The following is a 55,898-nucleotide window of genomic DNA, read 5'->3' on the forward strand; positions in this document are numbered from 1 at the left end:
CTGGCTGAGCAGGATCCAGGTGAACCGGCGGCGGTTCTTCACCGCCTCCAGGATCTGCGGCCAGAGCTGCCGCACCTGGCCCGCCCCCTGCTGCGCGGCCGCCGACGGCTGGCCGGCCGCGGGCGGCTGCTGCACCACGGGCGGGGCCGGCGGCTGCACGGGCTGCGGGGCCGCGGGCTGGGCGGCCTGCGGGACGGGCGCGGGCGCGGGGGCCGCCGCACCGCCACCGGCCGGGAAGCTGCGCGGGATCGGCCAGGCGCCGGGCGCGGGCTGAGCCGGCGTCACCCCGCCCTGCGGGGCGGGCTGCTGAGGCGCCGTCGACTGCTCCTGCACGGGGGCGGCCGGCGCCGGCGGCATCTCCACCGGAGCCGCCTGCACCTGCGGCACCTGCTGTGCCTGGGGCACCTGCTGCAGCTGGGGCATCTGCGGCATCGCCTGGGCGGCCTGCACCGGAGCGGCGAAGCCGCCCGCCGTCGCCCGCCGCTCGAGCTTGTCCAGCCGGGCCTGGAGCGACAGCTCGTCCCCGTACGCGCCGGGCAGCATCACCCGGGCGCAGATCAGCTCCAGTTGCAGCCGGGGCGCCGAGTTCCCGCGCATCTCCGTCAGGCCGGTGTTGACGATGTCCGCCGCCCGGCTGAGGTCGGACGGGCCGAAGCGGTCCGCCTGGGCCTGCATGATCGCGATCCGATCGGCCGGCGCGTCGATCAGGCCCTTCTCCCCGGCGTCCGGCACGGTCCCCAGGATGACCAGGTCGCGCAGCCGCTCCAGCAGGTCGGTGACGAAGCGGCGCGGGTCGTTCCCGCCCTCGACCACGCGGTCGATCACCTGGAACACCGTCGCCCCGTCGTGCGCGGCGAAGGCGTCCACCACCTCGTCCAGCAGCGCCGAGTCGGTGTACCCGAGCAGCGCGGTGGCCATCTGGTACGTCACGCCGCCCTCGGCCGCGCCCGCCAGCAGCTGGTCCATCACCGACATCGAGTCACGGACCGAACCCGCGCCCGCCCGCACCACCAGCGGGAACACCGGGTCCTCGACCTGGATGCCCTCCCGGCCGCAGACCTCCGCCAGGTAGTCCCGCAGCGTGCCGGGCGGCACCAGGCGGAACGGGTAGTGGTGCGTCCGGGACCGGATCGTCCCGATCACCTTCTCCGGCTCGGTGGTGGCGAAGATGAACTTGAGGTGCTCCGGCGGCTCCTCCACCACCTTGAGCAGCGCGTTGAACCCGGCCGAGGTCACCATGTGCGCCTCGTCCAGGATGAAGATCTTGTACCGGCTGTGCACCGGCGCGAAGAACGCCCGCTCGCGCAGCTCGCGCGCGTCGTCCACACCACCGTGCGAGGCGGCGTCGATCTCGATCACGTCGATCGAGCCCGGCCCGCCGGTCGCCAGGTCCCGGCAGGACTGGCACTCGCCGCAGGGCGTCGGGGTCGGGCCCTGCTCGCAGTTGAGGCAGCGGGCCAGGATGCGGGCGCTCGTCGTCTTGCCACAGCCGCGCGGCCCGCTGAACAGGTACGCGTGGTTGACCCGGTTGTTGCGCAGGGCCTGCTGGAGCGGAGCGGTCACGTGCTCCTGCCCGATGACCTCGGCGAAAGTCTCGGGGCGGTAGCGGCGGTACAGGGCTAGGGACACACCCCGACGATATCGGGCCAGACGGACAGCCGGGCCGCTCCCGGGAACGCAAGGACCCCTCGTGCACCCGCCAGAGCCCTCCTACCCTTGCTGCCTTCCGGCCCTGGGGGGTTTCAGAGAGATGACGCCACACGAGGGGCTGGTCCCCACAGTAGCGGATCCCGGACCCAAGCCGCACCACCCCACCCGCCCACCCATCCCCAGGCACCCACCCCCGACCACCTGCAGATGGTTGGTCGCGAGCACCCCCGAACATGTACTAAGCTCTCCCACGGAGGATTCGCCTAGAGGCCTAGGGCGCACGCTTGGAAAGCGTGTTGGGATAAAACCCTCACGAGTTCGAATCTCGTATCCTCCGCCTCGCCCGCCAGGGCAAACGAGGGCCCCGACCGCACAGCGGTCGGGGCCCTCGTCGTTGCGATGGTCTCCGTGACCGTGTCCACCGGCGCCCGCTCGGTCTGGTGCGCAGCGATGAAGCAGCCCGACCGGGACCCTCCGCCTGCTGATGATCGAACCAGTCATCGCAACCGTGCCAGATCCAGGACGGACCGAGAGTAGCCTGGGCATTACCGAAGGCACTTCGCATGCCGGCACCGGACACTGGCGTCGTCTCCGGCGAACAGCTATCCCGGACCCGACCTCGAGCCGGGCTCGGAGACAGGTTCTTGATCATGACCGCGATCCTCGATCGTGCGACGACGCCTACCCCCCAACCTGCTCTGCGACTGTCCATGGCGCCTGACGGCGTGCGGGCCGGCCGGCTGGACGGGGCTTGGTGGCCCCAGTCTCGTGACCTTCTTCTCGAACTCCCCGCCTTGGCCGCCGAGCTCGACAAGCGGTGGGGCCGGGTCACCCGGATCACCGTGAACCCCGCCCAGTGGCCGCTCATCCCGCGGCGGATTCCGGTCGCGGGTCACACCGTCCACGCGGGGTGGTTCACCACCGAGCAGGACGAGCACATGATCATGGTCTGCTCGTACGCCCCCCGTCGGCTGAACCTACTGGTCGTCCCGCCGCAGACGGATGCCGCCGACGCCGCCCGGCTCATGGCCGGGGCCGCCGACCCCGCCAACACCAGGACCGCGAGCGAGCTGCTCGGCGCGGAGGCGGGCACCAGTGCAGCCGAGTCGGACGCCCGTTCCGACTTCCTGCCGTCGGCCGTCGCACCCCCCGATGGCCTCGGCGAGGCCAACCGGCGAGCCGATCTCGCCCTGAGCAGGGCCGCCTCTTGGCCGACACCCGCGTAGGCGGCGGACGGCAGCCGCCCGGGCCCGCGGCCGGGCCTGCGTCACTCGCGTGACCACTCGGTCTCGGCCTGGGGCTCGCCGTCGGCACCGGTCCCTTCCCAGAGCCGGACCCTGACCGCCCGGGGGCCCGGCGCAGGTCGGGAGAGAGTTCGGACGAACACGTCCCGCAAGTGGTTGGCCGCCCGCTGGGGCGACCCGTCGTAGTCCAGCGGATTCGGCATCGTCGTGTCGTCCTGCCGGGACCAGTGGCCGTAGTCGTCCTGGGTCTCCAGAATCCACCGGTAGCACCGCATCGTGGCCTCCTGTGACAGCGCTCCTGCCCCGACCACGACCGTACGAGGCGGGCGGGCGGACAGCTACCGGGGAGGTCGGGTGACGGCTCCGGTGCCACGATGGAACCAAGGGCGCAGAGGAGGCTGTCGATGTTCGAGGCAGGTGACATCCGGGAGTGGCGCGGCCACGACGTCGTCGACGTCGACGTCGACGGCCACAAGATCGGCACGTTGGAGTCCGTCTACGTGGACACCGCGACCGATCAGCCGTCCTTCGCCACGGTCACCGTCGGCCTGCCCACCCGCCGCCGCCTGGTGTTCGTCCCTCTGTCCGGCGCGACGGTCGGTCCCGGCTACCTGAAGGTCACCCGTCCCAGGAGCCAGGTGAAACACGCCCCGGCCATCGACACCGACGGAGAACTCCCCGCCGAGGACGAGCAGGCCGTCTTCGCCCACTACGAGCTCGACTACGAGCCGGGCACGGGCGGGGAACGCCGCCTGGCCCGCCGCTAGCAGTCCTCCGGGCCGAGCAAGGAGGCCGACTACGGCACTGGTGCTGTTCCTCGTCATCGCGTGGCGATCGTGCTCGGACTGGTCGGTGCCGTCGCCGAGGGCCTTACGTACCTGCTGTTCATCGGTATCGCCGTACTGATCGTCGCGCTGGCACTCTCCGCGGTCCGGTTCCGGCGCGGGGGCCGATCCGTAAACCGCTGAACCCAGGCGGAGCCCGGGCCGGGCAGTGCGGGACTGGGCTGGGAGTAGCCTGGGTATCACCGAAGGCACTTCGCATGCCGGCACCGGACACTGGCGTCGTCTCCGGCGAACGGCTATCCCGGACCCGGCCTCGAGTCGGGTTCGAAGACAGGTCCTCGATCATGACTGTGACCGATCGCGCGACGACGCCGGCCACCCCACAGTCCCGCGTGCGGCTCTCGCTGACGCCCGACGGCGCGCGGGCCGGCCGACTGGACGGAGCCTGGTGGCCCCGATCGCACGACCTTGCCCTCGAACTCCCGTCCCTGGCCGCCGAACTCGGCGAGCGGTGGGGCCGGGTCACCCGGATCACCGTGAACCCCGCCCAGTGGGTGACCGTCCCCCGACGGATACCGATCACGGGTCACACCGTCCACGCGAGCCACACCGTCCACGGGCGCTGGTTCACCACCATGCCGGACCAGCACACGGTCTCGGTCCGCTCGCACCTTCCCCGTGGGCTGAACCTGCTGGTCGTCCCGCCGCGGACGGAGGCCGTCGAGGCCGCCAGACTGATGGCCGAGGCCGCCGATCCCGCGAACACCAGGTCCGCGAGCGAGCTGCTCGCTGCGGAGCCGAGCATCGGGGTGCCCGACGGGCGAGGGATCGCCTGGCCGGTGCGTGACCCCTCGGTCTCGGCCTGGGACTCCGCCCGCTGGGGCGGTCCGTCGTCCTTGCCCGGGCACGCCGGCACGCACCCGGCCGAGCGGCGATGACGGTCCTCCCGATCGTCCGCCCGGAGCGGACCGCCGTCAGTACTCGGAGCCGCTTCGCAGGTAGGTCCCGGTGACCTGGAGCCACGCCCCGCAGCCGAAGCACGTCTCGATCCGGTGCGGCGTGTCTTCGAAGACCCGCAGGACGCGCAGTGCGCCGCTCGGGTGGAGGTCGTACTCGAAGGTGACGCGGTCGTCCGCACCGTCCTCGTACTGCAGGTCCAACGGCCCCTTCGACGGCTCTGCCGGTGCCCGGGCCTCGGCTGGGAGTTTCACGTAGACGGACATTTCCTCGTCCCGCCCTTCCTCTCTCTGTTCCGCCCGGGAAGCCGCACCGTGTGCCTTCGCCTCACTCCTCGGCCGGTGGCTCGGGGCCGATTCCTGTGGTGAGGAGGATCTGCCGCGCGGTGTCCGTTCCGCCGGCCCTGGCCGCGCGGGCCATCGCCGCCAGGGCCGCCCCCTGGCTCGCCCGCGCGGGGACGACGAGCAGGCTGAAGTGATCGCGGTCGCCTCGGGTGATGATCACGGTGTCGTCGCCGACCGGGTACGTGTCGATGTGCACCGGCCGGCCGTCGATGACCAGCCTGGACGGGATGTCGTCCCAGGCGTCGGCGTCCAGACCGACGCTCGCGACCGGACCGAGGTGTTCGGTCAGGGCCCTGACCAGACCGGGCAGCTCGGCGGCGACGTCCCGGGAACGCGGCCACCAGGCGCCGTCCAGTGCACCCTCGCGCGACTGCGTGGTCTCCAGGCGCAACAGGACCGTCCCCGGCCGCACAGCCTGTTCGAACCGGTCGGGCAGGAGCCCGTGGCGGGAGGCTCTGGTCTCGTCCGACATGGTCCGCCGCCCTTCCGAAGGCGCAGTTCAGGACACCGGAGCGGGGACGGTACTCGCCGCGGCGGCTGGGACCGTCCCGTCGTTCCACGGTACTCCGCGCCGTGTCGGCGGCGTCGGGGCGAGAAGAACGGCGCGCGGGTGCAGACTCTCCCCGGGGGGCCGGTCTTGACCGCGGATCACTGTGAGGACTTCCGGCATGCTCGACGTCCCGGCCTGGTTGTGGGTGGCGTTCGTCGCCACCGTGGTGGTGGCGCTGGCGGTGGACCTGCTGGCCCACCGCAGCGCGCACGTCATCGGCTTCCGGGAAGCCGCCGCGTGGAGCGGCGTGTGGATCGGCCTCGCGCTCGCGTTCGCCGCGGTGGTCTTCCTCGTCCTCGGCGTGACGCCGGGAACGGAGTACGTCACCGCGTGGCTGCTGGAGAAGAGCCTGTCGGTCGACAACCTGTTCGTCTTCGCGCTGATCTTCGGGTACTTCAAGGTGCCCCGCGCGTACCAGCACCGGGTGCTGTTCTTCGGCGTCATGGGCGCCCTGGTGTTCCGCGGGGTCTTCCTGTCCCTCGGGGTGGCTGTGGTCAGCCGCTTCACCGCGGTGCTGTTCGTCTTCGCCGCGGTGCTGTTCTACAGCACCTACAAGATCCTCAAGGAGGAGGACGACAGCTTCGACCCGTCCAGGAGCCTCGCCGTGCGGCTGCTGCGCAAGCTCGTCCCCGTCCAGGACGAGTACGCCGGGATGAAGTTCTTCGTCGAGGAGGGCGGCCGACGCGTCGCCACCCCGCTGCTCGCGGTCGTCGCCGCGATCGAGGCGGCCGACCTGGTCTTCGCCGTCGACAGCGTGCCGGCGGTACTCGCGGTCAGCGATGACGCCTTCATCGTCTACACCAGCAACGCCTTCGCCATCCTCGGGCTGCGTGCGCTGTACTTCCTGCTGGCGGGCCTGCTCGACCGCTTCTACTACCTGAGCAAGGGCCTGGCCGTCATCCTCGCCTTCATCGGCGTGAAGCTCGTCCTCCAGGCCTCCCACAAGACCATCAGCAGCGACATCCCTGAGATCTCGTCACCGGTGAGCCTGGCCGTCATCGTCGTGGTCCTGACGGCTTCGGTCGTGCTGAGCCTTCGGCGCCCCGCGCAGCCCCCTCCGGCCGTCCCTCCCGGAGCGGGCGAGGCCCCGCGCGGTGATCCACCGGAGCCGGGCGCGTGAGCGTTCGTCGACCGGCCCTTGGCGGGATGGAGGAAGCTCAGCGCCACTCGATCAGGAACAGCGTGGCGTCGTCGCTCGTACGCCCGCCCCGCTTCTCCTTCAGGACGTGCGAGAGCGCGCGCACAACGGCCCGCACACCGTCCTGGGAGCGCTCGACGCGGTCGACCCAGTCGATGAGCTGTTCCTCCCCGAACTGCTCCCCGCCGGCCTCGCGTTCCTCGACCAGTCCGTCGGTGAAGCACAGGACCCGGTCCCCGTGCCGCAGCACCCGCTCGCTGATCACCGGCACCTCGCCGCCGAACCCGACCGGCAGGGTGGTGGCGCTCTCCAGTCGCTCGACCACCCTGTGCCCGCGGATCAGCAGCGGCTGCGGATGACCGGCGTTGACCCACTGCAGGAGGCCGCTCACGGTGTCCAGTCGCATCATCTGTGCAGTGACGAAGTGGTCGGGCCCGAACTGCTCGGCGACGGCTCGGTCCATGAAGGCGTAGATCTCCGCCAGTCCGACGTCGGCGCGCCGCGCGTGCCGGTACGCACCTATGGCGACCGTCGCCATGGTGGCGGCGTCCAGCCCGTGGCCCATGGCGTCGATCGTGGTCACGTGCAGGACGTCGTCGTTGAGCGCGTAGTCGAAGCTGTCCCCGGCCACCTGGTACGCGGGTTCGAGAATGCCCGCCACCGCGACCCGGGGAACGGTCATCGACAGCGGTGGCAGCAGCGACCACTGGATCTCCGCCGCCACGCTCATCGGCTCCAGGCGCCTCGCCTGGAAGATCCGGTCGGTGTAGCCGCTCTTGGTGACCAGCAGATCAGCCACCAGGCCGGCGAACCGGCCAAGGAGCCTCCGATCGTCCTCATCGACGGTGTCCAGCGTGAGGGCCAGCACCCCCACCTCGTCGCCGCCGTCCAGCAACGGCAGGTACACCCGCACCCCGTCCACCTGCGGCACCTCGACGGGAACACCGCGCAGAAAGGCCGCGCCCGCCGGGGACCCGTCGATCGGCACCGGCTCCCCGACGGCCAGCCCCCGGCCGGGCAGCGGCGCAAGCACCAACTGACCGTAGTCCTGGAGCAGGAGCTCGGGGTCACGGCCGCCCACCACGGTCACCGCATCGGCGACCAGCGGGGCGAGCAGTGCGGGTGGAAGCTCGTGGGCCTGGTCTAGCAGCAAGCCCAGCAGGTGTTCGCCGAAGCCCTCCGCCCGGGCCGGCCGCCGCCCACCATCCCTGCTCACCACCGCGACCTCCCTGTCCCGTGCGATCGGCACGGACGCGATCCATCCCGACACTCCGGTGGGTCCGCCGGACTGGTCCTTCCATTACGCCCGACGGCGGCGCGATACGCCCCCGGCCACGCGCCGTCCCATCGGTCGCCCCGCCGAGAGGTCGGCCCTGCAGGCCGGGGCTCGGCCGCTGTGCCGAGGAGCACCTCCGGTCCTGGTCTCAGTTCTGGTCTCATTCGCCCCGGTCCAGCCGGGTTCAGCGCCTGCTCAGCGGCTCGCTCCGGCGCAGGTCAGGACGGGTGTGAACGCTGGCGGACGGCGTTCGGGAGAGTTGGAAAGCGTGTTGGGATAAAACCCTCACGAGTTCGAATCTCGTATCCTCCGCCTTCTCGAAGGCCCGGACCGCTCAGCGGCCCGGGCCTTCGTCGTTTCCGGGCCGTCCCCGCACCGACCTCGCCGCGCTCCGCCCCTGCCCGGCCGTCGGCCGGGCAGGGGCGGAGTGGGCCCCAATCAAGGAGACAACCCCTAACCCGCGGCTCCCCAGGTGCCGGTGGACCAGAGCGGCCGGCCGTCCTGGCGGTAGACGACGAAGTTGCCGTCGTCCTGGAGCACGGCGCGGGCCCCCGGATTGCCCCAGGTGCCGGTGGACCAGACCGGGGCGTCGATCTGGTAGCGCATCACCAGGTTGCCGTCGGCCTGCATGTTGAGCACCCAGGGGTACATGTGCCAGGTGCCGCTGGACCAGATCGGAGCGTCGTCCCGCTTGCGGTAGATGACCAGGTTGCCGTCCGGCTGCATGATCAGCCAGACGCTGGCGGACTGGGCCCAGCTACCGGCGTACAGCTCGCCCTGGTGGTCCGGCCGGCTCGCGTCCGCGTCGCAGAAAGAGGCCGCCCGCCGGGTGGTGTGGCTCTCCCACAGGGCCTTCGAGCTGCTGTTGGCGACGAGCACGTACAGGTTGCCGGACTGGTTGAAGTAGGCCTTGGCCCCCGGGGAGTCCCAGGTCCGGGTGGACCACAGCGCGGTGCCGTCCTGGCGGTAGACCACCAGGTTCCCGTCGGCCTGCATCTCCGCGTAGGCGCCGGGGTTGCCCCACGTCCCGCTCGACCACATCGCGTGGTCGGGCCCTCCGGCCGAGTTCACCAGCGACAGCACCAGGTTGCCGTCCGGCTGCATCCGCAGCGCGGTCGAGCCGGTGTGGTCCGCGCGGGTCTGGCCGGCCGTCAGCCGCGCGCCCGAGTCCAGCGCGACCCTGATGTCGTCGGTGTACATCGGGTCCTGACGGCAGATCGGCGTGCTCTCGGCGCTGGCCTGCGGCGCCGGGACGATGCCCGCCAGGGCGGCTGCGGCCAGCAGCGAGACGGCGGATCTGCGGATGTGACGACGCGTCATGCGTGGGTCCCCCTTGTGTGGTGCGGTCGGGGATCTTCCTACACCCCGGGGGCGCGGCGACGACGACCGGGGGTGGGTCGAAGATCGTTCCCGCACGGCCCCCTCGCCCGGGGGCAGTACCGGACCGCCGCGCCCGCCGACGTCCGCGCACCCGGGCGGCGGTCCCGTCCTCACGAAGGCCCCGGACCGCCGGGGAGCAGACGGTCCAGCCACCCCGGCAGCCACCAGTTGGCCCGGCCGAGGAGCGTCATGGTCGCCGGTACCAGCACCATGCGCACGACCGTGGCGTCGATGAGGATCGCGGTGGCCAGGCCGAGTCCGAACATCTTGGTGGAGGGGTCCTCGGCGACGGCGAAGGACACGAAGACCGCCACCATGATGAGGGCCGCCGAGGTGATGATCCGGGCGGTGCCCGAGACGCCCTCCACGATCGCCGTGCCGTTGTCGCCGGTGCGCAGGTACTCCTCCCGCACGCGGGAGAGGAGGAACACCTCGTAGTCCATCGACAGGCCGAACAGGATGGCGAACAGGAACATCGGGATGAACGACACGATCGGGACCGTCGCCTCCAGCCCGATGAGTGCGCCTCCCCAGCCCCACTGGAAGACCGCGACCAGGACGCCGTAGGCCGCGCCGATGCTCAGCAGGTTCAGCAGGACGGCCTTGAGCGGGACCAGGACCGAACGGAAGACCAGCATCAGCAGCAGGAAGGACGTCGCCAGCACGGTGGCGACGAGCAGCGGCAGGCGTTCGCTGGTGCGCCGGCCCACGTCGGAGAGGCTCGCGGCGGCGCCGCCGACGTGGGCCCGGGCCGGGCCGGGGCCGGTCGCCGCGGGCAGCACGTCGGTGCGCAGCCGGGCGATGGTGTCGGCGGTGACCTCGTCCTGGGGGCCGGTGGTCGGGAACACCAGGAGGGTCGCGATGCCTCCGGCCCGGTCGACGTGCGTCGGTGCGACGGACGCGATGCCCCGGTCCGCCGCGACCGCCGCGACGAGCCGGTCCAGCGCTCCCGGGTCGCCGGCGGTGTCCGCGGCGATGACGAGCGGTCCGTTGGTGCCCGGGCCGAACCCCTCGGCGACGAGGTCGTAGGCCCGGCGCTCGGTACGGCCGACCGGCATCGAGCCGTCGTCGGGCAGACCGACGCGCAGGCCGAGCACGGGGAGCGCGGCGGTCAGCAGCAGCCCGGCCGCGCCGACCGCGTACGGCACCGGGTGCCGGTTGACGTGCCCGATCCAGCGGCGCCACCCGGCGGCACGGTCGGCTCCCGCCGCCGGGACCGGCCGCCTCTTCAGGGCCCGGCCGATCCGGCCCGCCCCGGCCAGGCCCGCCCCGGCCAGGCGCGGGCCGGCCGCGCCGAGGAAGGCCGGCAGCAGCGTCACCGACGCGGCCACCATGATCAGGACGACGATCGAGACGGCCAGCCCGCCGACCGTCATGAACGGGACGTCCGCGACCGCCAGGCCGAGGATCGACACGACCACGGTGCCGCCCGCGAAGACCACGGGCCTCCCCGCCGTGGCCACCGCCAGCCCCGCCGCCTCGCGGGGGTCGAGCCCGCCCGCGAGGTGCTCCCGGTGCCTGGCGAGCACGAAGAGCGCGTAGTCGATGCCCACGCCGAGCCCGACCATGCTGCCCAGGACCGGGGCGAAGGTCGGGACGTCCGTCACCCCCGCCAGCACCGTCATCGTGGCGACCCCGACGGTCAGTCCGAAGACCGCCATGCCGATCGGCAGCGCGGCGGCGACGAGCGACCCGAAGGCCAGGAAGAGGATCGCGGCCGCGGCGAGGAGGCCGATCAACTCGCTGGCGCCGCCGTCGGGTTCGGAGAAGGCGTAGAAGAGGCTCCCGCCCATCTCGATGCGCAGCGGCAGTTCGGCGCGCAGCCGGTCGCCGAGGCCGACCAGGGCGTCGAGGTCCTCGGACGACAGCCGGCTCTGGTCGGGGTACTGCACCCGGACGACCGCGATCCGCCCGTCGGCCGAGACGAGGCCGCCGCGCACGGCGGTGTCCCCGCCCGCGTCGAGCGCCCCCACCGGGTCGCCCGTGCAGAGCACGTGCGGCAGGCGCTGCACCTCGGTCCGCAGCCGCGTGAGGGCGGTGCGCGCACCGTCGTGGTCGAAGAAGGTCGCGGTGCCGTCGAGGGGGGTGACGACCACTTGGGCGGTCATCCCCTCCTGGCCGGTGCCGGCCCGCTCGATCAGTTGCGCGGCCCGCTGGGAGTCCAGACCCGGAGCGGTCATCGCGTCCGCGTTCCGCCCGCCGAAGGCGACGGCGGCGAGGACGGCGAGCGTGGCGGCCGCCAGCCAGGCCGCGATCACCCGCCAGGGACGGCGGGCTGCGCCTGCGCCCAGGCGCAGCAGGGCTCTTGAGAGCATCGGGTCCTCCAACCACCGCGTCGGCCGTCCTTGCGCGGCCGCCCGATGCCGAGGTTCGTCGTCACGGGGCGCGGCGGCATCGACCCACGGGCCGCGGATGAGTCGGCCCCGGGGCCGGGTGAGGACCCGTCCTTTCGGCCGATGCGCGGAGCGGCGCGGTCCCCGAGGCTTGGGACCGTGCTGCGAGACGAGCTGCGAACCCTGTGGACCGAGCCCCGGCCGCCCGACCCGCCCGCCCGGGTGCGGCGGGACTGGGCGCTGCTCGCCGCGGGCCTGGCTGCCGTGGCGCTGGAGGGCGCCCTGCGCGAGGACCTCGTGTGGCGGCCGGTGGCGGTGGTGTCCGCCGCGGGGCTGTGCCTGCTGGCCCTGTGGCGCCGGACCCACCCGCTGGCGACCGTCCTGCTGGCGTTCGGCTCGGTGATCGTGCTCCAGCTGGTCTCGCTGATCGCCGCACCGCGCGAGCCGGTCGGCCTGGACAGCAGCGTGGTCGTGCTGGTGCTGGTGTACGCGCTGCTCCGGTGGGGGTCGGGACGGGAGATCGTGCTGGGCGGCACGGTGATCCTCACGGCCTTCGCGCTGGCGGCCTCCGTGGACGGGACCCCGGCCGCCGAGCAGGTCGGGGGCTTCGTCTTCCTGTGGCTGCCCGGTCTGCTCGGGGCTGCGGTGCGCTTCCAAGTGACCGCTCGTGCGCGGCAGTTGGAGCAGCTGCGGTCCCGCGAGCGCGAGCAGCTCGCCCGGGAACTGCACGACACGGTGGCCCACCACGTCTCGGCCATGGTGATCCTCGCCCAGGCGGGCCGGGTGCTCGCCGGCACCGACCCGTCCGCCGCCGTCCAGGCGCTGGAGGGGGTCGAGGAGGAAGGGGCGCGCACGCTGGAGGAGATGCGGGCCATGGTCGCCGCGCTGCGCGACCGCGGGGCCGGAGCCGAACTCACGCCGCCCGCCGGGGTCGCGGACCTGGAGCGCCTGGTGCGCACCCCGGGCGGCCGCCTCCGGGTCGACCTGGGGCTCGACGGCGAACTGGGCACGCTGCCCCCGGCCGTGGACGCCGCCGTCTACCGGATCGTGCAGGAGTCGGTGACCAACGCGCTGCGCCACGCGGCCGACGCGACCGAGGTGGTCGTCCGGGTCGTCGCGGAACGGCACGCGGTACGGGTGAGCGTGCGCGACGACGGCCGGCGCACCGGCCGGGGCCGCGACGGGTACGGACTCACCGGGCTGCGCGAGCGCGCCGCCCTGCTCGGTGGCACACTACGAGCCGGCCCCGGCGCCGACCGGGGCTGGCAGGTCGAAGCCGAGCTGCCGAGAGGGAGGACCGACGGCGGTGTCCATCCGCGTCCTCGTCGCTGACGACCAGACCATCATCCGCACCGGGCTGTGGATCCTGCTGAACGCCCAGCCCGGCATCGAGGTGGTCGGCGAGGCCGCCGACGGACGGGAGGCGGTCCGCCTGGCCCGCGAACTGCGCCCCGACGTCTGCCTGTTCGACATCCGCATGCCCGTGGTCGACGGGCTGGAGGCGACCCGGCTGGTCGCCGGCCCGGGCGTCGCCGACCCGCTGGCCGTGGTCGTCATCACCACCTTCGACCTCGACGAGTACGTCTACGGCGCGCTGCGGGCCGGCGCCCGCGGGTTCCTCCTCAAGGACACCGGGCCGGACCTGCTGGCCCAGGCCGTACGGTCGGCGTCCGGCGGTGAGGCGCTGATCGCGCCCAGCGTCACCATCCGTCTGCTCCGGGCCTTCGCGGACCTGCCCGCCGGCCGGCCCGCGGCCCAGCCGGTCTCCCCCGTCACCGCCCGCGAGGAACAGGTCCTCCTCGCCGTCGCCCGCGGCCTGACCAACACCGAGATCGCCGATGCCCTGCACATCAGCCTCAGCACGGTGAAGACGCACCTGGCCAGCCTGATGGCCAAGCTCGGCGCCCGCAATCGGGTCGAGATCGCGATGTGGGCCTACGAGACGCGCCGCATCCTCCCGGGCACCTGAGCCGGCTGCCGGACCGTCAGCACGGGCTGCCCCGGTCAGACCGTGGTGGCGGCCGTGCAGCGGGCGCGGACGGTGAACTCCAGGCGGGCGACGGCCGCGCGGGCGGCGGCGACGGCCTCGTCGGGGGTGGGGGCGAGGGCGCGGGCGTAGGCGACGCGGGATTCGGAGTGCTGGAGGCCGCCGACGGTCGCGCCCGGCTTGACCAGCGCGGCGGCCTCGGTCACGCCGGGGAGGGCGCGGGCCTCGTCCAGGCCGGACACGGTCTCCAGGACGCCGGTGGTGTCGAGCGCGCCGAACCAGATGGCCGAGCTGGGCCGCCCGGCGGCGGAGGCGAGGGCGGCGCGGATGGCCGGCAGGACCGGCTCGCCGAGGGTCTGGCGCACGGCGCAGTCGTCGATGTCGACGCCGGTCGCCTCCAGGGTGATCAGCGGGATCTGGTCGCCGCCCATCCGCACGTGGGTCTCGATCAGCCGCGGGCCCTTCGCGGTCAGCACGACCTCGCTGTGGGTGGGGCCGGCGGCGATGCCGAGGGCGTCGAGCACCCGGCCGACGTAGGCGTGGACCTCCTCGGCCTGACCGTCCGTCAGCGGGGCGGGCGAGACGTGCCCGAGCTCGACGAAGCCCACCGGGTCGGAGTACTTGAGGGTGATCCCGACCACCTGGTGCTCGCCGTCCTCGGAGAAGGCCTCGACGCTGTACTGGGTGCCCTCCAGGTACTCCTCGACCAGCACGCCGCTGTGGCCGAGCCCGAGGTAGCTGCCGTCGGCCCGCTCGAAGGCCCCGGCGAGCCCGTCCTCCGTCGTGACCTTGGTGACGCCGGCGCTGCCGGAGCTGGCGACCGGCTTCACCACGCAGGGCAGGCCGTGCTCGCGGACGAAGGCGAGCAGGCCGTCGACGTCGGTGGCCCGGGCGCTGGCGGTGGAGTCGATCCCGGCCGCGCGCAGCCGCTCGCGCATCCGGCCCTTGTCGTGCACCAGCTCGACGGTCTCGGGGGTGTGCGCGGCCAGGCCCAGGGCCTGGCCGATGGCGGCGTAGTGGTCCTGGTCGCGCTCGCCGAAGGTGGCGATCCGGGTGAAGGGGTGCCGCGCGTGGGCGGCGGCGGCCAGGGCCACCCACTCCGCGGGGTCGTCGCCGCGGGCGCCGAGCACCCGGGCGTTGGCGCCGGGCTCGCGGACCTTGGCGAGGTACTCGACCTGGCAGATGACGGTGGTCTCGGTGCCGGGCCCGGCCGCGCGCAGGCGGGCCGGGAAGTCACGGCCGGGGCCGACGATCAGGACGTGCTCGGACATCAGGTGCTCCTCAGCAGCTGGAAGGGAAGGGCAGGAGGGAGGTCAGTGCCAGGCGGCGTGCTCGTGCCACCACTCGATGGCCGCGGCGAGCCGCTCGCGGACCAGGTCGGCGGTCCCGGCACGGACGAAGAGCTGGGCGGCGGCGTCGGAGACGTGCTCCACGCCGCGCCGTTCGGCGCCGGGTTCGATCAGCAGGGTCAGCTCGGCACCGGGCACCGGGCACGGCCCGGCGGGCGGCACGAAGCTGCCGTGCCCCGGCGGGAGCAGGACCCAGCCGACGGCGACCGCCGGCCGCGCGGGCTGCTCGTCCAGCACGAGTGCGGCGCCGCACTGGGCCCGTAGTCCCTCCCGGGCCAACTGCACGCCGAAGGCCGTCTCGTACGCCTCGGCGATCAGTGCGCCGCCCGCCCGGCTGGCGATCTCGCACAGCACGGGGGTGCCGCTCGCGTCGATCCAGAGCTCCAGGTGGAAGGCGAGCGGCAGCGGTGCGGCGGGCAGGGCCGAGACCACCGCGTCGGCCGCCGCGAGCAGCACCGCCGTGCGCTCGTCCTCGGGCCCCAACAGCACGCTGCCGACGTGCAGTTGGTCGCGGATGCGCTCGGCCAGGCCGCCGCTGTACTGGCCGGGCCAGGCGTGCACCACGCGGCCGTCCCGCATGATGCCGTCCACGTGGAAGAACTCGCCGGCCACGAAGGACTCCGCCATCCACTGCCCGGGCAGGTACGGCACCTCGGACTCGCGCTCGCGGGCGAGGAAGGCGGTCACGTCCGCCGCCTCGCGCAGGATGGCGACGCCCTCCGCGCCGGCGCCCAGGCGCGGCTTGACCACGGCCGGCAGGCCGTGGTGCTCGACGAAGGCCCAGAGGTCCTGCGGGCTGTCGACGGGGGCGTGGGCGGGAACGGCGATCCCGGCCCCGGCGGCCAGCCGCTTCATCACCAGCTTGTCCCGGTAGGCCGTGGCGGAGGCCACGCCCTGGCCGGGCAGCCCGAGCCGCTCGCGCAGCCGGGCGGCCCGCAGCACGTCGCTCTCGCTGGTGCTGGCGATCAGCTCGGCCCCGAAGGCGCGGGCGGCCTCCTCGGCGTACTGCTCGGTGGACCAGCCGTGGTAGTCGGGCACCAGGCGGTGCAGCGGGAAGTGCTCGGCGAGCCCGGCCTCGGTACCGGCGACCGCCTTGGCGGTGGTGACCAGCACGACGCCTTCGGCGGTGTCGTCCAGCCAGTCCTGGAGCGGGCGGGAGGCGAGCGGCTGGCGGGAGAGGACCAGGGTCCTGGGCATGGGTCAGATCCTCGAAGGGGTGGCGGTCAGGACGGGACGCAGGGCGCCGTGCACGTGCACCAGGCTCTCGCCCGGGAGGCCGTGCTCGACCTGCTCGACGGCGCCCGCGAGCAGGTGGTGGTCGCCCAACTTGACCTGGTGGTACGGGGAGCAGACCAGCCAGGCGAGGCAGTCGTCGAGCAGCGGCACCCCGTGCGGGCCGCGCCGCCAGGCGGTGGGCGCGGCGAACCGGTCGGCCCCGGGGGTGGCGAAGCGCATCGCCAGCTCGGCCTGGTGGGCACCGAGCAGCTGGATGCCGAACCAGTCGCAGTCCTTGATCAGCTGCCAGGTGCCGGAGGTCTCGGCGAGCGAGACGGACACCAGTGCCGGGCTGGCGCTGAGCGAGCTGAACGAGGTCACCGTGACCCCGGCCGGGCGGCCGTCCGGCCCGGCGGCGGTGAGCACCGCGACACCGGCCGCGTGCGAACGCAGCACCGAGCGCAGGGCGGTGGAGTCGACGCCGGTCACGCCGTCACCACCGAGGAGGAGAAGTCGGGCCGGGGCAGGCCGAGGTGGTCGCGCAGGGTGCGGCCCTCGTACTCGCGGCGGACCAGGCCGCGCCGCTGGAGCTCGGGGACGAGCAGGTCGACGATCGCGTCCAGGCCGTCCGGCAGGTAGTCCGGCATGATGTTGAAGCCGTCGGCGGCCTCGTTCAGGAACCACTCCTCCAGCTGGTCGGCGATCACCTCCGGGGTCCCGAGCAGGAAGCGGTGGCCGCGCCCGGCGGCGACGGACAGGTAGAGCTCACGGATCGTCAGGCCCTGTCGGCGGGCCTGCTCGTAGAGCACCGCCTGCTTGCCCGCGCTCCCCTCCACCGCGGGCAGTTCGGGCAGCGGACCGTCCAGCGGGTAGCCGGAGAGGTCGACCATGCCGAGCTGGTACGAGAGCATCCCGAGGCCCACCACCGGGTCGACCAGGGCCTGGAGGGTGGCGTACTTGTCCTCGGCCTCGGCCTGGGTGCGGCCGACCACGATGAAGGCACCGGGCATGATCTTCACGTGCTCGGGGTCGCGGCCGTGCGCGGCGACCTGCGCCTTGAGGCCGCGGTAGTGGGTCTGGGCCTGCTCCAGGGTCTGCTGCACGGTGAAGACCACCTCGGCCCACCGGGCGGCGAAGTCCTGGCCGTCGGCGGAGGATCCGGCCTGGACGATCACCGGGTGGCCCTGCGGCGGCCGGGCCACGTTGAGCGGGCCGCGCACGGAGAAGTGCTCGCCCCGGTGGCCGAGGATGTGCAGCTTCTCCGGGTCGAAGAAGCGGCCGGACTCCTTGTCGTAGAGGAAGGCGTCGTCCTCCCAGCTGTCCCAGAGGCCGGTGACCACCTCCATGAACTCCCGGGCGCGGTGGTAGCGGGCGGCGTGCTCGGGCTGCCGGTCCAGGTTGAAGTTGCGCGCCTCGGCGTCGGTGGCGGAGGTGACGACGTTCCAGCCGGAGCGGCCGGCGCTCAGGTGGTCCAGCGAGGCGAACTGACGGGCCACCGTGAACGGCGCGTTGTACGTGGTGGAGGCGGTGGCGGTGAGTCCGATGTGCTCGGTGTGCACGGCCAGCGCGGAGAGCAGGGTGAGCGGCTCGAAGTGGACCATCCGGCCCTGGCGGCTGAGCTCGTCGGCGTCCTTGTACTTGGTGCGCACGCCCGCGCCGTCGGAGAGGAAGATCATGTCGAACTTGCCGCGCTCGGCCGCCTTGGCCAGCGAGCAGTAGTAGTCGAAGTCCAGGCCGCCGTCCGGCCGGGCGTTCGGGTGGCGCCAGGCGGCGACGTGGTGGCCGGGGGCGGGGAGGAAGGCGCCGAGCTTCATCATGCGGCGGTTCTGGCTCACCGGTGGGTACTCCAATGCGGAAGTCTGGGAGGGTGGCGCCGAGCGGGACGGCGCAGGTGGTTCGGCGGGGGTGGTTCAGCCGAGGAGGCGGACGGGGGCACCGTCCAGCCAGGCCTCGATGTCCGCGACGGCCTCGCCGTAGTAGGTGCGGTAGTTGAGCTCGGAGACGTAGCCGAGGTGCGGGGTGGCCAGCAGGCGCGGCGCGGTGCGCAGCGGGTGGCCGGCCGGCAGCGGCTCGACGTCGTACACGTCCACGCCCGCGCCCGCGATGCCGCCCGCGTGCAGGGCGGCGAGCAGCGCGTCCTGGTCGATCAGACCGGCGCGCGAGGTGTTCACCAGGTACGCGGTCGGCTTGAGCAGGGCCAGCTCGGCGGCGCCGAGCAGGCCGCGGGTGCGCTCGCCGAGCACCAGGTGGAGCGAGACGAAGTCGCTGGTGGCCAGCAGCTCCTCCTTGGAGGAGGCCAGCTGGACGCCGACCTCGGCGGCCCGCTCGGCCGTCAGGTTCTGGCTCCAGGCGACCACCTCCATGCCGAAGGCCAGTGCCACCTGCGCGACCTTGGAGCCGATCTTGCCGAGGCCCAGCAGCCCGAGGCGCTTGCCGTGCAGGTCGGCCCCGACGGTCCGCTGCCAGGGCCCGCCCTCGCGCAGCCCGGTCGCCTCGGTCACGATGCCCCGGGCCAGGCCGAGCAGCAGCGCCCAGGTCAGCTCGACCGGCGGGGTCGAGGAGCTGGCCGTGCCGCAGACCGTGACGCCGTTGCGCTCGGCCGCGGCGTAGTCGATCACCGAGTTGCGCATCCCGGAGGCGATCAGCAGCCGCAGCCGCGGCAGCCGGTCGAGCAGCGGGGCGGGGAACGGAACCCGCTCGCGCAGGGTCACGACGATGTCGAAGTCGGCCAGCGCGTCGGCGAGTTCGTCCTCACTGCCGAAGTGCTCGGTGAAGCTGGTGACCTCCACCCGCCCGGCCAGCGGGCTCCAGTCGGCGACGGTGGTGGCGACCGCCTGGAAGTCGTCCAGTACGGCGCAGCGCAGCGTGGTGTCAGCCATGTCGGTCTTCTCCGTCTTCTCGGTGGAACATCGGGTCGGGGGCGACGCCGAGGCCGGGCGCCCCGGGAATGGTGAGCGTGCCGCGGTCGATGCCGAGGCCGTCGAACGGGTCGGCCGCCAGGCCGACCGGTCCGTCGAGGTCGAGGTGGTCGGCCAGCGGTGCCAGCTGGGCCATCGCGGTGACACCGAGGCTGCTCTCGACCTTGCAGCCGAGCATCACCTGGAGACCGCAGGCCCGGGCCAGGACGATCGCCTCGCGGGCGCGCTCCAGACCGCCGCACTTGACCAGCTTGAGGTTGACCCCGCGCACCCGGCCGCGCAGCGCCGGCACGGACTCGGGCCCGGTGCAGTCCTCGTCGGCGAAGACCGGCACCGGCGAGCGCTCGTGCACCCACCCCAGATCGTCCAACCGGCCGGGTGCGACCGGCTGTTCGAGCAGCTCGACGCCGTGCCGGTGCAGCTCGCGGGCGACCCGCAGGGCCTGGTCGGGCTCCCAGGAGCCGTTGCCGTCCACCCGGATGCGCCCGGCGTAGACCGATCGCAGCAGCCCGGCCCGGCTGCCGTCGTCCTCCGGGGTGAACTTCAGCTTGAGGACCGGCCAGTCGGCCAACTCCCTTCCCTTGGCGATCAGTTCCTCGTCCGGGCAGGCCCCGATGGAGAGCGCGGTGGGCGGCACGGGCAGCCCGTCCAGCCCGAGGATCCGGTGCAGCGGCTGGCCGCAGGCCTTGCCGAGCAGGTCGTGCAGGGCCAGGTCGACGGCGGAGGCCGCCGCCGGGCCGATGCCCGCCGAGGCGAGCCGCCCGAGCAGCTGCCGCAGTCCGTACGGCGAGGCGTCCTCGAGCAGCGGCGCGCAGGCCGCCAGTTCGTCCGGGTCCGCCCCGCGCGCGGTGCCGTACCCGGTCAGCCCCTGCCAGCTCAGCTCGACCACGCTCTGGCGGACCTCGGTGATGACACCGGTGTTGCTGGCGAAGGCCTCCTTGAGCGGGACGACGATCCCGTACTGACGGAACCTCACCCCCACACCTCCTCGAACGCGGCGACGGCGCCGCAGGCCTGGCGGAACGTCAGCTCGTGGAAGCCCTCCGGCTCGACCGGTACGGCCGGCTCGCGGTGCGCGCCGTCGGCCGGCACCCCGCTGCCGCCGCGGAAGCGGCCGCGCAGGTAGTCCGACAGCCGCTCGCCGTGCCCGTCCAGCCAGCCCAGCGTCGTCCCGTACGCGTCGTCCGGTCCGGCCGCCCGCACCCGGTGGAACAGGCCGGCCAGCAGCTCGGCGTCGCCCGGCGAGGTGCTGGGCGGGCAGAGCATGAACGCCTGGGCGGGCAGCAGGACGAAGGCCAGCGGGGAGGCCTGCTCGAAGTGGCGCACCAGCGGGTCGGTGATGGCCCGCAGCGAGCGCACGGTGGAGCGGCGCGAGAAGTAGCCGCCGCGGCGCGGCGGGCAGCCGGCCATCGCCCGGGCCCCCCAGTGCAGGTGGGTGATGAACGGGCGCTCCGGCGCTCCGGCCGGTGCGTCCGGGTGGTGCATGTCCAGCATCCCGAACAGCACGTTGGTCAGTTGGAGCGACATCACCGGGAGGACCGGCGGCAGTTCGCCGATCCGCGCGAAGAACTCCCGCGGCTCGACCAGCGCGCGGACGGTCAGCAGCACCGCCTCGGCCAGCGCACGGGCGGAGGGGAAGCGGTGGCCGTCGAGCAGGTAGCCGGTGCCGTCGGGGACCAGGTCGCAGCGGGCCACCTCGCCGTCCAGCCGGACGGCCTGGCTGATCAGCTCGGCGAAGGCCTGGTTCCGGCCCTGGGCCGCCGCCTGCTCCAGGAGCAGGGTGAGCATGTCGACCACCAGCGGCGCGTTCTCCACCAGGGCGGCGGCCCACTGCTTGAAGCGGTAGCCGGGCAGTTCCAGCATCCGCCGCCAGTGCACCTCGACCAGCGGCACCAGCTCACCGTCCACCTCGGCCTGCACCAGCGGGCAGAACAGCGGGCGGGAGCGGTCGCGCCGGGCGAAGCCGGTGCCGTCCCAGGTGTACAGGGCGAGGGTCTCCCGCTCGCCCCGCTCGATCACCGAGCCGGGCTGGTAGGCCTCGTCGCCGCCCTCGGTCTCGGCCTCGGTGCGGGTGAAGCCGTAGATCAGCGGATAGCCGTAACCGGCGCCGCAGATCGCGGTGTTGAAGTCCATCGGGCCGGAGCGGCCGGCCGCGATGTCGGCCCAGTTGCCCAGGTGGCCGGTGCGCGGAGGCAGCAGGGACGGATCCTCCCGCAGGGCGGCCAGCACGGTGCCGATCGGCACGTCGTGGGTGCCGACGTGCACCGGCTGGAAGGTCTTGGCCCCGGCCGCGAGCGCGTCGGCGGCAGCCGCCGCCCGCAGGCCGAGCCGGTCGAGCACGTGCGCGTTCACCGGGCCTCCTCCGCCCGCAGCCGCTCCAGCAGGTGGGGCAGGGTGCCGCCCGCGAGCAGCACCTCCCACTCCCCGGCCGAACGCACGTCGGCCCGCAGGGTGACGCTCCGTCCGGCGGCGGTCAGCCGCGCCTCGCCGCTCTCCCGCACCCCGTCCAGCTCCAGCTCGTACTCCTCCCGTCCGGTCAGGCCGAGTGCGGCCCAGCCCTCGGGCAGCAGCAGCGGCAGGATGCCCATCGCGCACAGGTTGGCGCGGTGGATCCGCTCGAAGCCCTCGGCCAGCACGGCCCGCACGCCCAGCATCCAGGGGCCCTTGGCCGCCCAGTCGCGGGAGGAGCCCATGCCGTAGTTGCGCCCGGCGAGCACGATCAGCGGGGTGCCCTCGGCCCGGTAGCGCTCGGCCGCCTCGTAGACCGGCAGCCGCTCGCCGCCGGGCAGGTGCAGCGTGGTGCCGCCGCTGTCGCCCTCGCCGACCAGGTGGTTGCGCAGCCTGGGGTTGCCGAACGCGCCCCGGGCCATCACCTCGTGGTTGCCGCGCCGCGCGCCGAAGGAGTTGAACTCCCGCTCGCCCAGGCCGCTCAGGTAGCGGCCGGCCGGGGAGTCGGGCGCGATGGCGCCGACCGGCGAGATGTGGTCGGTCGAGACGTCGTCGCCGAGCGCCAGCAGCGCGCGGGCGCCGCGCAGCGTTCCGAGCGGGGCCGCCGGGTCGACGTAGGCGGGCAGCCGCAGGTAGCCGGAGCGCTCGTCCCAGGCGAAGACCTCGCCCTCCGGGGCGGCGATCGCCTGCCAGGCGGCACCGGCCGGCTCCGGCTCGGTGAACACCTCGACGGTGGCGAACTCCTCCTCCAGGGAACGCAGTTCCTCGTCATCGGGCCAGAGGTCCCGCAGGTGCACCGGGGCGCCCTCGCGGTCGGTGCCCAGCGGCTCGGACTCCAGGTCCACCCGTACGCTCCCGGCCAGGGCCAGCGCGACCACCAGGGCCGGGGAGGCCAGGTAGCCCGCGCGCACCTGCCCGTGCACCCGGCCCTCGAAGTTGCGGTTGCCGCTCAGCACGGCGGCCACGGTCAGGGCCGCCTCGTCGACCGCCGTGCCCACGCCCTCGTTGAGCGGGCCGCTGCCGCCGTTGCAGGTCATGCAGCCGTAGCCGGCGACGTGGAAGCCCAGGCGCTCCAGATCGGCCAGCAGGCCGCTGGCGCGCAGGTAGCGGGTGACGGCCCGGGAGCCGGGCGAGAGGCTGGTCTTGACGTGCCCGGGCACGGTCAGGCCGCGCTCCACGGCGCGGCGGGCCAGCAGCCCGGCGGCCAGCATCGCCCGCGGGTTGGAGGTCGAGGTGCAGGAGGTGATCGCGGCGATCACCACGTCCCCGTCGGTGACCTCGCCCGAGGTCCGGTACGGCCCCTGGTGCAGGGCCGCGAACGAACCGGGCAGACCGCCCAGCGAGATCCGCTGGTCCGGGCGGCTCGGCCCGGCCAGCGCGGGACCGACCTCGCCGAGGTCGAACTCGACCACCCGGCCGAACCGCGGCTCGGCCTCCTCGCGGAACAGCCGCTGTGCGCGGCAGTACCGCTCCACCCGCTCGACGTGCTCCGCGCCGCGGCCGGTGCGCCGCAGGTAGTCCAGCGTCTCCCGGTCGACCGGGAAGTACGCGGTCATCGCGCCGTACTCGGGCGCCATGTTGGCGATGGTGCAGCGGTCGGGGGCGCTCAGCGCGGCCACCGACGGGCCGGTGAACTCCAGCATCAGGCCGGTCACGCCCTCGCGGCGCAGCCGCTCGGTCAGCGCCAGCACCACGTCGGTGGCCGAAGTCCCCGGCCGCACCTGCCCGGTGAGCCGTACGCCGACCACGGCGGGGATCCGGATCGGCTGGGCCAGGCCCAGCATCAGCGCCTCGGCCTCCAGGCCGCCGACGCCCCAGCCGAGCACCCCGAGGCCGTTCACCATGGTGGTGTGGCTGTCGGTGCCGATCACGGTGTCGGGGTACAGCTGCCCGTCCGGGCCCTCGGCGACCACGGTGGCCAGCCGCTCCAGGTTGACCTGGTGCACGATGCCCCGGCCGGGCTCGGTCACCCGGAGCCCGTCGAAGGCCTGCTCGGCCCACTTGAGGAAGGCGAACCGCTCCTGATTGCGGCTCAGTTCCAGCGCCTCGTTGCGGGCCAGCGCGTCCGGGCCGCCCGCCCGGTCGGCCTGCACCGAGTGGTCCACCACCACGTCGACCGGCAGCGCGGGATTGACCCGGCCGGGCCGGTCGACCCGGCTGCGCAGCGCGGCCAGGTCGGTGAGCAGCGGGATGCCGGTGTAGTCCTGCACCAGGATCCGGGCCGGTCGGAAGGGCAGCTCCAGGCCGGGCTCCTCGCCCCGGGCGAGCCGCTCGCCGAGCAGCGCGGCCCGCTCCGACTCCCCTGCCCTGAGCAGCTGTTCGAGCAGCACCCGGCCGGTGTAGGGCACGGCGCCGAGCTCGAACCCGGCACGCCGCGCGAAGTCCGGAAGGTCGACGGTCATCGGGCCGCCCCCGGATACGCCCGGCCCTGCGGGCCGACGTAGTCGAGCAGCGGGCGGATCAGCACGTTGTTGGCCTGCTGCTCCAGCGCCTGGGCCACCCAGCCGGCGGTGCGGCCGACCACGAAGAGCGGCACGGCCAGGTCGTCCGGCAGGCCCATCAGGCGGTAGGCGAGCCCGGCGTACAGGTCGACGTTGGCGGCCACGCCGTGGCGGCCGCGCGGGCCCATCGCGGCGGCCACCGCGTCCAGGATCTCCAGACCCCGGCTGTCGCCGCGCTCCTCGCTCAACTCGACCACGGTGGAGCGCAGATGACGCACCCTCGGGTCCTCGGTGCGGTACACCCGGTGGCCGAAGCCCATCACCGGCTCGCCCCGGTCGTGCAGGTCGGCCACGTACGCCTCGGCGTTCTCCGGGCTGCCGACCCGGTCGATCAGGCCGACCACCCGCTCGGCCGCGCCGCCGTGCACCGAGCCCGCGAAGACCGCGACGGCGGCGGTGAGCGCGGCCGTCATGCCGGAGCGGCTGCCGATCGCGACCCGGGCGGTGAACGCCGAGGCGTTGGAGCTGTGGTCGGCGTGGACGATGAAGCCCTTGTTGACGAAGCGGACGGCGGCCGGGCTCGGCCGCTCGCCGAGCAGCGCGGTCAGGAAGGCCTCCGGGTACGACAACTCCCCGTCCGGCAGCAGGGGTTCGCGGCCCGAGCGGTAGGCGTGGTGGGCCGCGACGATCATCGGGATGCGGGCGATCAGCTCGATCCCGGCCGCGCGGGCCTCCGCCAGGCTCTCGTCCGTGCCGGCCGGCCGCCGCGGGCCGAAGGCGCCGAGCGCCGAGACGCAGGTCCGCAGCGCCTCCATCGGGTGCGCGTGGGCCAGCGTGCGGGCCAGCTCCAGCACCGGCCCGGGCAGCTGCCGGGCGGCCGCCAACTCCTTGGCGAACAGCTCCAGTTCGACGGCCTCGGGCAGCTCGCCGTGCACCAGCAGGTAGGCCACCTCCTCGTACGAGGCGCGCTCGGCCAGGTCGTGGATGCCGTAGCCGCGGTACTCGAGCACCCCGGCCGCGCCGTCGATGCGGGTGACGGCGGTCCGGTCGAAGCTCACGCCCTCCAGGCCGCGGTGCACGGTGTGCCGCTCTTCCGTCGCGGCGTCCTCGGCAGCCGGCTCCGGCTCGCCGCCGGCCACGAAGGCGCGGATCGAGCCGACGCTGCGCAGGGCCAGCGTCCAGTCGTCGTCCACCGTGACGCCGTACTCCTGCTCCAGCGCCACCATCAGCGTGACGTGGCCCAGGGAGTCCCACTCCCGGATCGACTGGTACTCCAGCTCGTCGGTGACGAGCTCCTCGGCGATGCCGAGGGTGCGCGCGACGAAGTGCTCGACGCTGCTCATGAATTCCCCTCCTGGATGTGCTCGTTGTGGCCCGTCGCGGCCGGGGTCAGACCCGGGCCCGGCCGACGGCGTCCTGCCGCTCGTCGAGCCAGTGGCGCAGCGCCGCCCGGTCGACCTTGCCGTTGCCGTTCACCGGCATCTGCTCGATGGCCCGCACCGAGCGCGGCACCATGTACCCGGGCAGCCGGTCCGCGCACTCCGCGGCCAGCGCGTCGGTGTCCCCGGCGCCGGAGACGACGGCGGTGATGGTCTCCTCGTCCGGCCAGAGCAGGGCCACCGCCTCGACGGCGCCCGCCCGGCGCAGCACGGCCTCGATCTCGCCGAGCTCGATCCGGTAGCCGCCGACCTTGACCTGCTGGTCGTTGCGTCCCAGGCAGACGTAGTCCTCGCCCTGGAGCCGGACCAGGTCACCGGTGCGGTAGTAGCGCCGCCCCGCCCGCTCGAACCAGCGCTCGGCGGTCAGGTCCGGAGCCTGCCAGTAGCCCGGCGTGGTCTGCGGGCCCGCCACGCACAGCTCGCCGGCCTCGCCCTCGGGCACCGGGGCCAGCACCTCGTCCACCACCAGCGCGTGCAGGCCGGGGTACGGGCGGCCGATCGGCACGTTCTCGTGCACGCACTCGGCCGGGCTGCGCTCCGGGTCCCAGCGGTAGGCGGTGCAGGCGATGGTGAGCTCGGTCGGGCCGTAGAGGTTCTCCACCACCGAGTGCGGAGCGGCGGCCTGCCAGGCCTCGGCCGTCGCGCGCGGCAGCGCCTCGCCGCAGAACAGGCTCCAGCGCAGCGTCGGCATGGAGCCCGGCCTGAGCGAGCCGCGCTTGCGCAGCATCGCCCCCACCGAGGGCACCGAGAACCAGACCGAGATCTCGTTGCGCTCCAGGTACTTGTACGGGGCCAGCAGCTCGATCGGGTCCATCCCGCAGAGCCGGGCGCCGTGCTCCCAGGCCATGAACAGGTCGAAGACCGAGAGGTCGAAGGTCTGGTCGAAGGTCTGGGTCAGCCGGTCCGCGGGGGTGAGGCGGTAGCGGGCCTGGTTGGCGTCGAGGAAGGCCCGTACGTTCCCGTGGGTGACCGGCACGCCCTTGGGGGTGCCGGTGCTGCCCGAGGTGAAGAGCAGGTAGGCGACGTCCTCCGGGCCGACCTCCGGCAGGTCCTCCAGCGGCGCGGCCGCCGCGAGGTCCGCCGCGTCGAGCACCCGGGCGCCGCCCAGGTCGCCGGCGGCGCCGCGCAGCACGTCGGGCAGCAGCACGACCGGCCGGTACGGCAGGCCGCGCAGCAGCTCGCCGAGCATCGGCAGCGAACCGGCGTCCACGATCAGCGCGTCCACCCGGGCGCGCTCCAGCATGGCGCGGGTGCGCTCCAGCGGGAACCGCCGGTTCAGCGGCACGAAGGCGGCCCCGGCGCACAGGGCGGCGGCCACCCCCAGGTAGGAGGCCTCGCTGCGGTGGGCGAACACCCCGACCCGGCCCGGACGGCCACCGGCCGTCTCGACCAGCAGCGCGGCCCAGCGGCGGGCGGTCTCGGCCGCCTCCCGGTACGTGTGGTCCCGGCGCCCGACGGTCAGGGCGACGTGGTCGGGGCGGATGCGCGCGTGCTCAAGCAGGCCTGCGCCCAGAGGTGCTTTCAGTGCAGTGGTCATCTCGATCCGAACGTCCGAACATCGGCAACTGGACGGGTACGACATTAGTCGCGCCAAAGCCCCCGGGCACGGTTGCGCCCATTTATCCCACAACAATTCACGGCGCCCCGGAAAACACCGGACACCCCGGGGAGAAAATCTCCCCGGGGTGTCCGGAAAAACATCCGTCAGCCCTCGAATCCTGTGTCCTTCAGGGCCTTCTCGATCTTCGCGCGGTGCGCCGCCTCCCAGTCGTCCAGGGTCTCGGCGGCCTCCTTCGCGAGCTTGGCCAGGGCTGCGGCCAGCACCTCCTCACGGCGGGCGGCGGGCACCACGACGACACCCTCCTCGTCGGCCACCACGATGTCCCCGGGGCCGACCAGGACGCCGCCGCAGCGCACCTCGGTGCCGTGCTCGCCCAGTCCCTCCTTGGTCCCGGGGATCGGGATGACGCCCCGGGCGTACACCGGGAAGCCCGCCTCGCGCGCCTCGGCCACGTCGCGGATCAGCCCGTCCAGGACGAAGCCGGCCACGCCCCGGCGCTGCGCGACGGCGCAGACGTTGCCCCCGGCCAGCGCGTAGTCCAGATCGCCGGACTCTGCCACGATCACCGCGCCGGGCTCGGCCCGGTAAATGGCGGCGTGCAGCATCAGGTTGTCGCCGGGCGGGCACTTCACGGTGAATGCCGGACCGGCCGTCCGCTCCATTCCGGACCAGAGCGGGCGGACGCCGATGTCCATGACCTGGGCGCGGCCGAGGACATCGGCCAGCGTGGTCGTCGGAATGTCCTGGAATTCATTGTGCTGAACCATCAGATTGCATCCTTTTCCGGGCTGTAGAGGTGTTGGTCCCAGGTGGTGCCACCGTCGGCGGTCGACAGGACGGTGCCCTCGTCGCCGACGATCCACGACTCCCGCGCGGAGACCACGCGGACGTTCCAGAGCGACACGCCCGAACCGGTGGTGCCGGCCTGCCAGCTGGCGCCGCCGTCGAGCGTGGTCGCGACGGTGTCGCTGCGGCCGACGGCGCGGCCGGTCCTGCCGTCGGGCGAGAAGTGCACGGCGGTGAAGTTCTGCCGGGTGCCCGCGTCCCGGCGCTGCCAGCTGCGGCCGCCGTCCCGGGTGTGCAGCACGGTGCCGCGGTGGCCCACCGCCCAGCAGGTCAGCGGGTCGACGGCGTGCACGTCGATCAGGTCGTCCTCGACGCCACCGGGCTGGAGCTCCCAGCTCGCGCCGCCGTCCCGGGTGCCGAAGACCTTTCCACCGGTGCCCACGGCCCAGCCGGTCCGGTCGTCGGCGAAGTCGACCGCCCACAGGGCGCCGTCGGGCTCGGGGAGGGTCTGGTGGGCCCAGGTGGCACCGCCGTCGGTGGTGGCGAGCACGGTGGGGCCGTCGCCGACCGCCCAGCCGGTGCGGCCGTCCGGGCGCACGTGCACCTCCAGCAGGTCCTTGAGGCTGCCGCTGGGCTGCCGCTGCCAGCTCGCACCGCCGTCCCGGGTGACCAGGACGGTGCCGGCCCGGCCCACCGCCCAGGCGGCGTCCCGGCCGGCGGGCGAGACGGAGTACAGGTTGGCGGGGGTGCCGCTCGGCCGGGGCGCCCACCGGTCGCCGCCGCGCGAGCCGAGCAGGGTGCCGCCGTCCCCGGCCACCCAGCCGCCGGTGCCCCGGCCGCCCTCGGCGAAGACGTGCAGGCCGTAGAGGTTGCGGCCGGTGGAGGCGACGCCGCTGCGCCAACCGGCGCCCAGGTCCTCGCTGGTGAGCACGGACGAGCCGTCACCCACCACGTGGACCCACGAGCCGTCGGGCGCGGCCCGGACGGCCTTGAGGTTGCCGGCCACCCCGCTCTCCTGCCGGGCCCAGGTGGCACCGCCGTCCGCCGTGGCCAGCACGGTGCCGCCGTCGCCGACCGCCCAGCCGTGCTCGCCGGAGGCGGTGAACGAGACGCCCCACAGGGCGAGTCCGGTACCGCTCTCGCGCCGCTCCCAGTGCGCGCCGCCGTCGACGGTGCGCAGCAGGGCCCCGTCGCGGCCGACCGCCCACACCGTGTCGCCGCCCAGGACGTGAAGGTCCGTCAGACTGCCCGTCACCGGGGTGCTCTGGCGCCGCCAGCTGGCGCCGCCGTCCTCGGTGACCAGCACCGTCCCGGCCGCACCGACCACCCAGCCGCGCTTCTCGTCCGCGAAGTCCACCGCGTACAGCGACTCGTCCCCCGGCACCTGCCGGTGCTGCCAGCTCGCGCCGCCGTCCTCGGTGGCCAGCACCGTCCCGGCCGCACCGACGGCCCGGCCCCGCTCCCGGTCGGTGAAGTGCACCGCGTACAGCGTCCGGTCGGTGCCGGAGTCCTGGCGCCGCCAGCTCGCGCCGCCGTCCTCGGTGGCCAGCACCGTCCCGGCCGCACCGACCACCCAGCCGTGCCGCCGGTCCGTCAGGACGTGTGCGCCCCACAGCAGTTCGTCCGTCCCGGTGGCCGGGGCCTGCCAGGTGGCGCCGCCGTCGGCGGTGACGGCGAGCAGACCGTCCTGCCCCACCGCCCAGGCGGAGGTACCGGTGCCGTGCACGCCGACCAGGTCCTTGTGGATGCCGCTCAGCTGCGGGGTCCAACCGGTGCCGGAGTCACGGGTGTTGAGGATCGTGCCGCTGTCGCCGACGGCCCAGCCCCGGTCGCCCTCGGGGGCGAAGGCCAGCGCGACGAGGTCCTTGGCCGTGCCGGTCGGCAGCACCGCCCAGCTCAGCCCGCCGTCCTCGGAGGCCAGCAGGACGCCGTCGTCGCCCGAGGTGTAGACCCGGCGGCCGTCCGGGGCGGCCCACAGGCCGTACAGGTCGAGGTGGGTCCCGGTCTCGGCCGCGGCCCAGCTCGCTCCACCGTCGGTGGAGCGCAGCACGGTGCCGCCCCGCCCCGCCGCCCAGACCGCCCCGCCGGGGACGGCGTGGATGCCGCGCAGGTCGACCGTGGTGGTGCTCGGCCGGGCCTCCCAGGTGGCGCCGCCGTCGGTGGTGGCGCGGATGCTGCCGTGCTTGCCGATCACCCAGGCGGTCCGCTCGTCCAGGGCGAAGCACCGGGTGTAGTGGGTCTCCTCGAAGGACTGCGGACGCCAGGTCCGGCCGCCGTCGACGGAGACCAGGATGACGCCGCTGTCGCCGACGGCCCAGCCGACCCGGCCGGAGGGGGCGAAGGAGACGCCGTAGAGGTTGCGGTCGGTGCCGGTCTCCCGCCGCTCCCAGTGCGCACCGCCGTCGACGGTGTGCAGCAGGGTGCCGTCGCGCCCCGCGATCCACCCGGTCCGGGTGTCCGCGAAGCAGACCGCCCGCAGGTCCTTGTCCGTCTCCCCCTGGGCGTGCCAGCTGCGGCCGCCGTCGGCGGTCGCCAGGATCATGCCGCCGTCCCCGGCGGCCCAGGCGTGTGCGTCGTCCACCCGGCAGACGCCCTGGAGGTTCACGCTCCGCGGAGCGATGTTGCAGATCATCATCTTCACCTTGTCGAACGGGAATCGTGGGGGAGGGCGGTCAGCCGGCGGCAATCGGCTCGGACGCCGGCTCGGCGGCGGGCCGACGCCGGGCCCCGACCGCGACGACCAGCGGCATGGCGGCCCCGAGCACGGCGAACGCGGCGCCCAGCACGAGCCACCCGTCCGCGCCGTGCTCCAGCACCAGCCAGGCGAACACCGCCGGGGCGAAGGTCTTGCCGATGTCGGCGCCCATCTTGTAGGTGCCCTGGTACTGCCCCTGGGCGTGGTCGGGCGCGAGGTCGAAGGCGATGGTCCAACTGCCCGCGGCCTGCCGGATCTCGCCCCAGGCGTGCAGCAGCGCACCGGCCAGCAGCAGCGTCACCGCGAGCGGCCAGCCGCTTCCGCCGCTCAGCGCGAACAGCACACAGGCGGCCGCCACCGAGAGGGCGCCCTGCCGGCTGGCCCGGGCCGCCGAGCGCAGGTCGTCGGTGCCCCGGGCCACCTTGGTCTGGAAGGCCACCACGAAGCAGGTGTTGGTCAGCAGGATCACCGCGCTCATCCAGCCGGGCGCGCCGGTGTGCTTCAACACCCAGAGCGGGAGCACTACTTCGAGCAGCAGGGTGTGCATGGTGAGCAGTCCGTCCAGCACCGTGAAGGCGAGGAACGGGACGTCGCGCAGCACCGCGAAGGCCGAGCCGGCCGAGGCGGGCACCGGCGGCACCGGCGCCTCCCGCAGGGTGAGCAGACCGGTGGCCAGGAAGCAGACCGCGGTGAACAGCACGGCGGCGTGGTAGCCCGTCGGGGAACCCCAGGCGATCACCAGGCCGGAGAGGCAGGCGCCGATCGAGATGCTGACGTTGAGCCCGGCCCGGATGGCGGCCATCACCATGACCCGTTCGCCCTTCGGCACCACCGCCGCGATCATCGCCTTCCGGGCGTTGTTGCCCGAGCGGTAGGCGATCGCCTGCACCACGGAGACCGCCAGGTACGCCCAGAAGCCGTCCACCAGGAGCAGCGCGGCGGTCAGCGGGGCCAGCGCCAGGAAGGACCAGAGCTGCACGGTGCGCGGCCCGATCCGGTCGGCCATCGCACCCAGCGGGATGCTGAGCAGCAGCACGACGGCGGCCGAGGCCCCGACGCTGACGCCGAGCTGAGCGGGCGTCAGGTGCACCTGGGTCACGGCGTAGATGGCACTGATCGCCATCCACAGCCCCTGTCCCAGGCTCATCACCATGGTGACGTAGGCGAGCAGCCGGGCGGGGCCGGCCGGCGGGAGGATTCGGGTCAACACGGGTAGGTCTCCTGTCGGGTCAAGCCGCCCCGCCAGGGCCCGCGCACCTCAGCGGCACGGGGGCGGGGTACTGCGGGGGGTGTCGTCACGTGGGCGGCGGCCCGGGCGTGGGCCGGGGTGTGGGCCGGGGCCGGGGCGTGGGCCGGGGCCGGGGCGTGGGCCGGGGCCGGGGCGTGGGCCGGGGCGGCCGCCGGCGCCGGGGTCCGGTCGGGCAGGTCGTGCCGCCCCGCCAGCCACTCCTGGGCCCGGACCTTGGCGGCCATCGCCGGGGCCCGCAGGGTGCGTTCGCGCCGCTCGGCCCGGATCCGCTTGTCCGGCCGGGCCCGGTAGCACCGGCGGGCCCAGGGCGCGCCCGGCCGGCTCAGCCGGGCCGCCCCGAGGAGCAGCAGCGGCGGGCAGAACACGCCGGCCAGGCCGGTCCAGTACTTGCCCTTGAGCACGGTGACCACGGCGAGCGGCAACCAGCCGAGCAGGTAAGGGAGTTGACCACCCACCAGGCCCGCCCCGAGCAGCGGCCGGGCGGCCAGCGCCAGTGCCACGCAGACCGCGTCCAGCGAGGCCCGCCCGCGCGCGGTCCAGTACACGTCCTCCAGGTGCAGGATGAGCGCGAACTCGTCCAGCACCAGCCCGGTGCCGGCCCCGAACGCCGCCGCGAGGGCCACCCGCCCGGCGCCGTCCGGCACGACCAGGCCAGCGACTCCGGCAGCCGCCATCAGCACCACGCCGAACACCACGTGGTGCACGTGCAGCCCGCCGAGGCGGACGTTGCCCGGCCACCAGCGCACCCCGGCCCGGATCAGCCGGGTACTCACCCGGATCCCGGCGAACCCGACGGACAGCCCCGCCACGAACGCGGCCAGCGCCGCCCGGCCCGCCTCAGACACCGGAGTACAGGTGCTCGGGGCGGCCGCTGCTGCCGTACCGCAGCGTCAGGCTCACCGTGCGGGTGTGCTCCAGGAACTTGAGGTACCGCTGCGCCGTGGACCGGCTGATCCCCGCCCGCTCCGACACCTCCTGGGCGGAGACCGGCCGGTCCGTCTGGGTGACGATCCGTCGGATCAGCTCGACGGTGCGCTCGGTGACGCCCTTGGGCAGCACGGACGGCGCGGACGGCGCGGCCGCCGCCGGAGCACGGAGCGCGCCGAGCGCGCGGTCCAGCCCGGCCTGGTCCAGCAGCGGACCGGCCAGCAGCTGCCGCAGCCGGGCGTACGCCGCCAACTTCTCTGCCAGCTCCGCCAGTTCGAGCGGCTTCAGCAGGTAGTGCAGCACCCCGGCCCGCAGCGCCTCCCGCACCGAGGCCGGCCTCCGGTCCGCCGACAGCACGATCAGGTCCAGGTCCCGCCCCTGCTCCCGCAGCCGCCGGGTCAGCGCGCAGCCGCTCCCGTCGGGCAGGTGCTGGTCCAGCAGGACCAGGTCGATCCCGCCGCGCTCCACCGCGGCCAGCGCCCCCGCCGCGCTGTGCGCGACGGCCGCGACCCGGAATCCCGGCACCTGCGCCACGTGACGGGCGTTGATCCGCGCCGCGCAGGGGTCGTCGTCCACCACGAGTACGTCGATCACGCCGCCCACCCCTCGGACCGGCTGCCGGGCCGGCCTGTCCCCTCCGACAGGCCGGCCCGCGCGTCGCGCCGCCCGTGGTCACGGACGCGCGGCTGAGCGGCGGTCGCGCGGCGACGGGACGAGGGGCGGGGCGAGGTCCGTGGCGAAAGCGGTTGCCGGGTCACGTGCAACAACCTTTCTGAGCGTGCTTCAGGGCCCGGCGGCTCCGGTCGGGAGCACGGCGGCGGGTCCGGTGGTGCGGGAAGGCCTCCGGCGAGGCAGGGCGCGGCGCCTCCGGCGAGGCGAGGCGAGGCACGGCGCGGCGTCACGCGACGCCACGCGGCGTCACGCGGCGCTAGGCGGGCGGCAGGTAGCGGCTGCGGATCAGCGGCGAGGCGCGGTGGCAGCGCTGGAGCAGCCGGCCGACCCGCCCCTCGGGGCTGCCGCCGAACCGGTCGGCCCGCCGCAGGAAGAACAGGATGACCACCCGTTCCAGCAGCACGCGGACGCTCGCGTGCTCGATGCCGTCCTCGGGGAGGGCATGGGCCCAGAGCGCCCCGACGAGCTCCGAGGCCTCACCGACGGAGGTCGGCTCCCCGGACTCCTGGCGCACCAGGCTGGCGTAGACGATGTCCACCCGGGTCCTAGCCCCACTGGGCGTTGTCGAGGGACAGGACGACCGTCTGCGGCGCGGACGCCTCGGCGGCGAGCTGCGCCGACGCGGCCGTCGGCGCGGGGGCGGCCGCTTCGGCACCCACGACGCCGACGGAGAGCGCGAGGGCGGAGGCGGCGACGAGGGCGGCGGCGGCACGGGCGAGGCGGATGCGGTTCATGGGTCGGTGTCTTCCTGGTCCTGTGATCTCGACCGCGTGGTCCTCGACCTCGCGGTCTCCGGTGTCACGGTCCTTCCGGCGGGGCCGCCCGGGCTGTCCCCCGGTCGGCAGGCCCTCAGCTTCACCCGGGGAGCACGGCCACCGGAACCGCTTTCGGCGGCACGAAGCGGCCGCGCAACTTGCTGCCATGTAGTCATGCTCACATCAAACACCTTCGGCCATTCCCCCCCACCCGTACACTCACCCCGGTGGCAATGCACTTCATACGAACCAATTCCGATCCCACCGCCTCCCACCTGCGGCGGAGGCCACACCCGTCAGACCTTGAGGCAGCGCCGAGGAGATGTAACGATGTGGCCGGATCAGGTGCTGCGGGGGGCCGCACCACGTACGGGGGAACCATGCTCGAAGCGCTCGGCCTGACCGCGACCGCGGTCGCCGTCTACCAAGCCATGCTCGACCGGCCGGACCACGGGGTCGAGGAACTGGCCGCCGACTGCTCGCTGAGCCCGGGCCAGGTGCACGACTGCCTGGACGAACTGGCCGGCCTGATGCTGGTCCGGGCCTCCAACGAACGGCCGGGCACCCTCTGCGCGGTCATCCCCGAGATCGGCCTGGCCGACGTGCTCGCCCGCCAGGAGGCCGAGCTGGCGGCCCGTCAGGCCCAGCTCGCCGCCTCCCGGGCCGCCCTCACCCAGATGGTCGCCGAGCGCGCGGGCTCCCGGCCCGCCATGGGCGAGCGGCTCTGGGGCATGGACGCCATCCAGCACCGCATCGAGCTGCTCGCCCGCCGGATGACCTTCGAGTGCCTGGGCGTCCACCCCGGAGCCAGCCACCGCCCCGAGGACCTCGCCGCCGCCCGGGTGGCCGACACCGAGCCGCTGTCCCGCGGCGTCAGCATGCGGACGCTCTACCAGGACACCACCCGGAACGACCCGCACACCACCGCGCACGCGCACTGGCTGCTCAGCCGGGGCAGCGAGGTGAGGACCGCCCCGGTGCTCCCGCACCGTCTGGTGATCTTCGACCGGGCCGCGGCCATCGTCCCGATCGACCCGGCCGACAGCCGGGTCGGCGCCCTGCACGTCACCGAGCCCGGCATCGTCACCGCCCTGGTCGACCTCTTCGAACAGGCCTGGTCCACCGCCGTCCCGCTCGGCGCCACCCTCACCCAGGACCCGGCCACCGGCCTGACCACCATCGAGCGCGAACTGCTCCGCCTGCTCGGCGGCGGCCTGACCGACGAGGCCGCCGGCACCCGCCTCGGCATCTCCGTCCGCACCGTCCGCCGCCACATGGCCTCGATCATGGAGCGCCTCAACGCCAGCAGCCGCTTCGAGGCCGGCATCAAGGCCGGCCAGAAGGGCTGGCTCTGAACCGGCCCGCCAGCGGGGTCCGCACCACCGGGGGACGGGACCTTCACCGAGCCTGACCAGGCATCAGTACGCTTCCGGCAGGCCGTAGTTCATCTGCGGCGTCCGACCGTGCCGAAGGCGCTCCGCGCGCCCACGAACCGCCCGGTGACCGGCCGTCGGCCCACTCGTCGGCCGACGCCGAGGGAGGAGAGGCCCGCACCGCAGCCGCAGCGGCGGTGCGGGCCTCGCGACGGTTCAGAGGTCGAGCGGTGCCAGGCCGGTCCTCCCCTGCTCGCGCAGGGGGCGGACGGCGAGGCGGAGCAGGGGCAGCGGGTTGTCGTCGCCCGCCGTCCGGTTGGCGCTCAACTCGCCGCAGGAGAGGCACTGGTGGATGATCAGCCACTCCCCGTCCGGGCGGACGGAGAGGCCGAGGGGCTCCATCCGGCCCCGGCAGTCCGAGGCGCGGTCGCCGGGGATCCGGCGGTCGACGTGGAGACTGGCGAGGCAGTTGGGGCAGTGGTTGCGGTGGGCGGTGCCGGGGGCGTCCAGGGAGACGTCCAGGCGGCAGGAGACGCACCGGAAGTCGTGCGCCCGGTGCCCGCTGCCGAGGCCGTGCAGGACGTCCTTGTGGCGCTGCGGGCGGTGCTGCTGCCGGCGGTCGGCGTTGCTGCGTCGTGGCATGACCGTCCCCTCCTCAGAGCGCGCCGAACGCTTCGAGCGGGAACGGGGGTTGGGCCAACGGCCGGACCGCCGTCCGCATCAGGATCAGCTGGTTGTCGTCCGGACGGACCGGATTGGACGTCAGCTCGTCGCAGCGCACGCAGCGGTGGACGACCATCCAGTCGCCGGTCCGCAGGACGGCGATGGCGATCGGCGTCATCCGGCCGTGGCACTCGCTCGGGCCGCCCTCGACCTGGTCGAGGACGTGCCGGGACTGCAGGCAGGACGGGCAGTGGTTCCGCCGCGCGCCGTCGGGCGCGAAGGTGGTGACGGTGAGACCGCACCAGGCGCAGTCGAAGGTGGCGGTCTTCATGGTGGTGGAGACGGTGTGGCTGGACACCCGGGGTGCTCCTTGCTGAGAAGGCTTCACTGACAGCAAGAGCAGGCCGAGCGGCCTCGACAGGGGAACCCCGTCCGGCGATCGCCGCCCTTCAGGAGGACGACGGAGAACGGGAGTTACGCGTTACCGCGAGGCGCACTCGGCGCGGTCCGGGTCATACACTTCCCTGCCTTCCGGCCACCGTGGCCACTGGACGTCCCTGACGGAGCGGTCACGCTAACAACCGCCGCCTCCGCGTCGCCACCGATTTACCCCGGACGTGATGTCCGGATCTGACGGGGAATCGTCATTGCCGCCATCGGCGGCCCGCCCCAGGATGGAGGCATGTCCACTCCGCACGCTCCCCGGCCGCCGCACCGCGTCGTCATCGCGGTCTTCCCGGACGTCGACCTGCTCGACGTGACCGGCCCGGCCGAGGTGTTCGCGCTGGCGAACCGGGAGACCGCCGGGCGGGCCGGGTACCGGGTCGAGCTGGCCGGGCCCGAGCCGGGCGAGGTGCGGACCTCCGCGGGGGTGAGGCTGGCCACCGACCTGGCGTTCGCCGAGGTCGGGGGCCGGGTGGACACGCTGCTGGTGCCGGGGGCGGTCGAGATGACCGCCGACGGGCCGGTGGCGCTGAACGATCCCCGGGTGGTGGCCTGGGTGCGGGAGACCGCGCCGCGGGCCGGACGGGTGGCCTCGGTCTGCGTCGGCGCGCACGTGCTGGCCGAGGCCGGGCTGCTGGACGGGCTGACGGCGACCACGCACTGGTCCACCGCCGCCCAGCTGGCCGCCGACCACCCGGAGGTGACGGTCGATCCGGACCCGATCTTCGTCCGGACCGACCGGGGGAGGATCTGGACCGGCGCCGGGATCAGCGCCTGCCTGGACCTCACGCTGGCCCTGGTGGCCGAGGACCAGGGCGAGGAGGTCGCGCTCGCGGTGGCCCGGCAGCTGGTGATGTACCTGAAGCGGCAGGGCGGCCAGAGCCAGTTCTCGGTGCCGCTCTCCCGGCCGGCCTCGGCCCGCCGGGACATCGACGAGCTGCGCCTGTGGATCGCCGACCACCTGGACGGGGACCTGTCCGCCGCCGCGCTGGCGGGACGGATGTGCCTGAGCGAGCGTCACTTCGCCCGGGTCTTCCGGCAGCAGACCGGCACCAGCCCGGCCGACTACGTGCAGGCCGCCCGGGTGGAGGCCGCCCGCCGGCTGCTGGAGGGCACCGACGAACCGCTGGAACGGGTCTCCTCGGCTGCCGGCTTCGGTTCGGCCGAGAGCCTGCACCGGGCGTTCCGCCGCCAGCTGGCCACCACCCCGGCCGCCTACCGCCGCCGCTTCCGCACCGACTAGACCGACTCACCGACCTACCGACGCAGCGGGACAGCTGCGTCCCCGGAATGCCCCTTTTCTCACGGAAAGTCAGGAATCAACCATGACCACCACCGCTTCCGCCACCCTCCGCGACGTCAGCGGCCTGGACAGCACCCCGCCCCGCCTGAGCGAGTCCGTCCTGGTCCTGATCGACTACCAGAACACCTACCGCACCGGCGTGATGGCGCTCGACGGCGCCGAGGAGGCCGTCGCGGCCGGCGCCCGCCTGCTGGCCCGGGCCCGGGAGCTGGGCACGCCCGTGGTCCACGTCGTGAACGACGGCGGCGAGGGCACCCCGTACGACATCCGCGCCGAGATCGGCGCGATCAGCCCGGAGCTCGCCCCGGTGGCGGGCGAGGCGGTGGTGGTCAAGCAGGTGCCGAACGCCTTCCACGGCACCGGGCTGGAGCAGGTGCTGCGCGGGCTCGGGGTCGCCCCGGAGGACGGCAGGGACCTGGTGCTGGCCGGGTTCATGACCCACATGTGCGTCAGCTTCACCGCCCAGGGCGCGTTCAACCTCGGCTACCGCCCCACCGTGGTCGCCGAGGCCAGTGCGACCCGGGCGCTGCCGGGCCCGGACGGCCGGGTGGTCCCGGCCGCCGTGCTGCACACCGCCGCCCTGACGACCGTCACCGACCTGTTCGGCACCGTGGTCCCGACCGTCGACGCGCTCCCCGCCTGAGGCGGCGTGCCGGTCTACCGTGCGGCCGTGGCAGCCGCGCGGTAGACCGGGTCCTCGGCCAGATCGGCCAGCAGGGCGTCCAGCTTGGCCCGGTCCACCGAGGGCATCAGGAAGACGTGCACGTAGTCCCGCCGGGAGGACGGATCGCCGGGGGCGGTGAGCAGGCTCTCGCAGGAGAGCGACCACTTGGCCACCGCCTCCGGCCCGGGCCGGCGGAACCGCACCGTCACCGCGCCGGGCGTGCGGGCCGTCCACAGCTCGGCGCCCAGCTCCCGCTCCAGCTCGCCGAGCCGGCCCTCCAGGTAGCCCGCCAGCTCCTGGGACCGCCGGATCCGGTCCACCTGGTCCTGGTGCGAGTGCCGGGAGAGGTGGTCCCAGAGCACCAGCGGGGAGAAGCCGTTGCGCGAGCCGGCGAAGGTGGAGTCGGGCGCGCCGATGTACTCGGGCCGGGTGGGCGGCTCCAGCTGGTACTTGGTCCGGGTCATGAAGACCCCGCAGGGCCACGGCACCCCGGCCCACTTGTGGCCGCTCATCGCGATCGAGGAGACGAAGTCCAGCTCGCCGTGGCCGGCGGTGGGCAGCCGCAGCCCGAAGTCGAACTCCGGCAGGTCCTGCTCGGGCCGCCAGCCGTACGTCTCCGGGTCGGCCGCCGCCATCCGCAGGAAGGGGGCGTACCCGCCGCCGAGCGCGCCGTCCACGTGGATCCAGAAGCCCCGGCGGACGGAGCCGTCCGGCAGGTGACGCTCCATCAGGCCGTGCCGCTCGAACACCGGCAGCAGGAGCTCACCGGCGGCGCGGACGTCGTCGTGCGCGCCCTTGAAGGTGCTGCCCAGGTTGAAGTTGACGAAGACCGGGTGCCCCTTGGCGGCGAAGAACTCGACCAGCACGGCGAGCGCCCGCGGGTCCATCGCGCCGGGCCCGTCCCAGGAGTGGCCGGAGGGGCCGGCCAGCGAGGGCACCTCGGCGGGCCAGGCGCCGCCGAGCGGGCACTCGTCCGGGTAGAGCTCGGCACCGACGGCGGCGAAGGTGGCGACGCCGAGCACCCGGACGGCCTTGGCGAAGGAGTAGTGGGTGTCCTCGGAGTAGAACGCGACGGGCTGCGGCGTACCGGGGACGGTGAGGTAGTCCCGGGCGTTCCACAGGGCGTACATGTTCCCCTCGGTGGAGCCCATCGAGAGCATGTAGCCCCAGTACGAGTCCGGGTCCTCCCGGTCGTACGGGCGGCCCGCGCGCCAGAGCTTGGCGTAGTAGTCGAGCACCGCGCGCTCGACCACCTTGGTGTTGGGCTTGTAGCCGCCGCTCTGGAACGGGTCGCCGAGGTTGTTGATGTTGCTCAGCATGAACCGGGCCAGGTCGAGCGCGCTGCCCGCCATCGACTGCGTCGCCTGGTAGCCCACCAGGTGCTGCCGCTTGCGGGTCAGGTAGTCGTCCATCGCGTCGAGCGCCCGCAGGCGCTCCGCGTCGGGCAGCCCGGCGGCCGGGATCTCGAAGTCGCGGAGCTCCGGCTCGGGGTCGGGACCGGTCGAGGGGTGCCGGGTGACGGCGGGGCTGCTCATGGAGCCAGGATGAGTTTTCCGATGATCCAACGAAAGCGATCCGAACAATATTCGGAATCCGGCCGTGGGAGCTTGCGGATCGACCGTCCGGGCCGGGAGCCTGGGGGGCGTGCCGAATTATCGTCAGCCCGCCCGGGGCCCCGTGGACGAGCTCGACCAGGCGATCCTGCGGGTCCTGGTGGAGAACGCCCGCACCCCCAACAACGCCCTCGCCGAGGCCGTCGGGATCGCCCCCTCGACCTGCCTGGCCCGGGTCCGCTCGCTCCGCGAGCGCGGCATCATCAAGGGGTTCCGGACCGAGGTCGACCCGGCCGCGATCGGCCTGCCGCTGCAGGCGATGATCTCCGTCCGCCTACGGGCGCACACCCGCGAGCAGAACGAGAGCTTCCGCACCACCGCCCCCGAACTCCCCGGCGTGCTGGCCGTCTTCCACATGGCCGGCTCCGACGACTACCTGCTCCACGTCGGCGTCGCGGGCCCCGAGGGCCTGCGCGACTTCGTGGTCGACCACCTCACCACCCACCCCGCGGTGGCCCAGACCCGCACCAACCTGATCTTCGAACAGATACCGGGCCGCCACTACCTCACCCCGGAGGGCTGACCGCGCCGGAGGACCGACCGACCGTCGGCCCTCCGGCCCGGAGCGGGTCAGGCGACCCAGAACGAGTAGTAGTACGAGTCGAGTTGCAGGCCGTCCGCCAGCACGGGGGTGACGTTCAGCCCCTGCAGGTCGCTGTACTCCGGCGCCCAGTCCAGCCGGGCGGTGCCGTCCGCGGCGGCCGGGACGGTCACCGGCGGGCGGCCGTCGAAGGTGCACAGGTAGCTCGTCACGCCCGGCACCTTCGGGGCGAGGAAGAAGGTGCCGGTCACACCCACGCCACCGCCGAAGTCGTTCTCGGGGTAGACCTGCGAGGTCACCGTGGGGGTGGTGTCCGTGACCGGGCTGGTCCACTGGTTCTGGTTGCTCACCCAGCCGTTGGCGCTGGTGCTGGAGACCGAGAGGCGGGTGATGAGCTGCCCGTTCAGCGGGAGGTGCACGATCGCGTTGCCGGTGGCGGAGGGCTTGACGGTCTGCTTGCGGGTGCCGCGGCCGTCGTAGATCTCCACCGAGTACTCCGTCACCCGCGCCTCCGGCGGCAGGTCGGGGTTGGCCGTGATCTTGAACGGCACCGTCTCGCCCCACTGCGGATCGGCCACCAGCTGCCGGATCTGCGGCGCGGTCGAGTTGACGTAGAAGCTGTACTCGGAGGTGGCGGCCGAACGGGTCCAGGTGCGGTCGAGGCTGGCCACCGTGAGGCGCATCGGCCCCGAGCCGTGCGGCGGGAGCAGCCGCACCGTGGTCGGCCGGCCGGGCCCGGCCGCGCGGACCAGGTAGCTCGTGGAGGTCTCGTAAGAGTCGTTCGGGGTCGGGATCCCGCGCTCGCCGATCCGGAAGCCCCCCACGACGGGCAGCGACCCGACCCAGCTGAACTGGTACCCGGCCACGTCGTCCACCCCGGCGGGGTCGAGCGTGATCTCGACCGGGAGGCCGCCCCGGGACCAGGTGTCCGCCGGGTAGTTCGAGGAGCTGATCACCGGCGGCGCGGCCGGCCGGGTGTTGTCCACCACGAAGTGGCAGGGCGCCGTCCAGGCGGAGGACTCCCCGCCCGCCACCGTGCGCGACCGCCAGGCGTAGGTCTGACCCTCCGTCAGCGCCTCGGGCTGCACCACGACGGAGCCCTCGCGGCCGTTCGGCACCGTACCGCTGACCAGGGTGGTGGTCCGGGCCGGGTCGGCGACCGGCCAGTACTCGAACTCCTCGCCGAGGTACCGCAGCTCGGCCGTGTCGGGATGGCTCGGGATGCCCATCAGGGAGACCCCGCTCCTGGCGTTGAGCCAGGTGGCCGCGGCCGGGTCGGCGGCACAGGCCCGGTTGCCGGAGTACAGGTCGGTGGGCACGGCGGGCGCGCCGGTGGCCGCTCCGGCCGGACCGGCGGTGATCAGCCCGAGGACGAGCGCGCCCAGCGCGGCGAGCGTGGAGCGGACCCGCGGGCCCGGAGTGGATCGCATCTGTTCCCCCATCGTTCGGTGCCGCCCGGCGGTGCACCGGTGTGCCCCCGCATACGAACGGCGAGCGGCAGGCTAGCGGAGATCATCGACGGCGTCGTGCGATTTCGCTCCGTCATATGTCCCGTTATGGTCGGTTTCTGGTGGACCGTGACCGAAAGGGAGAGCAATGGCGCTGCACGAGGTGCGGGAGCACGGGGCGTACGACGGGGCCACGGACGTGTTCGCCTCGGCACTGAGCGAGCACGTGCTGCCCAAGCACCACATGCCCGCCGAGCACTCCCGGCCCGAGGTGGTCTACGCCCTGCTCCACGACGAGCTGCTGCTGGACGGCAACGCCGCGCAGAACCTGGCCACCTTCTGCACCACCTGGACCGACGACGAGGTGCGGCGGCTGATGGCCGAGTGCCTCGACAAGAACATGATCGACAAGGACGAGTACCCGCAGACCGCCGAGATCGAGTCGCGCTGCGTCAACATCCTGGGCGATCTCTGGCACGCCCCGGCCGGCGCCGACGGCACCGCCGTCGGCTGCTCCACCACCGGTTCCAGCGAGGCCGCCATGCTGGGCGGGCTGGCGCTGAAGTGGCGCTGGCGGGAGCGCCGCCGCCGGGAGGGCAAACCCGCCGACCGGCCGAACCTGGTGGCCGGACCGGTGCAGGTCTGCTGGGAGAAGTTCGCCCGGTACTTCGACGTGGAGCTGCGCCAGGTGCCGCTGGAGCCCGGGGCCACCGGTCTGCGGCCGCACCAGCTGCGCGAGTACGTCGACGAGAACACCATCGGCGTGGTGGCGATCATGGGCGTCACGTACACCTGCGACTACGAGCCGGTGGCCGAGATCGCCGCCGAGCTGGACCGGATCCAGGCCGAGACCGGCCTCGACGTGCCGGTCCACGTGGACGCGGCGAGCGGCGGCTTCGTCGCGCCGTTCCTCCACCCGGAGCTGGTCTGGGACTTCCGGCTGCCCCGGGTCGCCTCGATCAACGCCTCGGGGCACAAGTACGGCCTGGCCCCGCTCGGCGTCGGCTGGGCCGTCTGGCGGACCGCCGACCTCCTCCCGGAGGACCTGGTCTTCCGGGTCTCCTACCTGGGCGGCGACATGCCGACCTTCGCGCTCAACTTCTCCCGCCCGGGCGGCGGGGTGGTCGCGCAGTACTACACCTTCCTGCGGCTGGGCCGGGGCGGCTACCGCCGGGTCCAGCGGGCCTGCGCCGAGACCGCCCGCCACCTGGCCGGGGAGATCACCGCCATGGGCCCGTTCACCCTGCTGTACGACGGCACCGGCGCGCTGCCGGCCGTCTCGTACACGCTCACCGACCCCGAGGGCGCCGGCTTCACCCTCTACGACCTCTCCGACCAACTGCGGATGCGCGGCTGGCAGGTGCCCTCCTATCCGCTGCCGGCGGACCGTCAGGAGACGGTGATCCAGCGGGTGCTGGTCCGCCACGGCATCGGACGGGACGAGATCGAACTGCTCGCCCGGGACATCCGTGCCGCCGTGGCCCGGCTCACCAAGGGCGCCCCGGCCGAGACCGACCGCAGCGGCTTCCGCCACTGACACCGCCGCACGGCCGAGCGCGAACGGCCGCCGACGAACGGTCATCGACGAACGGCCGGCGACGCACGGCCACCGGTGAACGCACGCCGACGTACGGTCGCGGTCAGCGCCGCAGCGCCGGCCAGCGGCGCCCGACCGCCTCGGCGAACCGCCGCCGCCTCCCCCAGGGGGCGGTCGGGAGGCCCGCGGCGGTGACCAGGGAGCGCAGGTGGGCCTCCGTCAGGGCCCGGTCGAAGGAGACGTACCCGCCCGGTGCCGGGTCCGGCCGGCAGCTCTCCCGCAGCGCGCGCGGGACCAGCCGCGACCCGGTGACGGCGGCGTGGCCTGCCCGGTAGCGGAGCCGGTCGCCCGCCGCCCCCACCACCGTCAGGTCGCTGCCGACCGGGTCCTGGTACCAGCGGCCGCCGAGCCGGGCGAGGAAGAGCAGCACGTGGTCACCGGGCTCCGGCGCGTGCTGCGCCCAACTGGCCGAACGTCCGACGAACTCGAAGGACTCCCCCGGGCGCAGCCCGAACTCCCGCATGGAGTACGCCTCCTGGACCACCGCCCGGAGCCGCTGCGGCCCCGTCCGCCCGAGCACCCGGACCCGCACCAGGTCGTGCTGCCGCAGCCGCTCCGCCAGGAACGCCGTCTCCGTCATGCCGTCACCGTAGACCCTGGTCCCGGTGCGGACGGAAGACGGTGACCAACACCCGGAGGGCGAGCGCCGAGGCGACCACCAGCAGGCAGTAGCCGAGGAACTGGTGGACGGTGATCCGGCCGTCCAGGGTGGGCCCGCCCTCGACGCCGACCAGCAGGGCGGCCATCACCCCCGAGGTGGCGGCGAGCACGGTGAGCAGGACCTGGTGGAGCAGGTCGGTGACCGTGCGTCGGCCCCACCGACGATCTGAGAGATCATCAGATTTTGCGAGGAGCGTACGACCGGCGGCCGCCGCCGGGCTCAGGCCTCGGCGCCGGCCGCGTCCAGGGCCGCCGTGACCCTGGCCAACTGGGCGTGCAGGGTCGCGAGTTCGGAGACCGGGAGGCCGGTGGCGGCCAGGATCCGGCGCGGCACCCCGGCGGCCTCGGCGCGCAGCTCCGCACCGGCCTCGGTGAGGCTGACGACGACCGAGCGCTCGTCCTCCGGGCTGCGCTCGCGACGGATCAGGCCGGCCGCCTCCAGGCGCTTGAGCAACGGGGAGAGGGTGCCCGAGTCGAGGCGCAGGTGCTCGCCGATCCGCTTGACCGGCAGCGCGCCCTGCTCCCAGAGCACCAGCATCACCAGGTACTGGGGGTAGGTGATCCCGAGGTCCTTGAGGATCACCCGGTAGACGCCGTTGAAGGCGCGCGAGGCGGCGTGCAGCGAGAAGCAGATCTGGCTGTCGAGCCGGAGGAAGTCCTCGTCCGGCAGCTCGGTGGGCGGCGTGGTCATGGGTCCAGGGTAGCGCCACCCCACGCCATTCAGTTGCGCACAATTTAATTGCGTGCTCTACTTGAGCCCGTCAGGAGGACCGCCGGACCCCACCGGCGGCACAGACCGAAGGGAACGTCGACATGAGCGCGCTCTACACCGCCGTGGCCACCGCGAACGGCCGGGAGGGCCGGGCCGTCAGCTCCGACGGTCAGCTGGACCTCGCCCTGGCCATGCCGCCGGCCCTCGGCGGCTCCGGTGAGGGCACCAACCCCGAGCAGCTGTTCGCCGCCGGTTACGCCGCCTGCTTCGCCAGCGCCCTCGGCCTGGTCGGCCGCCAGGCCAAGGTCGACACCGGCGACGTCTCGGTGACCGCCGAGGTCGGCATCGGCAAGGACGACTCCGGCTTCGGCCTCTCCGTCGTCCTGCGCGTCGAGCTGCCCGAGGCCCTCGACAACGAGACCGGCCATCTGCTGGTCAAGCAGGCCCACGAGGTCTGCCCCTACTCCAAGGCCACCCGCGGCAACATCCCGGTCGAGCTCGTCGTCGAGTGACCGACCCGCAGCCGCCGCAGGCCCGGACCGCCCCCGCGGTCCGGGCCTGCGGCGTGCCGCTCACTCCCCCACCCGCAGCTCCTCCACCGCCCGGGAGAGGCTGGCCGCGGCGTGGCCGGCGTCCAGCTGACGGAGGAACAGCTCCTGCAGCGGGGCGAGCAGGCCGGCCGGCACGCCCTGCCGCTCGGTGGCGCGGAGGATGTTGCCGAGGCCGGTGGCGTTGATCGCGATGTTGGAGGTCTCGGTGGTGTAGTCCCGGGAGTCCATCTCGGCCGCGAAGTGCGGCAGGGCCGGCAGCAGCGCCGTCAGCCAGCGCACCAGCTGCGCGGTCACCTCGACCGCCGACAGGCCCGCCGACCAGCCCAGCGCCACCGCCTGGAAGTGCCCGGCGAACATCCCGTACATCCCGCTGAGCAGGGCAACGTCCTGGAGCAGCGCCAGCCCCGGGTCCTCACCCAGGTGCCTCGGCTCGCCGAGCAGCACCAGCAGCTCGTGGTGCTCCCGGTACGCCTCCGGGGAGCCGCTGTAGAACAGGAAGGCCTCGGGGGTGCCGACCGTCTGCGGCACCGCCATCACCGCACCGTCCAGGTAGCGGACCCCGCTCCGCTCGGCCCAGGCCGCGAAGGCACGGGCCTGCTCGGGGGTGCCGCTGGTCAGGTTGGCCACGGTCCGCCCGGCGAGCTCCTCGGCCAGCGGTTCGAGCACGCCGTGCACCGTCGGGTAGTCCAGCAGCGCGACCACCACCAGCTCGGCGGCGGCGACCGCCTCCGCGGCGGACCCGGCCCGGACGGCGCCCTGCTCGACGAGCTTCGCCGCCTTCTCCGGCGAACGGTTCCAGACGGTGACGGAGTGACCCGCCGTCAGCAGGGTGGCGGCCAGGGCCTGGCCGAGGTTGCCGAGGCCGAGCACGGTGACGTTGGTCATGGGAGTTCCTCCGGTACGGGCGAGCGGCCGTTCCGTTCGCTGCCCCCACCGTCGCCGCCCGCACTGCCGGTCCACTGTCGGTCCGAGCGGCAGCGCCGCCGGGGGCGCGAGGAACCGCGCGAGTCCGGAAGGCGGCCCACCGTGAGATCGGGGCAGGCAAGCCAGTTGCACGTCCGGCCGTTCCCCCGCGCGCCGCACGGTTAGGCTGACGATCATGAGATTCGGGGTGCTCGGACCGGTCGCCGCGTGGGCCGACGACGGCGCGCCGGTACGGGTGCCCGAGGCCAAGGTCCGTGCCCTGCTGGCCGTGCTGCTCACCGAGCCCGGCCGCCCGGTGCCGCCGCACCGCCTGGTCGACCACCTCTGGCCCGATCGCCTCCCCGCCCACCCGCTCAACGCCCTCCAGGGCAAGCTCTCCCACCTCCGCCGCGTCCTCGACGCCGCCGAGCCCGGAGCCCGTGCCCTGGTGCACTCCGGCCCCGCCGGCTACCGGATCGACGTCGAGGGCAAGGCCCTCGACGCGGCCCGCTTCACCGCCCTCACCGCCGAGGCCCGGGCCACCGACCGCCCCGCCGAGCGGGCACGACTGCTGACCGAGGCCCTGGAGCTCTGGCGCGGCCCGGCCTTCGCCGACTTCGCCGACCGGCCCTTCGCCCTCGCGGCGGCCGCGGGGCTGGACGAGGCCCGCCTCACCGCCGAGGAGGAGTTGGCCGAGGCGCGGATCGACCTCGGGCAGCACCGCGAACTCCTGCCCTGGCTGGCCGATCTGACCACCCGCCATCCGCTGCGCCAGCGCCTGTGCGCCGCCCGGCTCCGCGCCCTGTACCGCTCCGGCCGCCAGGACGAGGCCCTGGAGGCCTACGCCGAACTGCGCCGCGCCCTCGCCGACCAGCTCGGCCTGGACCCGGAACCGTCCCTGGCCGCGCTCCACCGGCAGATCCTCCGCCGCGACCCCACGCTGCTCCCACCCGCGGACACCGGCAACCTCCCCGTGGCGGTCTCCGAACTCGTGGGCCGGGACGGACCGTTGGCACAGGTACGGGAGCTGCTGGCGGCCGGCCGCCTGGTCACCCTGACCGGCCCCGGCGGCATCGGCAAGACCCGGCTGGCGCTGGCCGCCGCCCGGGAGGCCGCCCGGAGCCACCGGGACGGCGCCCGGCTGGTCGAGCTCGCCGCCCTCGCCCCCGGCAGCGACAGCGCGACGGTCGCCGAGGCCGTCCTCGCCGCCGTCGGGGCCGAGGCCGAACGGACCGACCGCGGCCGCCCCACCCCCTCCCCCACCACCCACCTGCACGACGCCCTGCGCGGACGCGACCTGCTGCTCCTGCTCGACAACTGCGAACACCTGACCCGGGCCGTGGCCGAGCTGCTCGGCCCCCTGCTGGCCGCCACCCCCGGCCTGAGCGCGCTCCTCACCAGTCAGGAGCTCCTCGACCTGGAGGGCGAACTCCCGTACCACGTACCGCCGCTGCCCCTCCCGGTCGATGACGGCCTGGCCCAGGTCGGCGGTGCGGCCGCCGCCCGGCTCTTCCTCCGGCGCTCCGGCGCCGCCCTCGACGAGGAGAACGCCCCGGCCGTCGCCCAGCTCTGCCGCCGCCTGGACGGCAACCCGCTGGCCCTCGAACTGGCCGCCGCCCGGGCCCGCACCCTCGGGGTGCACGGCCTGCTGGCCCGGCTGGACCGCCGTCTCGACCAGCGCCTGGAGCTCCTCACCGGCGGCCACCGCGGCGCTCCGGCCCGGCAGCAGACCCTCCGGGCGGTGATCGACTGGAGCTGGAGCCTGCTCACCCCACCCGAGCAGTCCGTGCTGCGCCGCCTCGCGGTGACCGCCGAGAGCTGCACCCCGCGGACCGCCGCCGCCCTGTGCGCCGGCCCCGACGTACCGGCCGGGGACGTCCCCGGCCTGCTGGCCCGGCTGGTGGACCGTTCGCTGCTCACCCTCGCCGACCGGGCCGACGGCCCCCGGTACGGGTTGCTCGAATCCGTCCGCGCCTACGCCCTGGAACAGCTGACCGAGCACGGCGAGCTCGCCGCCACCCGCGACCGCCACCTCCAGTACTTCACCGAACTCGCCCTGACCACCGGACCGTTGTTGAAGGGCCGCACCCAGGCGCGGGCCCTGGCCTCGCTCGACGCCGAGTCGCCCGAGCTCCGCCGCGCGGTCGAGCACGCCACCACGGGCCGGTCCGCGGCGGCCGCCCACACCCTGGTCGGCGCCCTCGCCTGGTACTGGGTGCTCCGCTGCCGCTACGCCGAGGCCCGCCGGGCCCTCACCGCCGCCCTCGCCCTCGGCGACCACCCGACCACCGCCGTCTGGCTGGCCGGGATCGCCCTGCTGGAGGGCGGCGCCGAGGCGGACGGCCCGCACCTGCGCGAACTGCTCGCCCGCCACCCGGACACGCCCGAACTCCCTTTCCTCACCTGGCTCCTCGGCTGGGCCCAGCTCGGCAGCGGCGACGCCGCCGAGAGCGAGCACCTCGTCGCGGCCGCCCTCGCCTCCACCGGGGCCGACCGCTGGACCACCGCGGCCGCCCTCAGCGTCCGGGCCCGGCACGCCCTCGGCCGCGGCGAGCTGCCGGCGGCCCGCTCCGACGGCGAGCGGAGCTCCCGGATCTTCGGCGAACTCGGCGACGGCTGGGGCGAGTTGCAGAACGTCTTCCCGCTCGCCGCACTGGCCGAGATCGCCGGCGACTACCGCACCGCCACCCACCTGCACCGCACCGGCCTGGCCACCGCCGAACGGCTCGGCCTGCGCACCGAACAGGCCAAGCGGCTCTCCAGCCTCGGCCGGACCGCCCTGCTCGCCGGCGACCTCGACGAGGCCCGTGCGCTGCACGAGCGGGCCCGCCTCCTCGCGGTCGAACAGGGCCACCGCGCCGGCGCGTTGAACGCCGAGCTCGGCCTGGCCCTCGGCGAGCGCCGCGCCGGCGACCCGCAGGCCGCCACCAGCCGCCTGCACCGGCTCCTCGACGCCTACGGCGGCCGGGCCGGCTACGGCCCCGTCACCACCCTGCTGCTCGCCGAACTCGGCTTCGCCGCCGAGCAGTCGGGCGACCAGGCCACCGCCCGGCGCCACCACCTCGACGGCCTCGCGATCGCCCGTGCCCTCGGCGACCCTCGGGCCGTCGCCCTGGCCCTCGAAGGTCTGGCCGGCACCGCCGCGGCCACCGGCGACCACCCCGCCGCCGCCCGCCTGCTCGGCTGCGCCGCCGCCACCCGCGCCGCCGTGGGCGCCCCGCTCCCTTCGGCCGAACGCACCGACGTCGACCGCATCGGCGCCCTGGCCCGGGCCGCCCTCGGCGCGGCGGCATTCACCGCCCACCACACCGAGGGCACCCTCCTCCCCCACTCCACCCTGGTCCCCTGACCCCGGGGCGGTCAGTACCGGGCCGCCTCCCACCGGAGGTCGTCCGTGTCCTCGGTCACCCTGGCCTGGCGGCGGAACTTGGCGGCCAACTCCTCGATCGCGGCGTCCACTTCGGCCTCCTCCATGGCCTGCTTGTCCATGTCGGCCTGGTCCAGCGCGGCCATCCGCTGCCGCTCGTGGTAGCGCAGCTGGGAGAGCCGGATCCTGGCGTCGGACATGCCGAGCTGCTCCTCCAGGTCCTTGCGCGCGTCGTGCAGCACCTCGTCGGCCGCCAACTGCCGCTCCAGCCGCCGGTCGTAGGCGGTGGTGCCGCTCATCAGCTTCACCAGGACCGGCAGGCAGTCGAGCACGATCAGCACCAGCCGGGCCAGCCACTCGGTCATCCGCACCACCCAGTTGCGCTCGCCCAGCCGGTCCAGCGCGGCCACCTCGTCCAGCAGGTCGATCCGGCCCTGGGTGGCCTTCTTCTCCTCGACCGCCTTGGTGATCTCCCGGTTCAGCGCCTCGGTGTACGTCCGGACGGCGGCACCCGTCTCACCGGAGTGGCCCGTCAGCTCCTGCTCCGCCTGGTCGAGCAGCCCCTGCTGCCGGGCGTGCAGCGCGGTGGTCTCCTCCAACTCCTTGCGGTCCTGGAGGCAGTTGAGGCCGATCCCGGCCCGGCCGGTGGTGCCCTGCCGGGAGGTGCCGGTGCACTCGTCGTGGGCCAGGTTCTGCTGGGTCTGCATCAGCTGCTTCAGCCGGTCCACCTCGGTGGCCAGGCGGTTGCGGGCCTCCTGGGCGTCGGCCTGCCGCTGCTTCGCGGCGACCCGGGTGTCCGGCACCGAGACCGGGTTGTCCCGGCAGTCCCCGGAGGTGGAGCGCTCGCGGTCCACCGGGTTGCAGCGGTGGAGCAGCTCCTCGTAGCCGCCGACGGTGGAGATCCGGTACTCCTTCACCTCCTGGTGGATGGCCGGCTCGAAGACCCGCAGGATCAGCGGCTCGGCGATGAAGAGTCCGAGCAGCACCGAGAGCGCCAGCCGGGGCAGCAGCGCCCGCCAGCGGCCGACGCCGGTCTTCCCGTGCGAGCCGGCGATCATCATGCCGTCCAGGCAGACGATCACCCAGGCCCAGAGCAGCGCCGGGGGCAGCAGCACCCACCAGGGGGCTCCGAGGAACCGGTTCATCGCACTCAGCAGCGAAAGCCCGGCGAACAGACCGGTGTTGAGGATGACCAGACCCATCCAGGTGTACTTCCGGCGCTCCTCCGGCACCCAGTCGAGGACGTCCTCGTCCACCCCCGCGACCTTGCGGATCCGGCGGCCGACGGCACCGCTCGGCCCGGCCGGCCGGACCACCAGCACCGGCCCCGCGACGGGCACCGGCTCGAAGGGCTCCGCAGCGGGCACCCCTTCTCCGGGCACCCCCTGCACGGGCGCCCCTTCCGCGGGCACCTCCTCGGACACCTCCCCCGCAGACGTCCCCTCCGCAGGCGTCCCCTCCGCGAGCGGCTCCTCCGGGACGTCCCCCGGCACCTGCTCCGGCCCGTCCCCGGGCACGGTCCGGTCAGTCGTCATCGTCGTCCTCGCCCACCGCGTCGTACTTGGTGCCGCGGCCGCGGCCGCCCGTCTCCAGCTCGGCCGCCTCGGGCCCGTCCAGCGCCGGGGTGCCGGCCCCGAGCTTGGTGAGCATCCGCTCGAAGTCGACGAAGGTCTGGTCGCCGTGGCCCCGCTTGATCAGGTCCCGCACCACCTCCAGCGTGGCGTTGCGCTCCCAGGCCCGGTCGGCCCGCTCGTTGGCCTGCTGCTCGGCCGCCAGGGCGCGCTCCAGCGCCGCCTGCTCCTTCCGGTCGGCCCGGCTGCGGTCCTGCAGCTCCGCCTGGCGCTGCCGCTTCACCTCGATCCGTTCCCGCTGGAGCTCCCAGTGGCGGTCCTGCCGCTGCAACCGGTCCGCGCGCTCGATGGCCCGGCGCTCCCGCTCCGCCTCCTGCCGCCGCTCCTCCCTGGCCAGCAGCTGGTCGCGCACGTCGGTCACCGTGAGCTCGCCGGTGGCCTGGCCCCAGTAGACGGCCGCGTCCGGATCGTCGCCGAAGGTCCGGGCGGCCAGCTCCGCCTCCCGGCGTTCGAACTCCCGCCGCTCCCGGGCGAGCATCTGCTCGTGGTCCTGGTCGACCACCTCGTTGCCGCGCTCGAAGTCGCGGCGGTGGTTCAGCATCAGCTGGTCCTGCTGCTGCCGGGCGAAGTCCAGCCGGTGGTTCTGGGTCAGCTTCTCGCTGGCCAGCACGTTGCTGCGGTCCTGGTCCCGGCGCTGCCGCTGGAAGCCGACCAGCTCGTCCGGGTCCGGCATCTCGATGCTGGCGTAGGCGACGGCCATGCCGGAGATCCGGGGCGGGGAGACCGCGGTGTACGCCATCACCTGGGCGTTGACGTCCCGTCGGAGCCGGGTGATGTCGGCGAGGCGGTGGTCCAGGCCGAGTTCGAAGAACCGCTTGTGCCGCCGCAGGTAGGCCAGCAGGACGCGCTCGGCGTCGTCCTGCCCCTCCTGCACCACCACGGCGGGGTCGGTGACCGTGCAGCTGAAGGTGACGTCCACCTTGAACTCGGCCGCCTCGGCCGAGGGGATCGACATCCGGACCGTCACCAGGACGTTCCGGCGCAGGTCGACCACGGAGACGTGGTTGGCGTTCACCAGCTGCGGGTCGTCCAGCCGCCGCCGGCCGGTGTCCAGGACGTACCGTCCGTCGACCCGGAAGACCAGCACCTCGTGGGCGGCCACCGAGGGCAGTTCGTCGGAGGTCCGTCGCCGGCTCGCCAGGCCGAACGGACCGCGCTTGGGTGGTTCGGCCAGCGGCTGCTGGTGGACCACCGGGTAGGGCTTGCTCATCGTGCTTCCTCTTCCCAGGCCGGGCGGCCGTGGCTCTCCTCCACCGCCGCGAGCAGGACTTCGATCAGTTCGTCGGGGGCCGGCCGCTGCCGCGTTCCGGCCACCAGGTTGGTCAGTTCCCGCCGCAGCGGCACCAGTTCGCGGTGCGGCAGGGCGGGGCCGAGCGCCGCTCCGAGCCGCGCGGCCTCCGCCCGCGCCCTCGCCCGTGCCGGGCCGCCGGACCGGTCCAGGCCCTCCACGGCCCGCACCAGCGCCGTCAACGCCCCCCGTCGCAGCGGTCGGTAGCGGAGCAGGTCGGCCCAGAGCCGGCCCAGCCGGGCGGCGTGGTCCGGCCGGGCCGCCAGGTGGTGCATCACGGCCAGGCCCCCGGCCCGCTCGGCGGGGGCGGAGAGCACCGCGAGCACGGTGGAGAACACGGCCCCGGGATCGCGCCGGCGCTCGGCGGCGTCCATCCGCTCCAGGTTCTTCAGCACCACGGTCGCGGCCCGGCCCTCCGCGGTGAGCATCGCGAACAGCACGCCCAGCGCCTGCTGGGCCATCCCCCGCAGCCGCTCGTCCTGCCGCACCAGGCCGCAGAGCCGGGCGGCCGCCTCGTGCGGGTAGCGCAGGCCGAGCTCGCCGGTGAAGGCCACCGAACCGGCCCACCGCCGCGCCTTGTTCGGGCCGGTGACCCAGCCCTCGGCGATGCTCAGCGCGACGGGGGCGAGCCCCTCGTCCAGCCGGCACATCATCCACAGGGTGTGGACGGCGGTCTGCTGCCCGGCCCACCCCAGCTGTCCGGCGGCCCACGGGTGGAGACAGGAGTTCTCCACCTCGTACACCTCCAGCCTGGCCAGCTCGGCCAGCCCGGAGGCGACCGCGGTGCGCAGCTCGGGGTCGGCGTCCGGGCGGCCGCGGACCCGGCCCGCCAGCCAGCTGCTGACGCCCCGCCAGAACGCCACGTCGTAGTGGTCGTTGAGCTCGGCCAGCACCCGCCGCCGGTAGACCGGCTCGCGGAAGACCATCACCGCCCTGGTCCGGACGCCCTCGGCCAGCCGCTCCCGCCGGATCAGGCCGTCGGGCCTGATCCGGGCGGCCCGGCTGGCCGGGAGCACCGGCACCGCCGTGGCGTCCGGCCCGTCCTCGGCGGAGGGCACCAGCGAGGGCACCGCCACCGCCATCCGCTCCACCAGTTCGGCCAGGCCGTGCTCGTACTCCTGGATGCTGGTGTGCTCGCTGAAGGCCAGCGCCGTCACCTCCAGCACCTCGACCGGCTCGGGCCCGGCGCGGAACCAGTCGGCCACCGCCGCCGAGGCCGCCAGCGAGAACTGCTCGAGGGCGGCCGCCGTCCCCTCCCCGGCGGCCAGCCTCCGGGCGACCGTCCGCAGGTCCTGCGGGCGGAAGTCGGCGGGCACCGAGGCGAGCACCTCGTCCACCGTGCCGGGCGGGAGCTCGGCCGGCCCGAGCCCGGCCAGCAGCAGCGCCCGGGCGTCCGGCCGGCGCCACTCCACCCGCCAGGGCGAGGGCGGCGAGGCCACCGAGGCGGTCACCACCAGGTGGGCCCCGGCCTCCCGGACCGTCGTCCGCACCCGGCGCCAGAGCAGGTCGGTGTCCTCGGCCCGGTCCCCCTCGCCGAGCCGGCCCGGCAGGACGTAGCCGCAGCCGGAGCGGTAGTCGCGCTCGGCCAGCTGCCGCAGCGAGAGCGTGGGACGGAGCAGGAAGACCGGCCCGTCGAGCAGCTCGTCGAGCAGCACGACCGCCCCGGCCCGCTTGCCGGTGCCGGCCTCGCCCCAGAGCTCCACCACCCGGTGCTTCATCAGCAGGGCGAGCGCTCCGTCGTACGGCGCCGGCCTGATGTACCCGGTGGTGGCGTCGGCCAGGTCGTCCTCGGTGAGCCGCCCGGTGTCGGTGGCGCGGCGCGCCGGGCGCCCCGGCTCCCGCCCGGTTCCGCCGCCTTGGCCGAAGACGCTGTTGCGGGCGTCCACCGGACCGGCGAACAGCTGGAACACCTGGACGGCACTGGCGAGTTGGTCGGCCACCAGCTCCTCGGCCGGCAGCCCCTCGTCCTCACTGCCCGCGCCCCCCTCGGGCTCGGCCGCCGCCCCGCCCGGGCCGTCGGCCGGATCGGCCCTCTCCTCCTCGCTCACCGGTCGTTCCCGTGCTGGTTGTGGACCGTCCCGAAGCCGAACACCGAACCGGGGGCGGTGACGTGGTGGAAGACCTGCTGGAGGCCGGGCGCCGACGCGGCCGGAGCCGGATCCGCGCTTCCGCGCTCCGGCCCGGGGTCAGATCCCGACCCCGCACCCGGGCCCGCGCCGCCGTCGAGGTCCAGCCCGTGGACGTCCTCCCCCGGCACCCGGAGCCAGGCCGCCACCGGACGCTCCTTGGTCTCCACCGTCACCCGCCGGAACTCCCCCGGGGCCAGCCGGGTGTGCCGCTGGAGCACGGTGTCGGTGTAGACCCGGTCCGAGACGACCACCACCAGGTCGGCCGCCCTGGCCACGGCCAGCGCCCGCTTGACCGGCGCACCGTCGATCAGCCGGCTGACCAGGACCACGCCCTGACTGGCGAAGCCGTTGTCGGCGTCCGAGACCGGCCCGAAGTGCACCGCGAGCCGCAGCCGGAGCCGGTGCTCCGGGCGCCTGGGCTCGTTGTGGTACGCCAGCGCGGCGCGCAGCTCGGCCACGTAGTCGTCGACCACCTTCGCCTCCGGGACGTCAGCCGGCAGGATCGCCAACTCCCCGTCCCCGGCGCCCTGTCGGATCCAGTCCGACCGTGCGAGGCCGACCGCGTCGGCGGCGTCGCCGAGCACCTGCACCAGCCCGCGCTGCGTGTCGAACTGGGTCCGGTCGTCACCCTTCCCGTACCCCTCGACATCGGTGGAGAGCAGCAGCCGTCGCGGCCCGCCCTGAAACCTGCTCAACTCCGCCCAGCCTTCCTTGCGGTGATGCGCCTCATGGGCAGCAGTGTGGTGCGCCGGGGCAGCAGGAATACCGGATCGATACGGATTCCCCCCGGTCGATCGCACCCCTCGCGGGTGACCATGCTCACACAGCGGAACCCGGATTCCTCCGGCATCTCCGATTCGTTACCGAGCTTCCATCAATGTGCGAACACCCGTACCAAGGGGGGGCTTTGAC

At 74.1% G+C, this 55,898-nt stretch carries 49 protein-coding genes, 1 tRNA gene and 1 other RNA gene (1 of these 51 cut by a window edge); 15 read left to right on the forward strand and 36 right to left on the reverse strand.

Annotated features, from left to right (window positions below; translation table 11 throughout):
* Positions 1 to 1,629: the 5' portion of a DNA polymerase III subunit gamma and tau gene (locus tag ACWCYY_RS13400; RefSeq protein WP_449796097.1), read on the reverse strand. The gene continues 645 nt to the left of window position 1, outside the view; 1,629 of the gene's 2,274 nt are visible here — the first part of the coding sequence; its start codon is at positions 1,627 to 1,629; the stop codon falls past the left edge of the window.
* Between the two features lie 50 nt (positions 1,630 to 1,679).
* An RNA gene (ffs, locus tag ACWCYY_RS13405) (signal recognition particle sRNA small type) lies at positions 1,680 to 1,770 on the reverse strand.
* 132 nt (positions 1,771 to 1,902) lie between these two features.
* On the opposite strand from ffs, the gene ACWCYY_RS13410 reads away from it, so the two are divergent.
* From ACWCYY_RS13410 to ACWCYY_RS13430, 5 genes are all read left to right on the forward strand, one after another.
* Positions 1,903 to 1,987 (forward strand) — tRNA-Ser (locus ACWCYY_RS13410).
* Between the two features lie 373 nt (positions 1,988 to 2,360).
* Positions 2,361 to 2,876, forward strand: coding sequence for a DUF5994 family protein (locus tag ACWCYY_RS13415; RefSeq protein WP_449796098.1), 516 nt, complete (start codon positions 2,361 to 2,363; stop codon positions 2,874 to 2,876).
* A 422-nt stretch (positions 2,877 to 3,298) separates the two neighbouring features.
* Positions 3,299 to 3,661 carry a PRC-barrel domain-containing protein gene (locus ACWCYY_RS13420; RefSeq protein WP_449796099.1) on the forward strand — a complete coding sequence of 121 codons (363 nt, stop codon included), beginning with the start codon at positions 3,299 to 3,301 and terminating at the stop codon, positions 3,659 to 3,661.
* 60 nt (positions 3,662 to 3,721) lie between these two features.
* The gene (locus tag ACWCYY_RS13425) at positions 3,722 to 3,862 is read left to right on the forward strand and encodes a hypothetical protein (protein WP_449796100.1); all 141 of its coding nucleotides are present in this window, start codon (positions 3,722 to 3,724) and stop codon (positions 3,860 to 3,862) included.
* Positions 3,863 to 4,023: 161 nt separating this feature from the next.
* A complete protein-coding gene (locus ACWCYY_RS13430; protein ID WP_345287015.1) occupies positions 4,024 to 4,617 on the forward strand; it encodes a DUF5994 family protein in 594 nt (197 codons plus the stop codon).
* 36 nt (positions 4,618 to 4,653) lie between these two features.
* Here the strand turns inward: ACWCYY_RS13430 and ACWCYY_RS13435 are convergent, their stop codons facing one another.
* Positions 4,654 to 4,902 carry a hypothetical protein gene (locus ACWCYY_RS13435; protein WP_345287017.1) on the reverse strand — a complete coding sequence of 83 codons (249 nt, stop codon included), beginning with the start codon at positions 4,900 to 4,902 and terminating at the stop codon, positions 4,654 to 4,656.
* Between the two features lie 61 nt (positions 4,903 to 4,963).
* Complete coding sequence (locus tag ACWCYY_RS13440) at positions 4,964 to 5,452, reverse strand: DUF5994 family protein (RefSeq protein ID WP_345287019.1); 489 nt, start codon at positions 5,450 to 5,452, stop codon at positions 4,964 to 4,966.
* Between the two features lie 196 nt (positions 5,453 to 5,648).
* Here ACWCYY_RS13440 and ACWCYY_RS13445 point away from each other — a divergent pair, with 196 nt between their 5' ends.
* The gene (locus tag ACWCYY_RS13445) at positions 5,649 to 6,650 is read left to right on the forward strand and encodes a TerC family protein (RefSeq protein WP_449796101.1); all 1,002 of its coding nucleotides are present in this window, start codon (positions 5,649 to 5,651) and stop codon (positions 6,648 to 6,650) included.
* Between the two features lie 37 nt (positions 6,651 to 6,687).
* On the opposite strand, the gene ACWCYY_RS13450 is transcribed toward ACWCYY_RS13445, so the two are convergent.
* From ACWCYY_RS13450 to ACWCYY_RS13460, 3 genes are all read right to left on the reverse strand, one after another.
* The gene (locus ACWCYY_RS13450) at positions 6,688 to 7,911 is read right to left on the reverse strand and encodes a PP2C family protein-serine/threonine phosphatase (protein WP_449796196.1); all 1,224 of its coding nucleotides are present in this window, start codon (positions 7,909 to 7,911) and stop codon (positions 6,688 to 6,690) included.
* 486 nt (positions 7,912 to 8,397) lie between these two features.
* On the reverse strand, positions 8,398 to 9,264 hold the full coding sequence (locus tag ACWCYY_RS13455) for a hypothetical protein (protein WP_345287023.1): 867 nt from the start codon (positions 9,262 to 9,264) through the stop codon (positions 8,398 to 8,400).
* A gap of 170 nt (positions 9,265 to 9,434) precedes the next feature.
* Positions 9,435 to 11,639 carry an MMPL family transporter gene (locus tag ACWCYY_RS13460; RefSeq protein ID WP_449796102.1) on the reverse strand — a complete coding sequence of 735 codons (2,205 nt, stop codon included), beginning with the start codon at positions 11,637 to 11,639 and terminating at the stop codon, positions 9,435 to 9,437.
* A 177-nt stretch (positions 11,640 to 11,816) separates the two neighbouring features.
* On the opposite strand from ACWCYY_RS13460, the gene ACWCYY_RS13465 reads away from it, so the two are divergent.
* The gene (locus tag ACWCYY_RS13465) at positions 11,817 to 12,989 is read left to right on the forward strand and encodes a sensor histidine kinase (RefSeq protein ID WP_345287026.1); all 1,173 of its coding nucleotides are present in this window, start codon (positions 11,817 to 11,819) and stop codon (positions 12,987 to 12,989) included.
* A complete protein-coding gene (locus ACWCYY_RS13470; protein WP_449796103.1) occupies positions 12,964 to 13,626 on the forward strand; it encodes a response regulator in 663 nt (220 codons plus the stop codon). The genes ACWCYY_RS13465 and ACWCYY_RS13470 overlap by 26 nt, the downstream gene beginning before the upstream one ends.
* A 35-nt stretch (positions 13,627 to 13,661) precedes the next feature.
* On the opposite strand, the gene ACWCYY_RS13475 is transcribed toward ACWCYY_RS13470, so the two are convergent.
* The 17 genes from ACWCYY_RS13475 to ACWCYY_RS13555 all read right to left on the reverse strand — a co-directional run bounded on the left by ACWCYY_RS13475 (position 13,662) and on the right by ACWCYY_RS13555 (position 34,078).
* Positions 13,662 to 14,915: an ATP-grasp domain-containing protein gene (locus tag ACWCYY_RS13475; protein WP_449796104.1), complete on the reverse strand. Its 1,254-nt coding sequence runs from the start codon at positions 14,913 to 14,915 to the stop codon at positions 13,662 to 13,664.
* A gap of 42 nt (positions 14,916 to 14,957) precedes the next feature.
* Positions 14,958 to 16,190 carry an ATP-grasp domain-containing protein gene (locus ACWCYY_RS13480; protein WP_449796105.1) on the reverse strand — a complete coding sequence of 411 codons (1,233 nt, stop codon included), beginning with the start codon at positions 16,188 to 16,190 and terminating at the stop codon, positions 14,958 to 14,960.
* A 3-nt stretch (positions 16,191 to 16,193) separates the two neighbouring features.
* Complete coding sequence (locus ACWCYY_RS13485; RefSeq protein ID WP_345287034.1) at positions 16,194 to 16,697, reverse strand: flavin reductase family protein; 504 nt, start codon at positions 16,695 to 16,697, stop codon at positions 16,194 to 16,196.
* Positions 16,694 to 18,043 carry an LLM class flavin-dependent oxidoreductase gene (locus ACWCYY_RS13490; RefSeq protein ID WP_449796106.1) on the reverse strand — a complete coding sequence of 450 codons (1,350 nt, stop codon included), beginning with the start codon at positions 18,041 to 18,043 and terminating at the stop codon, positions 16,694 to 16,696. Before ACWCYY_RS13490 ends, ACWCYY_RS13485 begins: the two co-directional genes overlap by 4 nt.
* 75 nt (positions 18,044 to 18,118) lie before the next feature.
* Positions 18,119 to 19,087 carry a D-2-hydroxyacid dehydrogenase family protein gene (locus ACWCYY_RS13495; RefSeq protein WP_345287038.1) on the reverse strand — a complete coding sequence of 323 codons (969 nt, stop codon included), beginning with the start codon at positions 19,085 to 19,087 and terminating at the stop codon, positions 18,119 to 18,121.
* Positions 19,080 to 20,102, reverse strand: a complete 1,023-nt coding sequence (locus ACWCYY_RS13500) for a mandelate racemase/muconate lactonizing enzyme family protein (protein ID WP_449796107.1) — start codon at positions 20,100 to 20,102, stop codon at positions 19,080 to 19,082. Before ACWCYY_RS13500 ends, ACWCYY_RS13495 begins: the two co-directional genes overlap by 8 nt.
* Positions 20,099 to 21,478 carry a DUF6025 family protein gene (locus ACWCYY_RS13505; protein WP_345287042.1) on the reverse strand — a complete coding sequence of 460 codons (1,380 nt, stop codon included), beginning with the start codon at positions 21,476 to 21,478 and terminating at the stop codon, positions 20,099 to 20,101. The genes ACWCYY_RS13500 and ACWCYY_RS13505 overlap by 4 nt, the downstream gene beginning before the upstream one ends.
* On the reverse strand, positions 21,475 to 23,976 hold the full coding sequence (gene acnA / locus ACWCYY_RS13510; protein ID WP_449796108.1) for an aconitate hydratase AcnA: 2,502 nt from the start codon (positions 23,974 to 23,976) through the stop codon (positions 21,475 to 21,477). Before acnA ends, ACWCYY_RS13505 begins: the two co-directional genes overlap by 4 nt.
* The gene (locus tag ACWCYY_RS13515) at positions 23,973 to 25,358 is read right to left on the reverse strand and encodes a citrate/2-methylcitrate synthase (RefSeq protein WP_449796109.1); all 1,386 of its coding nucleotides are present in this window, start codon (positions 25,356 to 25,358) and stop codon (positions 23,973 to 23,975) included. Before ACWCYY_RS13515 ends, acnA begins: the two co-directional genes overlap by 4 nt.
* Before the next feature lie 46 nt (positions 25,359 to 25,404).
* The gene (locus ACWCYY_RS13520) at positions 25,405 to 26,991 is read right to left on the reverse strand and encodes an amino acid adenylation domain-containing protein (RefSeq protein WP_449796110.1); all 1,587 of its coding nucleotides are present in this window, start codon (positions 26,989 to 26,991) and stop codon (positions 25,405 to 25,407) included.
* Between the two features lie 167 nt (positions 26,992 to 27,158).
* The gene (locus tag ACWCYY_RS13525) at positions 27,159 to 27,782 is read right to left on the reverse strand and encodes an RraA family protein (RefSeq protein ID WP_345287050.1); all 624 of its coding nucleotides are present in this window, start codon (positions 27,780 to 27,782) and stop codon (positions 27,159 to 27,161) included.
* A complete protein-coding gene (locus ACWCYY_RS13530) occupies positions 27,782 to 30,436 on the reverse strand; it encodes a YCF48-related protein (RefSeq protein WP_449796197.1) in 2,655 nt (884 codons plus the stop codon). The genes ACWCYY_RS13525 and ACWCYY_RS13530 overlap by 1 nt, the downstream gene beginning before the upstream one ends.
* A 37-nt stretch (positions 30,437 to 30,473) precedes the next feature.
* Positions 30,474 to 31,706, reverse strand: coding sequence for an MFS transporter (locus ACWCYY_RS13535; protein ID WP_345287055.1), 1,233 nt, complete (start codon positions 31,704 to 31,706; stop codon positions 30,474 to 30,476).
* The gene (locus ACWCYY_RS13540) at positions 31,700 to 32,590 is read right to left on the reverse strand and encodes a hypothetical protein (RefSeq protein WP_449796111.1); all 891 of its coding nucleotides are present in this window, start codon (positions 32,588 to 32,590) and stop codon (positions 31,700 to 31,702) included. The genes ACWCYY_RS13535 and ACWCYY_RS13540 overlap by 7 nt, the downstream gene beginning before the upstream one ends.
* Complete coding sequence (locus tag ACWCYY_RS13545) at positions 32,583 to 33,266, reverse strand: response regulator (protein ID WP_449796112.1); 684 nt, start codon at positions 33,264 to 33,266, stop codon at positions 32,583 to 32,585. The genes ACWCYY_RS13540 and ACWCYY_RS13545 overlap by 8 nt, the downstream gene beginning before the upstream one ends.
* 334 nt (positions 33,267 to 33,600) lie before the next feature.
* Positions 33,601 to 33,882 carry a hypothetical protein gene (locus ACWCYY_RS13550; protein ID WP_345287061.1) on the reverse strand — a complete coding sequence of 94 codons (282 nt, stop codon included), beginning with the start codon at positions 33,880 to 33,882 and terminating at the stop codon, positions 33,601 to 33,603.
* A 7-nt stretch (positions 33,883 to 33,889) separates the two neighbouring features.
* Complete coding sequence (locus ACWCYY_RS13555; RefSeq protein WP_345287063.1) at positions 33,890 to 34,078, reverse strand: hypothetical protein; 189 nt, start codon at positions 34,076 to 34,078, stop codon at positions 33,890 to 33,892.
* Positions 34,079 to 34,479: 401 nt separating this feature from the next.
* On the opposite strand from ACWCYY_RS13555, the gene ACWCYY_RS13560 reads away from it, so the two are divergent.
* Positions 34,480 to 35,454, forward strand: a complete 975-nt coding sequence (locus ACWCYY_RS13560; RefSeq protein WP_345287065.1) for a helix-turn-helix transcriptional regulator — start codon at positions 34,480 to 34,482, stop codon at positions 35,452 to 35,454.
* 234 nt (positions 35,455 to 35,688) lie between these two features.
* On the opposite strand, the gene ACWCYY_RS13565 is transcribed toward ACWCYY_RS13560, so the two are convergent.
* Positions 35,689 to 36,114 carry an RNHCP domain-containing protein gene (locus ACWCYY_RS13565; protein WP_449796113.1) on the reverse strand — a complete coding sequence of 142 codons (426 nt, stop codon included), beginning with the start codon at positions 36,112 to 36,114 and terminating at the stop codon, positions 35,689 to 35,691.
* 13 nt (positions 36,115 to 36,127) lie between these two features.
* On the reverse strand, positions 36,128 to 36,466 hold the full coding sequence (locus tag ACWCYY_RS13570; protein ID WP_345287269.1) for an RNHCP domain-containing protein: 339 nt from the start codon (positions 36,464 to 36,466) through the stop codon (positions 36,128 to 36,130).
* Positions 36,467 to 36,817: 351 nt separating this feature from the next.
* On the opposite strand from ACWCYY_RS13570, the gene ACWCYY_RS13575 reads away from it, so the two are divergent.
* A complete protein-coding gene (locus ACWCYY_RS13575; protein ID WP_345287069.1) occupies positions 36,818 to 37,822 on the forward strand; it encodes a GlxA family transcriptional regulator in 1,005 nt (334 codons plus the stop codon).
* Between the two features lie 82 nt (positions 37,823 to 37,904).
* A complete protein-coding gene (locus ACWCYY_RS13580) occupies positions 37,905 to 38,525 on the forward strand; it encodes an isochorismatase family protein (RefSeq protein WP_449796114.1) in 621 nt (206 codons plus the stop codon).
* Positions 38,526 to 38,539: 14 nt separating this feature from the next.
* Here ACWCYY_RS13580 and ACWCYY_RS13585 read toward each other — a convergent pair whose 3' ends face one another.
* The gene (locus tag ACWCYY_RS13585) at positions 38,540 to 40,081 is read right to left on the reverse strand and encodes a PLP-dependent aminotransferase family protein (protein ID WP_345287073.1); all 1,542 of its coding nucleotides are present in this window, start codon (positions 40,079 to 40,081) and stop codon (positions 38,540 to 38,542) included.
* Positions 40,082 to 40,190: 109 nt separating this feature from the next.
* On the opposite strand from ACWCYY_RS13585, the gene ACWCYY_RS13590 reads away from it, so the two are divergent.
* The gene (locus ACWCYY_RS13590) at positions 40,191 to 40,682 is read left to right on the forward strand and encodes an Lrp/AsnC family transcriptional regulator (RefSeq protein WP_345287075.1); all 492 of its coding nucleotides are present in this window, start codon (positions 40,191 to 40,193) and stop codon (positions 40,680 to 40,682) included.
* A gap of 47 nt (positions 40,683 to 40,729) precedes the next feature.
* On the opposite strand, the gene ACWCYY_RS13595 is transcribed toward ACWCYY_RS13590, so the two are convergent.
* Positions 40,730 to 42,130: a hypothetical protein gene (locus ACWCYY_RS13595; RefSeq protein WP_449796115.1), complete on the reverse strand. Its 1,401-nt coding sequence runs from the start codon at positions 42,128 to 42,130 to the stop codon at positions 40,730 to 40,732.
* A 166-nt stretch (positions 42,131 to 42,296) separates the two neighbouring features.
* On the opposite strand from ACWCYY_RS13595, the gene ACWCYY_RS13600 reads away from it, so the two are divergent.
* Positions 42,297 to 43,685, forward strand: coding sequence for a glutamate decarboxylase (locus ACWCYY_RS13600; protein WP_449796116.1), 1,389 nt, complete (start codon positions 42,297 to 42,299; stop codon positions 43,683 to 43,685).
* Positions 43,686 to 43,788: 103 nt separating this feature from the next.
* Here ACWCYY_RS13600 and ACWCYY_RS13605 read toward each other — a convergent pair whose 3' ends face one another.
* The 3 genes from ACWCYY_RS13605 to ACWCYY_RS13615 form a co-directional block, all read right to left on the reverse strand.
* Positions 43,789 to 44,325 carry a hypothetical protein gene (locus ACWCYY_RS13605; protein WP_449796117.1) on the reverse strand — a complete coding sequence of 179 codons (537 nt, stop codon included), beginning with the start codon at positions 44,323 to 44,325 and terminating at the stop codon, positions 43,789 to 43,791.
* 4 nt (positions 44,326 to 44,329) lie between these two features.
* A complete protein-coding gene (locus ACWCYY_RS13610; protein ID WP_345287082.1) occupies positions 44,330 to 44,515 on the reverse strand; it encodes a hypothetical protein in 186 nt (61 codons plus the stop codon).
* 110 nt (positions 44,516 to 44,625) lie between these two features.
* Positions 44,626 to 45,096, reverse strand: coding sequence for a MarR family winged helix-turn-helix transcriptional regulator (locus ACWCYY_RS13615; protein WP_345287083.1), 471 nt, complete (start codon positions 45,094 to 45,096; stop codon positions 44,626 to 44,628).
* A 122-nt stretch (positions 45,097 to 45,218) separates the two neighbouring features.
* Between ACWCYY_RS13615 and ACWCYY_RS13620 the strand changes: the two genes are divergently transcribed.
* The gene (locus tag ACWCYY_RS13620) at positions 45,219 to 45,629 is read left to right on the forward strand and encodes an organic hydroperoxide resistance protein (RefSeq protein WP_345287085.1); all 411 of its coding nucleotides are present in this window, start codon (positions 45,219 to 45,221) and stop codon (positions 45,627 to 45,629) included.
* A gap of 60 nt (positions 45,630 to 45,689) precedes the next feature.
* On the opposite strand, the gene ACWCYY_RS13625 is transcribed toward ACWCYY_RS13620, so the two are convergent.
* The gene (locus ACWCYY_RS13625) at positions 45,690 to 46,769 is read right to left on the reverse strand and encodes an imine reductase family protein (RefSeq protein ID WP_449796118.1); all 1,080 of its coding nucleotides are present in this window, start codon (positions 46,767 to 46,769) and stop codon (positions 45,690 to 45,692) included.
* On the opposite strand from ACWCYY_RS13625, the gene ACWCYY_RS13630 reads away from it, so the two are divergent.
* Positions 46,768 to 49,920, forward strand: coding sequence for a BTAD domain-containing putative transcriptional regulator (locus ACWCYY_RS13630; RefSeq protein ID WP_449796119.1), 3,153 nt, complete (start codon positions 46,768 to 46,770; stop codon positions 49,918 to 49,920). The two genes, ACWCYY_RS13625 and ACWCYY_RS13630, sit on opposite strands and share 2 nt — an antisense overlap.
* Positions 49,921 to 49,931: 11 nt before the next feature.
* Here ACWCYY_RS13630 and ACWCYY_RS13635 read toward each other — a convergent pair whose 3' ends face one another.
* From ACWCYY_RS13635 to ACWCYY_RS13650, 4 genes are read right to left on the reverse strand one after another with little or no spacing between them, the layout of a single operon-like run.
* Entirely contained in the window at positions 49,932 to 51,473 is a 1,542-nt protein-coding gene (locus ACWCYY_RS13635; RefSeq protein WP_449796120.1) for a DUF4407 domain-containing protein, read from the reverse strand.
* Positions 51,463 to 52,779: a hypothetical protein gene (locus tag ACWCYY_RS13640; protein ID WP_449796121.1), complete on the reverse strand. Its 1,317-nt coding sequence runs from the start codon at positions 52,777 to 52,779 to the stop codon at positions 51,463 to 51,465. The genes ACWCYY_RS13635 and ACWCYY_RS13640 overlap by 11 nt, the downstream gene beginning before the upstream one ends.
* A complete protein-coding gene (locus ACWCYY_RS13645) occupies positions 52,776 to 54,905 on the reverse strand; it encodes a hypothetical protein (protein ID WP_449796122.1) in 2,130 nt (709 codons plus the stop codon). The genes ACWCYY_RS13640 and ACWCYY_RS13645 overlap by 4 nt, the downstream gene beginning before the upstream one ends.
* Positions 54,902 to 55,681: a hypothetical protein gene (locus tag ACWCYY_RS13650; protein ID WP_345287096.1), complete on the reverse strand. Its 780-nt coding sequence runs from the start codon at positions 55,679 to 55,681 to the stop codon at positions 54,902 to 54,904. Before ACWCYY_RS13650 ends, ACWCYY_RS13645 begins: the two co-directional genes overlap by 4 nt.
* Positions 55,682 to 55,898 lie beyond the last annotated feature (217 nt).

The organism is Kitasatospora sp. NPDC001664 (genome assembly GCF_053596675.1).

Excerpts from the sequence above, each read along its gene's own strand:
- ACWCYY_RS13430 (WP_345287015.1), top strand. The coding sequence starts at position 4,024 with ATGACTGTGACCGATCGCGCGACGACGCCGGCCACCCCACAGTCCCGC.
- ACWCYY_RS13575 (WP_345287069.1), top strand. The coding sequence starts at position 36,818 with ATGTCCACTCCGCACGCTCCCCGGCCGCCGCACCGCGTCGTCATCGCG.
- ACWCYY_RS13420 (WP_449796099.1), top strand. The coding sequence starts at position 3,299 with ATGTTCGAGGCAGGTGACATCCGGGAGTGGCGCGGCCACGACGTCGTC.
- ACWCYY_RS13620 (WP_345287085.1), top strand. The coding sequence starts at position 45,219 with ATGAGCGCGCTCTACACCGCCGTGGCCACCGCGAACGGCCGGGAGGGC.
- ACWCYY_RS13585 (WP_345287073.1), bottom strand. The coding sequence starts at position 40,081 with ATGAGCAGCCCCGCCGTCACCCGGCACCCCTCGACCGGTCCCGACCCC.
- ACWCYY_RS13595 (WP_449796115.1), bottom strand. The coding sequence starts at position 42,130 with ATGCGATCCACTCCGGGCCCGCGGGTCCGCTCCACGCTCGCCGCGCTG.
- ACWCYY_RS13600 (WP_449796116.1), top strand. The coding sequence starts at position 42,297 with ATGGCGCTGCACGAGGTGCGGGAGCACGGGGCGTACGACGGGGCCACG.
- ACWCYY_RS13440 (WP_345287019.1), bottom strand. The coding sequence starts at position 5,452 with ATGTCGGACGAGACCAGAGCCTCCCGCCACGGGCTCCTGCCCGACCGG.
- ACWCYY_RS13615 (WP_345287083.1), bottom strand. The coding sequence starts at position 45,096 with ATGACCACGCCGCCCACCGAGCTGCCGGACGAGGACTTCCTCCGGCTC.
- ACWCYY_RS13455 (WP_345287023.1), bottom strand. The coding sequence starts at position 9,264 with ATGACGCGTCGTCACATCCGCAGATCCGCCGTCTCGCTGCTGGCCGCA.
- ACWCYY_RS13435 (WP_345287017.1), bottom strand. The coding sequence starts at position 4,902 with ATGTCCGTCTACGTGAAACTCCCAGCCGAGGCCCGGGCACCGGCAGAG.
- ACWCYY_RS13605 (WP_449796117.1), bottom strand. The coding sequence starts at position 44,325 with ATGACGGAGACGGCGTTCCTGGCGGAGCGGCTGCGGCAGCACGACCTG.
- ACWCYY_RS13635 (WP_449796120.1), bottom strand. The coding sequence starts at position 51,473 with ATGACGACTGACCGGACCGTGCCCGGGGACGGGCCGGAGCAGGTGCCG.
- ACWCYY_RS13570 (WP_345287269.1), bottom strand. The coding sequence starts at position 36,466 with ATGAAGACCGCCACCTTCGACTGCGCCTGGTGCGGTCTCACCGTCACC.
- ACWCYY_RS13520 (WP_449796110.1), bottom strand. The coding sequence starts at position 26,991 with ATGACCACTGCACTGAAAGCACCTCTGGGCGCAGGCCTGCTTGAGCAC.
- ACWCYY_RS13515 (WP_449796109.1), bottom strand. The coding sequence starts at position 25,358 with ATGAGCAGCGTCGAGCACTTCGTCGCGCGCACCCTCGGCATCGCCGAG.
- ACWCYY_RS13530 (WP_449796197.1), bottom strand. The coding sequence starts at position 30,436 with ATGATGATCTGCAACATCGCTCCGCGGAGCGTGAACCTCCAGGGCGTC.
- ACWCYY_RS13445 (WP_449796101.1), top strand. The coding sequence starts at position 5,649 with ATGCTCGACGTCCCGGCCTGGTTGTGGGTGGCGTTCGTCGCCACCGTG.
- acnA (WP_449796108.1), bottom strand. The coding sequence starts at position 23,976 with ATGACCGTCGACCTTCCGGACTTCGCGCGGCGTGCCGGGTTCGAGCTC.
- ACWCYY_RS13475 (WP_449796104.1), bottom strand. The coding sequence starts at position 14,915 with ATGTCCGAGCACGTCCTGATCGTCGGCCCCGGCCGTGACTTCCCGGCC.
- ACWCYY_RS13565 (WP_449796113.1), bottom strand. The coding sequence starts at position 36,114 with ATGCCACGACGCAGCAACGCCGACCGCCGGCAGCAGCACCGCCCGCAG.
- ACWCYY_RS13560 (WP_345287065.1), top strand. The coding sequence starts at position 34,480 with ATGCTCGAAGCGCTCGGCCTGACCGCGACCGCGGTCGCCGTCTACCAA.
- ACWCYY_RS13625 (WP_449796118.1), bottom strand. The coding sequence starts at position 46,769 with ATGATCGTCAGCCTAACCGTGCGGCGCGCGGGGGAACGGCCGGACGTG.
- ACWCYY_RS13555 (WP_345287063.1), bottom strand. The coding sequence starts at position 34,078 with ATGAACCGCATCCGCCTCGCCCGTGCCGCCGCCGCCCTCGTCGCCGCC.
- ACWCYY_RS13460 (WP_449796102.1), bottom strand. The coding sequence starts at position 11,639 with ATGCTCTCAAGAGCCCTGCTGCGCCTGGGCGCAGGCGCAGCCCGCCGT.
- ACWCYY_RS13580 (WP_449796114.1), top strand. The coding sequence starts at position 37,905 with ATGACCACCACCGCTTCCGCCACCCTCCGCGACGTCAGCGGCCTGGAC.
- ACWCYY_RS13640 (WP_449796121.1), bottom strand. The coding sequence starts at position 52,779 with ATGAGCAAGCCCTACCCGGTGGTCCACCAGCAGCCGCTGGCCGAACCA.
- ACWCYY_RS13495 (WP_345287038.1), bottom strand. The coding sequence starts at position 19,087 with ATGGCTGACACCACGCTGCGCTGCGCCGTACTGGACGACTTCCAGGCG.
- ACWCYY_RS13480 (WP_449796105.1), bottom strand. The coding sequence starts at position 16,190 with ATGCCCAGGACCCTGGTCCTCTCCCGCCAGCCGCTCGCCTCCCGCCCG.
- ACWCYY_RS13630 (WP_449796119.1), top strand. The coding sequence starts at position 46,768 with ATGAGATTCGGGGTGCTCGGACCGGTCGCCGCGTGGGCCGACGACGGC.
- ACWCYY_RS13525 (WP_345287050.1), bottom strand. The coding sequence starts at position 27,782 with ATGGTTCAGCACAATGAATTCCAGGACATTCCGACGACCACGCTGGCC.
- ACWCYY_RS13415 (WP_449796098.1), top strand. The coding sequence starts at position 2,361 with ATGGCGCCTGACGGCGTGCGGGCCGGCCGGCTGGACGGGGCTTGGTGG.